The sequence below is a fragment of the Plastoroseomonas arctica genome, assembly GCF_018128965.1.
Classification (GTDB): Bacteria; Pseudomonadota; Alphaproteobacteria; order Acetobacterales; family Acetobacteraceae; genus Plastoroseomonas; species Plastoroseomonas arctica.
Window position 1 is genome coordinate 54,871 of record NZ_JAAEDH010000012.1, and the last position, 57,671, is coordinate 112,541.

Here is a 57,671-nt window from a genome sequence, read left to right on the forward strand (position 1 = left end):
GGGCTGGGTGTTCGTGACAGTCGCCAATGACGGCAAGCTTGCGCTGGTCGCCAAGCCGAACCAGGACACGCCGCTGATGGATGGCAGCCGCGTGCTGATGGGCAATGACGTCTGGGAACATGCCTACTACCTGCGCTACCAGAACCGCCGCCCGGAATACACGCGCAACTGGTGGAACGTGGTGGACTGGGCGAAGGTGAGTGAGCGCTACGCGGCGGCGAAGGCGGGGACGCTGCGTATCTGAGGGATCAAAGCCCGGGGGAATTCCACTTCCCCCGGGCTCTTTTGTCCCGACGGATCTACCGCGCGACGAGGCTCGTCACGCGGTCGCCGATGGTGGTCGGCGGCTCGCTCGGGCGCACGCGCATCTGCTGTTCCCGCATGCCCACGCAGGCCGTGGTGGAGCGCGCCACTTCCGCCCAGGCACCGCCGCGCTCATAGGCCTTGAGCAGGCATTCGTCATAGACCGTGAAGACCTCGCCGGCGCCGCAGCCAAAGCTCGGCCGATCGCGGCGGGCGGCCATCATGACGATGCGGTTGGGGCGCGCCAGCGCATCGGCGTAGATGCCGGTGAAGCAGCCCGACAGGATCGCGACCGTTGGCGCCTCGCCGCAGCCCTGGGTCAGCGCGCGGTCGAGCAGGGCGGGCGAGACCACGGCCTGCGCGGGCGAGAAGACCAGGCCCTGCTCCGGCGCGCCGTGCATGGTCATGTAGACGAGGCAGCCCTCCCCCTGCGCGGGCCGCAGCCCGGCGATGGCGGCGAGCACGGCGCGGGGCTCGGCCGGTTCGGCGGCGCGGCTGCGGTCGGAGAAGCGGCGGATGGTGGCGCGCTCGCCGAGCAGGGACGCCATGCGCGCGGTCGCGTTCTCCCACACCGGCAGGCTGTCGTCGCCGGCGACGATCACCGCGCGCCAGCGCAGGTTGGCGTTGGCCTTGGGCTCGGCGGGCATGGCCGGGGCGCAGGCGGCGCCGAGCAGGAGCAATCCGAGGACGAGTGAGCGCATGCGCGGAGCATGGGGTCGGTGCGTTGCCGCGTCCACCGCAAAGCGGAGACGACCCCGTGCCGCGCCCAGCGCGGACGGGGCGGCGCCGGCCGAGACGGCGCCATTGTCGTCTGTGTCGCGACAGTCGGGATGTTCATCTCTCGTTCATTATTGGGATGTCTTATCAGACCGTTAACGCAGAACGGGATGGTCAGGCCAATGTTCACCAATATCGCGCACCGGTTGAAGATGATTTCTTGTGTGGCTGCAGGCCTGCTGCTGACCGGGCAGGCGCGCGCGCAGGAGGCCGCCCTTGGCGGTTTCTACGTCAATGGCTTCGCCGGGGCCGCGATCATTGATTCGACGGTGAATTTCGCCGCGACGGCCAACCGGCCCGCCGGCCGCTTCGTGGACCAGGGCGGCGACGGGCTGCTGGTCGGCGCGCGGCTGGGCTGGGGCACCGTGCTCGCGCCGCATCTCTATGCCGGCGTCGAGCTGGAGGGCGTCTTCCCCTACAACGTCACCAGCCGGCTGATGGCCTATGGCGCGGAGTACCGCGCCAGGCTGCGCAACGAGATCGGCGGCTATGCGCGGGTGGGCTGGACCTCGGATGGCGGCAGCGTGGTCTTCGCGCGCGCCGGCTTCTCGATGCCGCGGCAGATCTTCCAGAGCACGCAATCGCCGGGCGGCCGCAACAGCGCGGCGTGGAGCGCGGTGCCGGCCTTCGGTGTGGGCGCCGAGGTGCCGGTGTGGGGCCCCGTCTTCGCGCGTTTCGATGTGGGCTACTCGATGCAGCGTGGCGCGAACCGGCTGGAGACCTATCGGCTGAACGCGGGATTCACGCTGCGGTTCTGATCCCGGGTCGAAGGCGCCGCGTCCGGCGCCACCAGCCGGTAGCCGACGCCGCGGACCGCGCGGATGGCGCCGTATTCGGCGTCCATGCCGAGCTTGCGGCGCAGGCCGAGCACGAGATTGTCCACGCTGCGGTCGCCATAGGCGATGATGCGGCCGAGCACGTCGGCCGCGATATCCTCGCGCCGGGCGACGCCGCGTCCCGCCTTGGCCAGGCAGCGGAGCAGGGCCAGCTCGCTGCGCGCGAGCCGGATGCGGGTGCCGTCGGCACGGCGCACGGCGCGGCTTTCGGGTTCGAGCTGCAGCCCTTCGCCCAGCGGCAGGCCGGCCGGGGCAGGGGACGTGTCACCGGGCGCGGCGCGGCGCAGCGCGGCGCGCAGTCGGGCGCCGGCCAGGCGCGGTGCGAGTGGCTTGGCCCAATACAGATCGGCCCCGAGTTCGGTGAGGATGATCTCCTCCTCCGCCTGGGCCGCGCCGGTCTGCACGGCGAGCACCAGGCGCGGCCGCTGCTGCCCGAGTGCGCGGATGGTGGCGAGCAGCCCCGCTTCCGCGAGGCTCGCGTCGAGCAGCAGCGCCTCCGGCGCGGGCGTTTCGCTGAGACGATGCCATGCCGTAGCGAGATCATGCGCCGCCGCGACCGCGAAGCCTTCGGCATCGAGCGCGCGGACGGCGTCGCGCAGACAAGGGCCCTCGGCATCCACGATCAGCAGCCGAGGTCGCCGCAGGAGTTTCACCGCCTGGTCCATGTGCCTGTTTTCGATTTGCAGGAGAGCTTTGCCACACGGTCCCTAAAGATTGTCTTTAGGCGGTGGGCATTCCGTCGTGACTCTCGCCCGACATCCGGCACGCGACGCCGCAAGCCCCACGCCTGGAATGGATACGTCGCGCCGGCTCCCAGGCGCACCGTTGGAGTCCGCCATGACCGCACCGACCATCGCCTATCCGCCCACACGGCGCGGCGCACTCGTGGAGGCGCTGTTCGGCCAGGCGGTCGCCGACCCGTATCGCTGGCTGGAGAACGATGTCCGCCTGGATGCGGAGGTTGCATCCTGGGTCGTGGCGCAGAACCGCGTCACCGACGATCATCTTGGGACGCTGCCGGGCCGCGGCCTCTTCAGGGACCGCCTGAGGACACTCTATGATTATGAACGGTTCGCGATCCCCGTTCACAAGAACGGCCGGTATTTCTATCTCCGTCATGCCGGCGTTGAGAACCAGCGTGTGCTCCATGTCCGCGACGGCGTGGATGGGACACCCCGCGTGCTGATCGATCCGAATGGCTGGGCCGAAGATGGGGCGACCGCGCTGGCCGAATGGTCCGTGTCCGAGGACGGCACGCGCCTCGCTTTCGCAGTACAGGATGGCGGCACCGATTGGCGCACCATCCGGGTGCTGGACGTCGGTACCGGCACGGTGCTCGAGGATGAGGTTTTTTGGGCGCGGTACACCGCCATCGCGTGGAGCAAGGACGGCGTCGGCTTCTTTTATGCGCGGTCTCCCGAGCCCGGGCCGGGCGCAGCGTTCCATGCGAGCGTGGACAATCACGCAATCCATTTCCACGCGCTCGGCACGGCGCAAGCGCAGGACCGGCTGGTGTTTGCGACCCCGGACCAGCCGACCATGCTGCATTCGGCGAGCGTCACCGGCGACGGGCGTTATCTGGTGCTCGTCTCGACGCCGGCTGCCATGGGCAACAGGCTCGCCATCCTGGACCTCGCGCGACCCGATGCGCCGCCGCGCCGGCTGGTCGACAGCCTCGATAACCAATGGGGCGTGTTCGGCAATGTCGGGACGCTGTTCTTCCTCACCACCACGAAGGGCGCGCCGCGCGGCAAGGTGGTGAGCTTGGACATCGCGGCCGCCGACCCGGTGGTGCGGGAGGTGGTGGCGGAGCAGGACTCCGTCCTGAACGCCGCGACGCTGGTCGGCGGGACGTTGCTGCTCTCCTACCTGGTCGATGTGAAGACGGAGGTCAGGCGCTACAGGCTCGACGGCCAGGCCGATGGCGTGGTGCCGCTGCCCGGGATCGGCACCGCGATCGGCTTCGCGGGCGATCACGACGATGCGGAGACCTTCTTCGGCTTCACCAGCTTCAACTGCCCTGGCGTGATCTATCGCTACGATGTCGCGCGCAATGCGGCGGAGGTCTGGAGCGAGGCGCGGGTCGCGGCCGATCTGAGCGGGATCGCGGTCGAGCAGCGGTTCTTCGCGTCGAAGGACGGTACGCGGGTGCCGATGTTCATCATCCGGCGCAAGGATGTGACGGGCCCGGCCCCGACCCTGCTGCATGGGTATGGGGGATATGGCCTGATCGATCCGCCTGCCTTCTCGGTCGAGCGATTGGCCTGGGTCGAGCAGGGCGGGGTGTTCGCGGTCGCGCATATCCGCGGCGGTTCCGAGTATGGCCAGGCGTGGCACCAGGCGGGGCGCCGGCAAAACAAGCAGAACGTCTTCGACGATTTCATCGCCGCGGCGGAGTTCCTCAAGGCCGAGGGGATCGCGTCGCCGGATGGCTTGGCCGTTCTGGGCGCGTCGAACGGCGGGCTTCTGGTGGGCGCGGTAGTCAATCAGCGGCCCGATCTGTTCGCCGCGGCGCTGCCCCAGGTGGGGGTGATGGATATGCTCCGCTTCGACCGGTTCACCGGCGGAACGTTATGGGTGGATGAGTATGGTTCGCCGCAGCAGGAGGCGGATTTCCGCGTTTTGGTGGCCTATTCGCCCTATCACAACATCCGGTCCGGCTTGGCGTATCCTGCGATCCTCGCGACCACCGCGGACACGGATGACCGCGTGGTGCCGGGCCACAGCTTCAAGTATGTCGCGGCCCTGCAGGCCTCGATTATCGGTCCCCGGCCACATCTGATCCGGGTCGAGACGCGTGCCGGTCACGGCGCTGGCAAGCCCATGGACAAGGTCATCGCTGAAGCGGCGGACCTTCTGTCCTTCGCCGCCCACTGGACCAGCCTCAGTGTTAAGTTGCCCTGCTGACCACCGTTACTATGCGTTGTTCGGTGCTGCCTCGCCGGCATTCCCCAGTAGATAAAAATAAAAGAATGGGGTCTGGGGAAATTCTTTTCCCCAGCCTTCTCTTCTTGGTCGAAAATACCAGTGGCGCTTTCCCCCCAACCGCGCCATATCACCCCCGATCGCGCGCGCCCGGATTGCTGGGGTGTGCGGTCAATTCGCTGCGACCGTGGCGGGCCGAGGGCCCAGCGCTGCGGGCCTCTCGTGTGGAGCATCGCGGCGTTTCCGGCCACATGGGCTTGCTTTCCGGCGTTCACGCGTCGGGCCCTCCCCATGCCGCCCGAGACGCCGAGGCTTTCCTCCGGATTGCCCGCCTGTTGGGTTCAGGACCGTGCGGTTGCTCATCCGGGGGCGTCGCCGCAGGTGTGTGCGCCCCGCTGACGCAAGGTAGAACGCATGTTCGACAAGTATTTCCGCAAGGATATCAACTGGGGCGGCAAGACCCTGACGCTGGAGACGGGCAAGGTCGCCCGCCAGGCCGATGGCGCCGTGATGGCGCGCCTGGGCGACACCATCGTGCTTTGCACCGCGGTCGGTGCCCGCTCGGTCAAGCCGGGCCAGGATTTCTTCCCGCTGACGGTGAACTACCAGGAGAAGGCCTTTGCCGCCGGCAAGATCCCCGGTGGCTTCTTCAAGCGCGAGGGCCGTCCCTCCGAGAACGAGACACTCGTCTCCCGCCTGATCGACCGCCCGCTGCGCCCGCTGTTCCCCGATGGATTCCGCAACGAGATCCAGGTGGTGGCGACGGTGCTGAGCCATGACATGGAGAACGACCCGGATATGGTCGCGATGGTGGGTTGTTCCGCCGCGCTGACGCTTTCGGGCATTCCGTTCTTCGGCCCGATCGCCGGTGCGCGCATCGGCTACGTCGACGGCGCCTATGTGCTGAACCCCACGCTGGAGCAGCGCAAGGCGTCCGTGCTGGACCTGGTCATGGCCGGCACCGCCGAGGGCGTGCTGATGGTGGAATCCGAGGCGCATGAGCTCAGCGAAGAGATTCTCCTCGGCGCGCTGAAGTTCGGCCATGAGGGCATGCAGGCGGTGATCCAGGGGATCATCGAGCTGGCCGAGGTCTCGGCGAAGGAGCCCTGGGCGGTGACAGAGGTCTCCGATGCCGAGGTCGCGCTCAAGAAGCGGATTTCGGAGCTGGGGTCCGCCGATATGACGGTGGCCTATGCCGAGACGCAGAAGCTGGTGCGCCAGGACAAGGTGGGCGCGGTGAAGAAGGCGATCGTTGCCAAGCTCGCCGAGGAAGGCGTCGAGGCGGGGGCGGCCAAGGGGCTGCTCAAGGCGCTCGAGGCCGATGTGGTGCGCAACGCGATCCTGGATACGGGCCTGCGCATCGATGGGCGCGACACCAAGACGGTGCGGCCGATCATGGCGGAGGTGGGCGTGCTGCCGCGCGCGCATGGCTCGGCGCTGTTCACCCGCGGCGAGACGCAGGCGCTGTGCGTGGCCACCTTGGGCACCGGGCAGGATGAGCAGATCATCGATCAGCTCGCCGGCGAGTACCGCGAGAACTTCATGCTGCACTACAACTTCCCCCCCTACTCGGTGAACGAGACGGGCCGCATGGGCTCGCCCGGCCGGCGCGAAGTGGGCCATGGGAAGCTGGCGTGGCGGGCGATCCATCCGCTGCTGCCGGAGAAGGAGAAGTTCCCCTACACCATGCGCGTGGTCTCCGAGATCACGGAGAGCAACGGGTCGTCCTCGATGGCGACGGTGTGCGGGACGTCGCTGGCGCTGATGGATGCGGGCGTGCCGCTGAAGCGGCCCTGCGCGGGCATCGCGATGGGCCTGATCAAGGAGGATCGCGGGTTTGCGGTGCTGAGCGATATCCTGGGTGATGAGGATCACCTTGGGGATATGGATTTCAAGGTGGCCGGCACGGAGAAGGGGATCACCTCGCTCCAGATGGACATCAAGATCACGTCCATCACCTTCGAGATCATGGAAGTGGCGCTGGGCCAGGCCAAGGATGGCCGCCTGCACATCCTGGGCGAGATGGCCAAGGGCCTCTCGGGTGCGCGCAACGACGTGGCGCAGACCGCGCCGCGCATCACCATGATGAGCGTGCCGAAGGACAAGATCCGCGACGTGATCGGCTCCGGCGGCAAGGTCATCCGCGAGATCTGCGAGCAGACCGGCTGCAAGATCGACATCGACGATGACGGCACCATCAAGGTGGCCGCGACCTCGACCGAGCAGGCGCAGAAGGCGATCGACTGGATCCGCGGCATCGTGGCGGAGCCGGAGATCGGCGCGATCTACAATGGCAAGGTCGTGAAGACCGCCGAATTCGGCGCCTTCGTGAACTTCCTCGGCGCCAAGGACGGCCTGGTCCACATCTCCGAGCTCGCCAATGAGCGCGTGTCCAAGACCTCGGACATCGTCAAGGACGGCGATGCGGTGAAGGTCAAGGTCATCGGCTTCGACGAGCGCGGCAAGGTCAAGCTGTCGATGCGCGTCGTCGACCAGGCGACGGGTGCCGACATCACCGAGCAGGTGGGTGCCAAGCGCCCGCGTGCCGAGGGCGAGGGTGCGGAGCGTCCCGAGCGCGGCGAGCGTCCCTTCCGTGGCGAGCGGCGCGACCGCGGCCCGCGCGATGCGGCCGACTGACACATGATATCGGGGGGCCGGTCTAGGACTGGCCCCTCGCGCCCCCCATATCCGACCCTGGACCTCACGCGGCTTTTCCGCATATGTCCGCCATGACTCATTTGTGAATCCCTGGCTCGCAACGTGGAGCGCCCCTTCTTGAACACCATCAGCCCGATCCGCATGGGCGGCGTGGACGTCCTTCCCCTCGTCGAAGGCGGCAAGGGGGTCTCCGCGTCCAATGGAGCCTCCTGCGGCTCCTGGGCGGCGTCGGGTGGCGTGGGCACGTTCTCCGCGGTCAATGCCGACAGCTATGACGCCGAAGGCCGCGCCATCCCGCAGGAATACCACGGCAAGACGCGCCGCGACCGGCACGAGGAGCTGGTCGAGTACGGCATCAAGGGCGCGATTGCCCAGGCGCGCGAGGCGCATGAGCGCGCCGGCGGCAAGGGCCGGATCCACGCGAACATCCTTTGGGAGATGGGCGGGGCGGAGCGCGTCGCGCGGGGCATGCTGAAAGGGGCTCGCGGCCTGATCCACGGCATCACCTGCGGCGCGGGCATGCCCTATCGCTTGGCCGATGTCGCGCGCGACTTCGGCGTGCACTACTACCCCATCGTCTCCTCCGCCCGCGCCTTCGCCGCCCTCTGGAAGCGCGCCTACTCCAAGACGCGGGAGTGGCTGGGCGGCGTGGTCTACGAGGACCCCTGGCTCGCCGGCGGCCATAACGGCCTGTCCAACAGCGAGGACCCGAAGAAGCCCGAGGCGCCCTATGCGCGCGTGGCCAAGCTTCGCGCGCAGATGCGCGAGTTCGGCCTGGGTGACGTGCCGATCATCATGGCCGGCGGCGTATGGTGGCTGGAGGAATGGTCCGACTGGATCGACAATCCCGAGCTCGGCCCGGTGGCGTTCCAGTTCGGCACGCGGCCGCTGCTGACCCAGGAAAGCCCGATCCCCGAGGGCTGGAAGCAGCGCCTGCTCGGCCTCAAGCCGGGCGACGTGATGCTGCAGCCGTATTCGCCCACGGGCTTCTATTCTTCGGCCGTGAAGAACGAGTACCTGGCGGAGCTGGAGCAGCGCAACGAGCGCCAGGTCGCCTACACGATGGAGCCGGTCGGCGAGCATCTCACTGAATACGGCGTCGGTCCGCGCAAGCGCCCGGTGTGGCTGGTGCCGCACGATTTCGGCCGCGTCCGCCGCTGGGAGGCCGAGGGCTTCACCGAGGCCCTGCGCACGCCCGACAACACGCTGATCTTCGTCACGCGCGACAAGGCGGCGGAGATCCTCAAGGACCAGGTGGATTGCATGGGCTGCCTCAGCCAGTGCCGTTTCTCCAACTGGTCCCAGCACGAGCCGGATTTCACCAACGGGAAGAAGGCCGATCCGCGCAGCTTCTGCATCCAGAAGACGCTGCAGGACATCGCCCATGGCGGCTCGCTCGAGAACAACCTGATGTTCGCCGGGCACAATGCGTACCGCTTCGGGTCGGACCCGTTCTACTCGAATGGGTTCATCCCGACGGTAAAGCAGCTGTTCGAACGGATCATGACCGGGCGGTGAGCCCGGCGCTTCGCGCGCCCTGTGTGACCGGCTAGAAGCTTCGGCAAGCATTCCGGAGGAGCCTTCATGCCCGTGTTTCGTCGCGCGTTGCTGGGTAGCGTACTGGCGGCACCCGCCCTGGCGCAGGGCCTCGCGCGGCCGATCCGCTTCATCGCACCCTATGCGCCCGGCGGCGGGATCGACACCACGGCGCGCCTCCTCGCGGGGCCGATGGGCGCGAAGCTGGGCCAGCCGCTGATCGTGGAAAACCGGGCCGGGGCGGGCGGCAGCCTCGGCGCGGCTGAGGTCGCGCGCAGCGCGCCCGATGGACATACGGTGATGGTCGATGCGCTCGCCCACACCGTGAACCCGCATCTGATCCGCAACCTGCCCTTCGACTACGCGACCGCCTTCACGCCGATCAGCCAGGTTGTGGTGCTGCCGCAGATCCTGATCGTGCCGAACGCGCTGCCGGCGCGCACGCTGGCGGAGTTCGTGGCCCTGCTCAAGGCGCGACCGGGGGCCTACTCCTACGGCTCCTCGGGCAATGCGACGGCGGCGCATCTGGCGTCCGCCCTGTTCCTTGAGCGCGCGCAGGCGGAGATGATCCACGTGCCCTATCGCGGCGGAACCGCGGCGCTGCCCGACCTGATCGCGGGCACGACGTCGATGATCTTCGCCACCGTCTCCTCAGGCCTGCAGCTGGTGCGCGAGGGCCGCGTGCGCGCGCTGGGCGTGACCACCACCACCCGCATCGCGCCGCTGCCCGACGTGCCGACCATCGCGGAGCAGGGCTACCCCGGCTACGAGCTGAACGAGTGGAACGGGTTCTATGGCCCGGCGGGGATGAGTCCCGCGCTGGTCACGGCTTTCTATGAGGCGCTGCAATTCGCGCTTGCCGATGCGACCGTGCAGGCGCGCCTCGATGCGCTCGGCGCGATCCCGGTCGGCACCCCGCCGGCCGAATTCGCTACCTATGTGCGCGCGCAACGCGAGGCGATGGGCCGGCTGGTGCGCGAGGCGCGGGTGGAGATCTGAACCCTCCACGCGCCCGGCATTGTTGGGCGCGCGCTTGCATGCTCTGTTTTCGCTCCGGCGCGGTGGAGGCTTCATGCGGAACGTGGTGTTGATGCTCGGGCTGCTGGCAGGCTGTGCGGCGCCGGAGGTGGCGACGACCGCGCACCCCTATGATGGTCGCTGGGCGGTGACGCTCACCTGCGCCGCGACACCCTCCGGCGTGCGCGGCTACGTCTATCAATTCCCCGCCGAAATCCGCGACAGCGTCTTCCGCGGCGAGAACGGGCGCGAGGGATCGCCCGGATGGCTGCTGCTGCGCGGCCCGATCCGCGCCGACGGCCAGGCCAGGCTGGAAGCGCAGGCGCTGACCGGCGAGGTGGCGAGCACTGCGGGCTACGTCCCAACGGCCACACCCTATCGCTACACCGTCGAGGCTCGCTTCCAGCCGCGCAGCGGCCAAGGCCGCCGCATCGAGACGCGCGCCTGCACGGTGGATTTCGCGAAGCAGTAACCGCGCGGCACGCCGCCTGCTTGTCCCCGACCCGTGACGCAGGGAGCGGGCATGATGCGGCGATGGGTCTTGGGGTGGGTCATGGCGCTCGCGCTGCTCTCGCCCGCGACCGCGCAGGAGCCATGGCCCCGCCGGCCGGTTCGGGTGGTGGTGCCGTTCCTCGCCGGCGGTGGCGCCGATGTGGTGGCGCGTGCCATGGCGCAGGCGCTCGGCGAACGGCTCGGCCAGCCCTTCGTGGTCGAGAACCGCCCCGGCGGCGCCGGCAATGTCGGCACCGAGGCCGTCGCCCGCGCGGCACCCGATGGCTACACGATGCTGGTGACGGGGCCGAACCATGCGACCAACCCGCATCTCTTCGCGCGCCTGCCCTTCGATGCGGTGCGCGATTTCGCACCGGTCTCGCTGCTGACGGGGGCGCCTTATGTGCTGGTCGCGGATCCGGCGCTGCCGCTGCAGGGTTTCGCCGACTTGGTCGCCCTGGCCCGGGCCAGGCCCGGGGCGCTGTCCTATGGATCCTCCGGCAATGGGTCTGCGGGGCATCTCGCGATGGAGATGATCAAGACGATCACCGGCATCGACATGGTCCACGTGCCCTATCGCGGCAGCCCGCCCGTGCTGGTGGATCTGATGGCGGGTCGGATCGCGGTGGCGCTGGACAATGTGCTCTCCTCCAGCCCCGGCATCGGGGCCGGGCAACTGCGCGCCCTGGCGGTGAGTGCCGCGCATCGCGCGCCGACGCTGCCCGACGTGCCGACGCTGGCTGAGCAGGGGCTTGCCGGCTTCGACGTGACGGTGTGGCAGGCCGCGCTGTTCCCCGCCGGTGTGGATCCCGCGATCGTCGCGCGCGCGAGTGCGGCGATCGCGGCCGGGATGCGCGCTCCGGCGGTTCGGCAGCGGATGGCGGATATCGGCGCGGAGGCGATCGGCGGCACGCCTGCGGAGCTGGCGACCTTCCTGGAAGCGGAGATGGCGCGGTGGGGGGTGGTGATCCGGGCGTCAGGGGCGCGGCTGGACTGAGGGTTCAGCCCTGCGCCGCGTCGCTGACGATGCGGCCATCGACCAGGTGCACGCGCCGCGTCGCACGCTTCGCGAGCTCCGCATCATGGGTGACGATGACGACCGCGCGCCCGGCATCGCGCGCAAGCTCGGCGAAGATGTCGAACACGGCGGCGGCGTTCTTGGTGTCGAGGTTGCCGGTCGGCTCGTCGGCCAGCAGCACGGCGGGGTCGTTCGCGAGTGCGCGCGCGATGGCCACGCGCTGGCGCATGCCGCCTGAGAGCTGGTCCGGCATCTTGGCGCTGTCCGAACCCAGGCCGAGACCGGCGAGGATGGTTTGCGCCTTGTCGCGCGCCTCGGCACGGGCGAGCCCGGTGCGGCGGATCGGGATCGCCACATTGTCCAGCGCCGAGAATTCCGGCAGCAGGAAATGGAACTGGAACACGAAGCCGAACCGCGCGAGGCGGAGAGCAGCCAGCGCATCGCCGGTGAGCCCCGTGGTGTCCTGGCCTTGCAGCAGCACGCGGCCGCTGCTGGGGCGATCAAGCAGGCCGAGCAGATAGAGCAGCGAGGATTTACCGGAGCCGGAGGGGCCGGTGATGGCGACGAACTCGCCGCCCGCGACGGCGAGGGACGCCTCGCTGAGCAGCACCGGGCCTTCGGGCAGGCGGCGGGAAATGGAATCGGCTTCGAGCAGGCTCACGCCGCGCCTCGGATGGTCTGCACCGGGTCCAGCCGCGCCGCGCGCCGCGCCGGAATGATGGCGGCCACCGCCGCCGAGACGATCGCAACACCCGAGGCGATCGCGTAGATCTGCCATTCGCGCGCGAGAATGAACCGGTCATTGCCCGAGGTCGCGCCGCTGCCGAAGCGGATCTGCGCCATGCCTTCGATGATGAGCGCGCCCAGCGCACATCCCATGGCGGCGCCGATCGCGCCCGCCGCCAAGCCTTGGATCAGGAACAGCACCTGGATGTCGCGCTCCGTGAAGCCCAGCGATTTCAGGATGGCGATATCGCGCGTCTTCTCGAACACCACGGTAGAGATGACGTTGAAGATGCCGAAGGTGGCCACCAGCAGGATCGCGCCGGTGATGGAAAAGGTGATCGAATTCTGGATGGTGAAGACGGTGAGGATGTTGGCGTTCTGCTCCTCCCAGCTTTCGGTTCGCTCGCCGAAGCGGGCCTCGATCATGCGGGCGAGCGGTTCGGCCTGGCGGACATCCTCAAGGCGGAGGACGATCTGGTTCACGACCGATGGGCGGTCCTGCAGGATCTGGTTCACCTTGAGCAGCGTGTAGGCCTGGGTCTGGTCGAGGCTGACGATGCCCGTGCGGAAGATGCCCACCACCTTCATCAGCAGCGTAACGCCGCGGGGCGAGACGGCGTTCATGCTGTCGCCGAGCGAGATGCCCAGGCGCTCAGCCAATCCGACGCCGATGATGATGCCGTTCGCCGTGGTGCGCAGGTCGTCGAGGCTGCCCTGGGTGATGTCCTTGGCGATGTTCGACACGCGCGGATAGCGCAGCGGGTCGATGCCCGTCACCGTCGCCGAGACGTCGCGCGCGCCATAGCGCATCAGCGCCTGCCCGGTGAGCAGCGGGGCGGCGGCGGCGCCGGGGATGGCCTCAAGGATCGCCATTCGGTCACCCGGCGCGCGAATGCCGCGGATGCGGTCCTGCGGCCGCAGCCCCGCCAGCGCCACGGCCGCGCCGGGGTTGGCGAGTTCGGCAGCCTGGGGAAGGGGGCGGCGCAACTCGTCCTTGATCGTGATGTGCGGCTGGACGTCGATGATCTGGCTGATGAAGTAGGTCTGGAAGCCTCGCATCACCGCGGCCGTGCCGATGAAGAAGCCCACGCCCAGGGCGACGCCCGCGACGCTGACCAGCGTCTGGCGCTTGCGGCGCGCGAGCATGCCGCGCGCGATGTCGGTGAGCAGACTCATCGCGTTGGTATCGCTTGAATCATCAGCGTGCGGGGGCAGCGACGGCGCCGGAGGGGCGCAGGCGCACGGCCTGGCCGGTGAGGAGGTCCGCCGGCGGGTTCACCACCACGGATTCGCCGGCGGCCAGCCCGGCGCGGATTTCGACCGCGCGCGGGCCTTGCACGCCGGACTGGACGGGGCGGCGGATGACGGCCTCCTTCTCGACGAGGAAGACGTGCCCGTCGCGCAGCGCGCCCGGCGGGATGAGGATGGCGTTGGCATCCTCGCGCAGGATGATGTTGGCCTCGACCGACATGCCGATGCGCAGCGGTGTGTCGTCGGGCAGGGCCAGGCGCACGCGGTAGGATTTTCTGGTCGTGTCGCCGCGCGGGGTGATCTGGGTGACGGTCGCGGGCAGCGCCTGGCCGGGGAAGGCGTCGGCGCGGAGCAGGGCACGCTGGCCGGGGGCGACGCGGGCGATGTCTTCCTCATCGACCTCGGCGGTGATGCGCAGCGGGCGGGGTTCGCCGATCCAAAACAGGGCGTCGGGGGTGTCGGCGATCTGGCCGGGTTCGACGTCGCGCCGCAGCACCATGCCGTCCGCCGGGGCGCGGACCACGTAGTCGTCCAGGCGGCGAAGGGCGGCGTCGGCGAGCGCCCGGGCGGCGCGGGCCTCGCTCTCGGCGCGATCGAGCGTGGAGCGCGAGGCGATGTCGCGGGAAACCAGCGTGCGGGTGCGCGCGAGGTCTTCGCGGGCGAAGGTGGCGCGGGCCTCGGCTTCGACGGCGCGCGCTTCGGCCTCACGGTTTTCGAGTTGGGCGAGGGGCTGGCCTTCGGTGACGCGGACGCCTTCCTCGACAAGCACGCGCATGACGCGCGCACGCACGGATGGGCCGACACGGGCGGACTGGACGGGCTCCACGCTGCCGGTGGCGTAGACGGCCTCGATGGCGGGGCCGCGCGTGGCCATCGCGATGGTGACGGCGGGGGGAATAAGGCGCCAGGCGGCGAAGGCGCCCACGGCGATGACGCCCAGGAGGGCAGCGATGAGGGTGCGTTTGCGCATGTTGAGAGGTGTTTATCATGAAGCGCGCCGCGTGCGCGCGGCGTGGCGCGGGGGCGCTTGCGGGGAAAGGGGTGGGGCGGGTATAGGCTGCGGGCTCAGGGCCGACTTAGCTCAGGGGTAGAGCAACTGATTCGTAATCAGTAGGTCCGGGGTTCAATTCCCCGAGTCGGCACCATATTTTCCAACGCATTAGCATCAAACCGGTTCTGCTTATTCCGCGGACCCTTTTTAGCGGACCCTTTGCGGACCCTGCGGGCATGATCGTGACGAAGCCTACTCACGACCACTGAGAGCGGGCTCGTCGTGCGGTTTTGTATTCGTCAGCGTTACCCCAACGTGCGCATCAACTGGGATGCCCTAGCGTCGCTTCCCGGCGGACGACGCATTCGCGTCGTGGGCCTGCTAACCGCGCCCCGCCCATCCCCGGGGCCGGGAAGGGACGCTTGCGCCGCGCGGCCGGCGAGGAGGATGATCAACAACCCCGATCCGGGCGGGCAGGCGCGCCGAGCCGGCGGCCAGCGTTCCGGGCGGACGATCCGGAGACCGCGCGGTGACACCGCTACGCTTACCCCTTGCCCTCCTCCTCGCCCTCTCCGGCTCGGCACTCGCGCAGCCGGCCGGAGAGCCGATCCCGCCCGGCGCGGAGACCAGCCGGCCCGCCCGGGTGGACCAGACCGTCACGCCGCCCCCTATCCCGCGCATCCATAGCCTCTCCCCGCCCGAGGGAGGCCCGTCCGAGGCCCGCGCCCTCGTGGCGGAAGCCGTCCTCCCCGGCCTCGCGACCCGCTGCCTGCCCGCCACCGGCGATCGCCCGCCCGGGGGTTACCCCTGGACCCCGCCCCCCGCCCGCGCCGCCGCCACCCGCGTCGTCATCGCCGTGGACGCCTCCGGCTCCATGGCCGGCCGCGCCGGCGGGGAGGTGAAGATGGAGGCCGCTCGCCGCGCCGCCCGCCGGTTCCTCGAAACTCTCCCGCCCGGTGTTGAGGTCGGCCTCGTCGTCTTTGGCCACCGCGGCAGCCCGCGGGACGCCGGCCGCGCCGCCTCCTGCGCCGCCGCCGAATCCGTCGTCCCTCTCTCCCCCACCGGCCGCGCCGCCGCCCTCTCCGCCGTGGACAGCCTCCGTCCCGTCGGCTGGACCCCGCTCGCCGCCGCCATGCGCGCCGCAGCCGCCCAGTTCCGCCCCGCCGAGGTCCCGGGCGAACAGCTCCTCCTCGTCATCTCGGACGGCATCGAGACTTGCGGCGGCAACCCCGCCGCCGTCGCGCGCGAGATCAGCGAGGGCCCCACCCGTGCCGCCGTGGACATCATCGGCTTCGACATCCCGGGACGCGACCGCGAGGTGATGGGCGAGGTCGCCCGCGCAGCCCGCGGCTCCTTCGCGCCCGTGACCGACAGTGCCACCGCCGCCCTCGCGATGCGCCGCTCCGTGGAGGGCACGCTCGCCACCTCCCCGATGGCCCAACCCCCGACGGCATTGGGCCGCCCGACACCACCGGAGGAGTATCGCCGCGGCTTCCGGATCGGGCCGCCCCAAAGCTCGGTGGCCGTTGCCTCCTGCATCAACGGCGGCCTCGCCGAGGAGGCGACTCGGCTGGAAATCGCCCTCTCCCGCACTGGCAACCCGCCCGCCACCGCGGCCACCGCCCGCGCCTTGATGGAGGAACGTCACCGCGCCGCCCGCACCGCCCTCTCGGACTTCCTCGCCGCGCTCGGCGCCCCGTCCGGCGGGGCCCTGGCCGCCGCGCGCGAACGCCTCGCTGGTGTCCTGACGGTCTTCGCCCGCTGATTGCGCCCCTGTCCCCTCCTGCTAGAGTACTTCCTACTTGCAGGGGCTCATGAGTTCTGATTCGACGCTGCTGATGGAGCAGCGAGACTGCGCCCCTATCGCAAGACCTTGCGCAAGCGCTTCGTGCGGACTGTCGAGGAGGGCGCTTCGGCAATGGAGGCAGCGGCCCGTTTTGCGCTCAGCGCGTCGGCGGCAATCAAGCTGCTGCGACGGGTGCGCGAGACCGGCAGTACGGCTCCGGCCCAGATCGGCGGCTACCGCAAGCCGCTACTGGCCGGGCAGGAGGAGTTCCTCAGGGAACTGACGGCGGGACGAAAGCGGATCACACTTGCCGAGATCCGGGCAGCGCTGATCGAGCGCGGCGTAGCGCCAGTGTCGCTGATGACGATCTGGAGCATGCTGAAACGGATCAACTAGTCACATAAAAAAGCAGCTAAGGGCGTCCGAGCAGGATCGGCCGGACGTGGCCGAGGACCGCCGCCACTGGCGCGTCTGGCAGTGCTACATGGACCCCGAGCGCTTCGTGTCTCTCGATGAGACCGGCACTCTCACGAACATGATACGCCGCTACGGCTGGGGACTGGTGAGCGAGCGCTTGTTGAATGCAGCGCCCGACGGCCACTGGCGCACCACCACCTTCATCGCAGGGCTGCGCAGCACCGGCCACGTCGCGCCGCTCGTGCTGGACGAGCCCATGACCGGTCCGGCCTTCGTCGCCTATGTCGGGCAGTTCCTCGCACCCACTCTGGCGAAGGGTGGCGTGGTGGTCCTCGACAATCTCTCCGCCCACGAGGAGGCCGGTGTCCGCGAGGCCATCCAGGCCACCGGCGCCAGTCTACTCTACCTGCCGCCCTACTCGCCCGACCTAAACCCCATCGAACGGCTGTTCGCCAAGCTCAAAGCCCTACTCCGGAAGGCCGCCGTCCGCACTCGCGAGGAGCTCTGGACCACCATCGGCCCCCTGCTCGACACCTTCATCCCCAGCAGAGTGCCGCAACTACCTCACTCACTCCGGCTGCGCGTTCGAGTAACCCAGAAATGCTCTAGACATCGAGGGAGGCACGGCTCCGTTCCGCGTCGGACTTGAGAACGTCCTTTCGTTGATTAGGAGGATGCGGCGGCGCCGGAATGCAAGACCGACCTGGCGTGGCTGCGCACGCTTGCGGAGGTCGACACAAGTTCAGACCGAGAACTCGCTATATGGCCGGTGCCAATGGCAACGCTACGCAGCACCTGTCTGCCACGGTCGACTGGATTGTTGCGGCTACTGCCAGTACTGAGCCTTAATCCGCAGCGGCTGAGGCCGATCAGATTGATTCGCCTGCTTGCGCTTGGCTTCAAGCCGGGGCGGCGCCGTGACTCGTCGTACGGCGGTGGCGGCGGTGTACAGTGGGCAGGTCCTTCCTGAACGATGGGAGATGGCTCATCAGGTTTGCGACGGTCGCTCAGTATCTTCGCGCTTGGGCTCGGACTTATCGCACTGGGCTGCGCCGCGGCACCGTGCCCTAATACTTCCCGTCGGCCTTAGCCTTTGCGATGCCTTCACGCTGCCGTTCCAGCATGAGGCCACGTTCGAACACCGCCACCGCACCAAGCATCGTCACATCAGGTGGCCTGCATGGGAACAGGTGGCCAGTCCTGCCCGCTATGGAACGGACGCTCAGCGCAACGCCCGGCGTCCAGGCGGGCGATGATCGCAAGCAGGTCATCGGGTAGGTTGGGCCGCCGCGTATGCTGACGACCAGCGCATGCGACCCTGTAAAGCAATCTGAAGAACCGTGCTGGACGCTTTCGATCATGGAACGCGCCCGCATCGCCCGGAAGGCTCCGTCGACCTGGACTTTAGCCAAGTCTAAGGCGATCTTCCAACTGGCTTGAGCTACTAGGTGAGGTGCCACAATGCATCGCTTACTAGCGACCACCACAGTCTTGTTGGTTAGCCTTGCTGCACCATCAGCCGGGGCGGAAAACCGATTCCAACTCGTGAATAGCTCCGGCCAAGTCGTCCAAGAGGCGTATGTCTCACCCTCGCGAGTTGAGGGATGGGGGCCGGATATGCTGGCCGGCGGCATGTTGCCGGCGGGCAACGAGACTTGGGTTACGTCGAATTTTTCAGCTTGCGTGGTGGATGTACGGGTTCGATTCGCTAGCGGGATTGAGCGCACCCGCGCACGCGCCAATGTGTGCATCAACATGCGCGTCTTCATCGGTCGCGACTCTATCACCCTTACACCCGATGCCGATGTAGGCGGGGTCGCAGGTGCCCTTATCGGTGCAGCTGTCGGGGGAACCCGCGGCATTCGCATTCCAAGCGGAGTAATCGGAGCGAACCCAGACGGCTTGCCCGCGCCGATCATCGAGTCGCCCAACCCGTTTAACGTCCGCCGCCCGAGGCCATAATGGACAATAAAGTAAGCCCGGGCCCCAATTCCCCCACCAGCTGGAACGATGCCGACACAGCGCTCCTCGAACAGATATACGAGCTTCAGTGCCTGAGCAGGATGAACGCGATCTACTACGAACTACGCCTCAGTCGCGTTCAGCTAATTAACACCACGCTGGACATCTTCATTGCGCTCACGGCGAGCGGAAGTGGACTAGCCACACTCCTCTCGTCCGCCGACAGCCCTTTCAAGCACGCCTGGACCGCGCTTGCCGTCCTCGCGGCCATCGCGGCAATCATCAAGCCGATCTACGCCCCTGGTAAGATGATCGAAGCGTTCACTCGGCAACAGCACGGATATCTCGCGAACTACTTCGCGTTGAAAAAGCTCTCATTCGCAGTGAGACAGGAAGGAGGGGTTACGCCGGAGCATCGCAAGCGGCACGACACGTTCTACGATCGCCACGTTCAGCTATCTGCTGAGGACGAAGCCACGCCTCATGAGAAGTGTCGACAGCGAGCTCGGGAGATGATCGACAAGGAGCTGCCGCCAGAGAGATTCTGGTGGCCGGCCGATGTTGCTGGGCTTCAAAGCCATGACCAATGACACATGCCGGCACGAGATGGACGGCGACCCGAGGGACTGTGCGCGCTCGCTCTCGGCTCAAACGGCAGGCCCGCCCTCTCCGATGATGCGGAATACACTCGCTCGGCCAATTCCTAGCTGCTTGGCGATATCGGTGGGCTTCACGCCTTCGCACTGGCTGGGTGCACCGACTCTTCTTAGTGTCGGCGCCCAAGGCCTGACGGCCGGAGTCTTGCTACTCGACCACGATCCGCACTGAACGCGAGGCAGCATCCCCTGACGGCAGCCAAAGCTGAAAACGATGTATCCCAGGCGTCATTGGCCAATATACCGGCGCGCTTGGATCGGTGACCGCGAATGGCTCGCCATTTACATGCCAAACCACCTGCGACACCGGTAGCCGTACTGCAGCGCGAAGGGTAATGCGGTTCAATCGCGGCAGGGCTTCGGGATTGCGCCAATGGCGGCTGTTGTGCTCGGGAGAGACCACCGAGAGGCGCTGCAGCGGTTCAGCGCTCAAGTCCGCTAAGCCTCGCGCGGGCGCCTCAACTTCGGCACGCGCGCCGAGGGTGTCTTCAGCCGACAGCCATTCCAGAAGCGTTTCACCACAGGCGCCGTCATCGGGCCGCCCGGTACGAGCGCAGAGCGCCACCGGCGCGGTGCCGTCGGGCGCGGCAAAACCCCCAGCGACAAGCGCGTCTGCCGAGGTCCCATGCAGGTCGAGCAATATCGCCTGCGCGATCGCGCCCGCGGCCTGCGCACCGGTCACGCCCATCATGGGCCCGGCGTCTGCCCGTCCGACCCAGACGCCGACCATGAAATCATTGGACCAGGCGACGATCCAAGCATCGCGAAAGCCCTGGGAGGTACCGGTCTTCAGCGCGACAGCGAAAGGGTATTCGGTCGTCCCGTGGCGCTGAAAGCTCGGCAGTCGCGCCTGCGGGTCGGCCAGGAAGAGCGTAACCTGCCGCGCCGCCCATTGCGCCATCAGCCGTCGCGGCGGCGCCACGCGCTGCCCGTCATACCAGACGAGGTCGCCGAGCATCCCGTCCTCCGCGAGGGCACCATAGGCGCGCACCAGCCGATCGAGCCCGGTCGGCAGTGACCCGATCGCCATGGAGAGACCGAACTGCGCGGCCGGCGCCTCGCTGTCGTGCACGCCGAGTTCGCGCAAGTGCTGGAAGGCGCTCTCCAGCCCGATGCGGCGCAGCAGGTTGGCGGCAGGGATGTTGCGCGAATTGGCCAGCGCCTGGCGCGGCAGCAACGGCCCCAGGAAGCCACCATCCGCATTGCCCATGCCGAGCGAACGGTCGGGCATGTCGACCATGATCTCGTCGGGCCGCAGCACGCCGCGCTGCAGCGCCAGCGCATAAAGGAACGGCTTGAGCGTGCTGCCAGGCGACCGGCTCGCGGCGCTGTAGTCGAAGGCGCCACCGTGCCGCACGGCGTAGCCCGCGGACCCCAGCGAAGCCAGCACTTCGCGCGTGCCGCGTCGCACCACCAGCACGGCCACCTGCTGCGCGCCCACCAGTTGGAGCGCAGTCAAGCGTAACTCCGCCAAGCGCGCCACACGGGCCTGCACGCCGAGATCAACCGAGGTGCGCAGCCGCGCATCGGCGGGGTCGAGGCGCGCGATCCCAACCCGTTCCACCATGTCGCGCAGGCGCAGCACCAGGTGCAGCGCGTCCGGTCGCAGCGGCTGCGCCGACATGGTGATCGCGGCGAGCTGCGCGACGGCCGTGTCGTATTCTCCGGCACCGATGGCGCCCTGCGCGGCCAGCGTGGTCAAGGCGCGCTGCCCTCGCGCCACCGCCCGCGCCAGCCCCGCAGGGTTCCTAGGGTTGTGAAGGGCCGGCGCTTGCGGAATTGCCGCGAGCAGCGCGATTTCCGCCCAGCTGAGATCGGCCGCCGGCTTGTCGAAATAATACCGCGCAGCGTGGCCGATGCCGTGGCTGCCGTTGCCGTATGGCACGAGGCGCAGATAATGCGCCAGCACCGCCGCCCGCCCGTAGCGCAAGGTCAACGCCACGGCGGTGCCGGCCTCGACCGCCTTCGACCAGAGATTACGCGGCCCCGGCTGCTGCATCCGCGCCACCTGCATGGCGATGGTCGAGGCGCCAGAGCGGCGCCCGGTCCGGGTCAGATTGTGCCAGGTCGCGCGCAGCATCGCCGCGGGATTGATACCGGGATGGTCGTGGAAGCGCCGATCCTCCAGCGCCAGCATCGCGCGCGCCACACGCTCGGGCGGCGCGGCCGGCCAGTAGCCGTATTCCACCACCCGGCCGACACCAGGCACTTCGCTCTCATGCCCGAGCTGGGTGACGAAGGCGCCGTTCCGGTCGGTCAGGATGGGCGTCGCCTCAGGGGCGCTAAGATGCGCCCGGCTCGCGACCTCGACGCCGTAGAACGCGAGCAACGCCAGCGCCGGCGCCGCCCACGCGATGCGACGCAAGAGCCTCAAGGGGCGATGACCAGGCGCAGCCCCGCGCTCGCGCCATGGACGCCCGCGCGATAGAGCATCTCCACCTCGCCAGGCGGTTGGGTGAAGCTGCCGGCGATGGTGGCGCGCATCCGCAACGCGATGCGGTGATTGCCGCGCGGCAGCGTCGTGAATACCGCCGAGAGCCGGTCATCGCCATAAGCCACCCAGTCGGGCTGGGTGCGAGCGCCCGTCGAGGGCGTGGCCTCAACGGGCGCGGTGGCGAGCGCTGGGTTCAAGGGCTCCATTCCGGCCGCCATCGGCATCGTAAGTGCGACATGTACCCGATCCTCCGGGTTCACCCATTCCGCCACCTCCTCGACGATGTCGCCGATCACGAGACGGATAGCGCCATCGGGGCCGGGGGCCAGCCGCTCCAGCGGCCCTGCGCCGGGGGGCACCCGGAATAGGGTGCGCGTCAGGACGAAGCCATCCTGCACCGCTGGTGCCTCGGCGCCCGGCTGGACCGGAAGGTAGCGCCGCTCGGCCAGCACCAGCACCGGCACGCCGCCCTGGTTCTCGACCCGCGACGCCCCCGCGCTGTTGACGGTCCAGCTCATGACCGGCGTGGCCGGGCCGAGTGCGGCGGACTGCGGCCCTTGTGGCAGCACGACCCGCACCGCCGTCGTGCCTGCATCGGCGCCCCAGCCGGCGGCGAGCGCGCGCAGCGCGGCGGCGTCGGCATTGGCGTCGCCCCAGCCATTGGGGCCGCCCAGGCGCAGCAGCCCGTCCCGCAGCAGGGCCAGGCGTGGCTCCTGCGGCGCCGCACGGCTGACCGCCAGGGTCACCTCCGCCAGGCCACGGGTTTCGGACGGCAGGATCAGCGGGTTGCCACCGGTTTCGCTCAGCCCCGCATAGGCCGGTCGGCCGTCGCGATTCAGTATCTGCACCCTGCCCCACAGCGCCTCGAGCAGTGCCGGCAGCATGGCTTGGCTGTCGGGGGGCAGCATGGCGATGGCGGCGGCCGCCTGGGCCAGGGTCTCGGTCGGCATCTGGCCGGCGCGCCGCGCGAGCTCTGCGGCATAGGCAGGTTCCAACTTCCCTGCCTCGGCCAGCGCGCTGAGTGCGGCCACGCGCTCGCGCAGCTCCTCGCCCCGCATCAGCTGCGGGTAGTCCGAGCGCAGCGCGCGGGTCAGCACCTCGGCGAGACGGTCGACCATCGGCTGGTCAACCGCCTGCCCGGCCCGCGCGGCGGCGGTCAGGAAGCGATAGGCGCTGGCGGTCAGCCAGACGCTGCCGCGCTGGCGTGGCCAGAAGGCGACCAAGCCATCGGCGTCTGTCGCCTGCTGGATGGCGCGCTGGGCGGCGCGCACATCGGCCGCCAGACGCCCCTCGAGCCCGGCCGCGTTCTGCAGCGGCGAGAAGGGTGCCAGCGCCACGGACGCCGCGGCGAGTGCGAGGCGCTGCTCGGTGCCGCCATAGGGGTTGGCGAGCAACGCGCTCATCCCGCCCAGCAGCCGCACCACGGCGGCATCGGTGGTCACGCTCAGGCGCCCGGCGTGACTGCCCGGGCGGATCGGCTGCGCCGGCGGTGGCCAGGCCTCGCTGCCGCCGGGTGCGATGGTGAGGAAGACGCGCTCGCGCAGCGGCGGGCGGTCGGGCTGGATGGGCAGGGTCAGCTCCACCGCATCGCCGGCGCCATCGGCCGTCCGCCGCACCAGGAAGCGCAGCCGCGCCGCATCCGCGCCGGCGGGCGGCACGGTGACCTGGAAGCCCAGCCGCGCCGGCCGGTTCGGCTGCCACGCTATGGGCTGCGTCGCCGGCCCGGCCAGGGTCAGCCCTTCCGCCGAGAGCGTCGCCTGCCCCGCGCCACCCGGCCCCTCGATGATGCGCGCGATCACCGTCGCTTCGAAGCGGTCGCCCGGTCGGAGGAAGCGCGGCAAGGCTGGCTGCGCCACCAGCGGCTGCCGCACCCGGATCTCCCCGACCCCGAAGCCGAACCGGCTGGGCCCGCTGATCGCCTTGGCGCGCAGCCGGAACACCGTCAGCGTATCGGGCAGCCGCACCCGGATGCGGGCCACCCCGTCGGCACCGACGCGCACGCGCGGTAGGTAGACCGGCACGGGCGTGAAGTTGCGCCGGACGGACACGTTCTCCTGCGCCCAGGCCTCCTCGCCGCCATCGCCGCCGGGGTTCTCGTCCAGCGGGATGATGCCGAAGGCCATGGAGCGCGTGTCCCGTGCCGCCATCCGCGAGGACCGGTCCACGATGAAGTTCCGCAACGGGTCCAGCGGCTGTTCGCGCGCGAGCGACAGCACGGCTTGGTCCACAAGCCAGAACGCTGCCTCCCCGGCGATCGGCCGCCCCGCTTCGTCGGACAGGCGCAGCGTGACCTCGATCTCCTCGCCGGGCCGGGCCGAGGGCGGGGCCTGCAGCGCCACCTGCACGCGGTGCTGCACGGGCGTCACGTTGATCCAGGCGGTCGCCGCCAAGGTCACCGGCCGCCCCTGGTCGAAGGGTGCGGTGGCCGACGGCGGTGGCCCGGCCAGCCGGCCGCGCATCAGCAGAACGTGCACGGCCACGCGCGGCATCTGCTCCCGGCGCACAGTCAGGCTGTAGCGGCCGAAGCCATTGGCGATGTCGACCCAGTCATAGCGGAAGCGACCTTCCGGCTCCTCGGTGATCACCAAAGCGCGGGCGTTCTGGAACGGGCTCTGGATCAGCACCGTCGCGGTCTCGCCGGGCGCGTGGGCGTCGCGCTCGACGCTGACCGTCACGGTCTGCGCGGGCGGGCGGGGCCAGGTCACCGGCGTGTCCCCGGCCATGAACAAATCCACGCGCACAGTCTGCCGCCGGCCGAGCCGGTCCTCGGCGTCGAGCTGCACGAGGTAGACCCCGGCCTCGCGTGCCTCGAAGCGCAGCGGGGTTGGCTCCGCCGCGCTGGTCAGGCTGCGTTCCTCCGCGACCTCGTCCACCGTCTCGGTCTCGTAGCGCGCCGCACCCTGGCTGAAATCGCTGGCCTGGAGGGTGGAGATCCAGTTGCGCCGGATCAGCCGCGCGGTGACCGCGACATCGGGCCGAGCACGGCCCTCGGCATCGGTCACGATCATCTCGGCGTCGATCGCACCCAGCGTGGCGATGTGGCGCGGCACCTTGAGCCCGAGCACCAGCGCCGGCAGTGCCACCACGGATTGCGTGCTACGCACCTGGATGTCGTCATCGCCTGTTACGGTCGCCTCGATCACGTAGCGGCGCGGCTGCGCGGTCGGCTCCACGCTGGGGTCGAGCACCAGGTGGGCGGCACCCGCATCATCGGTGCGCGTCTCGCGGTTCAGCACCGGGGAGGAGCGGAATTCCCGCTGCGCGGAGAACCGGCTGTCGCTGCTGAACAGAAAGCCATCGCGCGCCGGCGGCGCCCAGGCGTGCGGGAACTGGGTGACGCGCCAGGTCACCGGCCGATCCGCGGCGAGGCCACCGGCGAAATAGCGCGCCAGCAGCTCGACCGAGAAGGGTCCGTCCAGCGGCACCGGTGTGGGCGCGGTCAGCAGCGCCTCGAAGCTCGGCAGGCGATAGGCTTCCTTCTTGAAGGTGGTCTCGCCGCAGGTCGCGCCCTCCGCATTCTCGAAGCGCACGGTGTAGTCGCCGGTCGCATCCGTCTGCTCGGCGAAGAGGTGGTGGACGCCGCCGGCATCGTCGGGGGTGACGGGGATGCGCCATTCCTGATCCGCCGGGCCCGAGATCACGAGGGTTCCGGGTGCGCGCCAGAACTCAAGCGCACCGCCGCTGTAGCGGCGCAGGAATGCCTGGATGTGCACGGAGTCCTCGGGCCGGTAGATCGGGCGCTCCGTGAAGACATGGCAGAGCAGTTGTGGCGCCGGGCGGCGCTCCGCCACATCGCCCTGCGTCCAGCCGAGCCAGCGGCCCTCGCCGGCCGCCCAGTTGCCCTCCGCGTATTGCGGCGGCGGGCGGGCGGGATCGAGCACGAGGGTGTCGTTGCCCTTGAGGATGACGATGCGGCGCAGCTCGCGGCGCAGCGTTTCGGGCCTGGTGCCGGCGGCCGGCGCGGACCAGGTGAAGCTGCCATCGGCACCGGTCACGCCGCGCGCGAGGGGCATATAGGCCTCGCCGCGCTGGCCATCGAGCAGGATCTCGGCGCCCTCGACGGGCCGCGCGGTGCTGAGCGAGGTGACGTGGAAGCGCACGCGGTCCGCCTCCTCCACCGTGGTCAGCACCAGGTCGGTGACCTGCACGCGCATCCATCGCCGCATGCCGCCATCCACGGGGCGCACGCCCACGAGGTAGGCGCCGGGCTGCTGGGGGCCGGCGATGCGTGCGAACAGGGGCGCGGCATCGATGCCGAAGCGCGCCGTGGCGCCGCCGCGCTGGATCGGCAGGCTCACCATCTCCGACACGGCGGGCGAGCCGAGGGCCCGGATACGCGCGGCCAAGGCGTTGCGGCCCAGCGCCGTGGTGCCAGCCCAGGGGGTGGGCTCGTTGCCGGAAAGCGGCGGTGCCACGCTGTCGTCGGTGTCCAACCCATTGGCCGGGAAGGGCCAGAAATCCCGGCCCAGCGGCGGGATGGCGTGGATGCGCAGATCGGCCCGCGCATTGCCCTGGCCCCGCAGCGGCATCATCTGCGGACCAAGCCGCTCGACCAACCCCTGACCAGCATCCCAGGCGAGGCTAGGGCGCTCGGGTTCGAAGGTGAAGCGCATGCCTGCGGCGGTGGCGAGTGTGCGGCCGCGGTTGTCGCGGAGGCTGCCGGGCTCGATCCGCAACTCATGAATCGTGTCGGCGCGGAAGCGGCCGGTCAGCGCCCAGCTGCGGCCATTCGCCACCACTGCGAGATCATCGACCGGCGGCGTGATGCGCAGTGCCTGGCGCAGCTGGACCGCATCGAGTGCTGCCGGCTCCTCGGAAAACCGTAGCGTCAGGCCACGGCGCGACGTGCCGGCGGGGGTGCAACGCAGCAGCCCATCCTGGGTCTCGCGGGAGAAGCCGCGGCCGCAGGTGGTGTCAGTGAGGGTGAAGGGCGAGGCGCTGCGCAGCCGGAGCTCGAAGGCGGGGTCGTCCAGCCCGGGTTCGTCCGAAAGCCGCAGCCGCAGCAGCACGACATGGCCGTCGGGAATCGGGCGGTGCAGCACGACGAGGTAGCTGGCCGGCGCGGCGCGTGCCTGGCGCTCGATCGGTCGGATGACGAAATCCTGCTCGGTGAGCGTCCGCGTGGTGGTGCCGCGGGCGTCGCGCAGCTCGATGCTCAGGAGGCGGGAGAGGGCGGCGGGATCGACGGGGTCGGGGAAAGTGAGTGCGATGGAATCGAAGTTGGGCAGGCCGTCGCCGCCCGCCTCGGGGCTCGTGCGCAGGGGTGCCGAGAGCAGCGGCACCAGCCGAGTGGTGCGCCCGCCCGCGTTGATTGCGATGCGCTGGAGGGGCTGCCACGGCTCGGTCGGACGGAACTGCAGGGTGCGGGGGCCGAGCCATTGCCACGCGCCGGGGATGTTGGGGGCCATGCGCACCAGACGCTCGGGGGCATCCTCCGGACCGCCTTGGGCCGGCCCCTGGTCGGTGTCGAAGAGCACCGTCACCGCGTCCCACCGGCGCAGGAACTGGTCGGGCACGACCGTCGCGCCATCGGCCCGGGCGACGCGATCGAGCGGCTGGGCATGGGCGGGGGCGATCGTCAGCAGCACCAGGCAGAGGATCAGGCGGATCATCGTCGGGGCGTCCTCAACGGGCAGCCGCCGGCAGCACGCCGGTCAGGGCCTGGTACTGGCGGGCGATCTCGGCCGGTGGCCCGCTGGGACGGGGCACGAGGCCGATGATGGCGGGACGGATCTCGGTGGTGGCCGCGTCGGCGGGTACCCGCGCCTCGATGAGGTAGCGGCCAGGCGGCAGGCGGCGCAGCTGCGCCACGCCCTCACCTGCCAGGGTGCCGTCGGCGGCGAGGATGCGCACCGCGACGCGATCGGGCACGGCGCGCACGCCCAGGCCGATGGTGGCGCCGCGCGTGAGGTCGAAGCCGAACAGCGCGGTGCCGCCGGGGGCGACCAGCACGGGTTCTCCGATGCCTTCGGCCAGGGCAAGCACGGGCGTGGCGCTAAGTTCCAGGGTGCCGCTGAGCGGGCCATCCTGGGGTGCCATCAGACGCAGGGTGGTGGGGCCGGCGGGGAGGTAGCGCTGGAACTCGGCGCCGGCGGGGAAGACCTCCGGCGCCGTGCCGCCCAATGCCAACACGACCGGGCCGGTCGTGCGCGCCTGGAGCAGGACAGGCGTGGCGGGAGCGAGGCGCAACGCCATAGTCGGTCCCGCGAGGGGCAGTTGGCTGGGCAGGGAAGCATCGACCAGGGATGCGTCGGGGAAGGGTTCTGCCTCGCCCAGCCAGGCGAGGATCGGCCCGGGCGAATGGTCCAGCACCAGAAGGCCGGGGCCGACGAGGCGCAGGTCGACGCCGCTACGCGCGGTGCCATCGGCGCCGAGCAGCTGCACCCGGCGCGCGCCGGCGACGCGCAGCCGCGTGCCAGGCGTTGCCTCGACCGGCAGCGCGATAGAACCGGCGGCGCCGAAGAAGCGCCGCAGGGGCTGGCCGGCACGCAGGCCCTCGACGGGTCCGCCAAGTGCTGCCGCCTGCACCACCATCGGCGCCGACTGCGTTCCCGTGTTGACCAGCAGCATCTCCGACCATTCGCCATCCAGCATGCGGCTGAGCGGCGTATCGCCGGCCCAAACCGTGACGGGGTCGGGACCGCGCCAGCCCAGCACGGCGCCGGCGCCGGAAGGCAGGTCAAGCCGCAGGCGCTTTGAGCCTGGGGGCAGGGACAGTGGCTGCGCGGTGTTGCCGGCCAGCGCCGCGCGAAAGCCGTCGCCTATCTGACGCGTTGGCGCCATGGTCGGATCGATGGCACGGAGCGCGACGCGGAGGGGCCCAGGTCCCGCAGCATTGCGAAGCCGCAGCCAGGCATCGCCCGCGAGTGCCAAGCTGGAGCCAGGCGCGACGCCCATGCCGCGCCCGGCGTCAAGTGCTGCAATGTCCCCGCCGGTCTCGGCAAGCCACAGCCGCGCCGGGCTACTTCCGGCTGGCAGGGTGGCCGTCTGTCCGCCACCCAGGGTCAGGACCAACGGCCGGGCGCCGATGCTGGCGCCGACCGCCTGCAAAGGCGTGCCGTCCGGCGCAAGGAGCCAAAGCCGCTCGGATTGCGGGGCGACGATGCCGCCGACCACAGGCACCAAGCCGCTCACCGAGCTGGCCTGCAGCAAGCCCTCGCCCTGGAGGGTGACAAGTGCCGCCTGGGGCACGGTCACCAGCGCCACATGCAGTCCATTGCCCAAACCGGTAGGCACCGGCAACACCTGGCCCAGCGACTGCGCCGATGGTGAAACGTTTCGCCACGCGAAGCGGATCGGCACGGCCCTGCCATCGACGCGCCAGACCACCGCGCGCAGCACCATGCCTGGCTCCGCCGGCACGGCGACCACTACGGAGTTGCCGCGATGGCTGGTGAGCGGCCGCCACGTGCCATCCGTGCCCTGAAGCTCAAGGCTCAGCACCACCTCCTCGGCGGCTTCCGCGGTCGCGAGGAAGAGGCTGCCCGAAGGGGGCTCGGGCAAGGTGAGGTGATGCACGCCCACGGCCTGCAGCACCATCGCGCCTTCGGCTGAGACAGGCTGCGACGGAAGCGATGCCGGCAGCGTCAACTGGATGGTGGTGCGGCCGGGTTCCGCCTCCTCGGCTTCGTTGGACTCGGTGTATCGGGGGGTCGAGCGAGGCTCGTCGCTCTCATCGTCACCGTCGTCGGCGCCGGGTGCCGGCCGCACGCCGGCCAGGGGCACGGCCGGAGCCAGCTCCAGTAGGTATCGCCCGGAAGGGAGGCGGCGGGAGATGGCGATGTTCCAATCGTCGGCACGGTCATCCTCGCGCAGCACGACGCGGCCCTCGGCATCGCGCAGCGTGGCGCGAATGTCGGTGGCGCCGGCGCTGGTGATGTTCACGACCCGCTCGGCCTCGATGGCGAAGGCCAGGGTCGCGGGAAGGGTCACCTCTCGCGGAGCATCGGGCTGCAGGTCCGTACTGGACAGGGTAAGTCTGTAGGGAAGCCGGTCGTTGCGGGCGAGGGCGCGGGCGCTTACGCGGTAGGGGCCGGCGGCCAGGGTGGCCACAAAGTTGCTGCCATCCGCCAAGGCGCCGATGCGCTGCGGATGGGCGGCATCCAGGCGGTGCAGTTCAGCGCCCATGCCCTCGGTGATGGACAGCGTGACCGGCGACGGGCCGGGTAGGGTGAAGTCCCACAGATCGGGGGCACGTGGGGCGTCGGGCGCCGAGGGCTCCCGCCATTCATGCTGTGCGGCGGCTCCGAAACCGAGCGCATGTGGTCCGTGCCCGGCGGTCTGCGCGGGGGCGCCGAGCGGCATCAGCCGGGCGACGACGCGGCTGGCGACATCCGCTGGCAGCACCACGAGCCGGTAGCGCCCTCGCGCCAGTTCCTGCTCGGTCCCGTCCAGCTCACCGGCCGGGAGCAGCGGCCAGCCATCCGCATCCTCGATCCGCGCGGTCACGGCGCGGCCCAGCGACAGCAGGTCGAGCCGGTAGGTGGCAGCCTCGGTGATGTCGATCGGGAGGGTCAGGCCGGTGCCGGCGGGCAGGCTGGCGCGACTGGTTGCTCCGGGCAGCAGCAGCGCAGCCTGCTGCATCGCCAAGGGGCGCACCAGCAGGCCCAGGCGGCCGCTAGATTCCTCGGCCGTGACGCTCACGCGGTAGGTACCGACGCCGAGATTCCGCTGGATCAGCATGTTCTCGCCGACACCATTGCCCGTCGCCTGTTCCAGCACGGCCACAAAGGCCGTGCCCAGGCTGCCGGTGGTGCGGAGGCGCCCTAGCGTCTCGACGCGGTAGAAACCACCCTGCGCCAGGGTGACGCCAAAACTGCGGGAGCCGCCGCGCGCGAGGTCGAAGAAGAACGGACGCTCGGGCGTAAGCACCGAGAGTGCGGGTAGCGCCCTCGGAGTCGGCAGCATTGCGGGTGGCACTGGCACGCGCCGGGCGATGACCAGGTTGCGGGCCACGGGACGCGCCGGCACGGTCAGCACCAGATCTTGCGCCGCGGGCCGTGGCGGCACCCGCAGCACCATGTCATCCGGCCCGGTACCGACGCGAAGCCTCCCGCCGCCGACCTCCATCACCGCGACCTCATCCGCCGGCACCGGGGCCAAGGCGCGTTGCATGGCCACGCCGGGAAGCTGCGTCACGACGACGGCGCCGCCGCCAAGGTCGAGCGGCAGGCTCCGTGTGATGAGGGACATGGCGCCGCCGGGCACACTGCCGCCGGCCAGGCGCAGGGTGCCGCCCTCCGCAATCGCATGCTGCCCGAGGTCGAGCACCGGGTCGGGCGGCAGCGGCGGCGTCGGTGATGGCGGCTGCAGCCCCGGCGGGCCAATCGTGAGGTCAAGCACCCCTTCGGCTCCACGCACCGGCGTAAGCCGCAACAGATACCATCCAGCCGCCACGTTCCATGCCGTAGCGGCCTCGCCATCGGCCCGCGCGAAGGCGGGGGCGTCCTGCGCGGCGGGCGCCAGCACCGGCTGCAACGTCGCGCCTAGCGCCACGCCCCGGGTCTGCAGCAGGATTGGGCCGGCGGTGGAGACTTCGACGAAGAGGCTGCTCGGCCCGCGCAGGTTGAAACTGGCGCGCCAGGCGGCGGCCGCGCTGATGCGCGGCGCATGCGACGCGAGGATGACCACCGGACCATTATTGGCCGGTTGGTGGGCCAGGATCAGCGTCGGGGGAACCTCGTCACCGCCGAAACCGGCGGCCTCAGCCAGCCGCCAATCCGGTGCCGGTCTGGGCGTGGTTGTGGACGTTGGCGGCGGCGTACGCCCCTCGGGGAGCCGCTCGGTCAGGATCACGCCGCCAAGCGCGCGAAGACTGTAGGCTTGGCCCTCCCGGCCATGGATTTCGACGTATCGCGGCTGCGCCTGCCGCGGTCCGGGACGCAACGCCGTGCTGGGGGCGCGGCTTTCGGCGGCGATGGCAGCAGTTAGGATGGCTTCCCCGGTCCGCAGCCGTAGCGTCGCCGCCTCGCCGGCTGGGACCGTCAAGCGGAACAGCCCGGCCTGGGAGGTCACTTCGAAGACCTCGCTGCCGAATGGGCCTATACGACCTGCCACCGCGCCCTCGTCCAGCGCGTCAGACCAGCCCATCCGCAGCAGGAAGGGCACCGCGGATTCTCCGTTGGCCCAGGGTAAGGATGCGCCGCCATACGCGGTCACACGGTAGGTGCCGGCTTCCAGCACCGGGGCCAGCAGGATGCTGCGCATCGACCGACCGATGCGAGGTTCCAGCCCGCGCACCGTAGGGTCGGCCGCTACGAGTTCGCCATGCTCGGTCCAGATCCGCAGATCACCCAGCGCGCGACCTGCCGCCTCGAGCCGGATCGAGCGCCGAGCGCCGAGGGTGAACCAGACGCTGCGCTGCTGCAAATCTCGCAACTCGCCGCTGACCGGAAGGCCCGGCCCGATAGATGCGGGTACTGCAGCCTCTTGAAATGGCTCAATCGTAAGACGCGCAGTGTCTGTGGCGCCGGGGGCGCCGGCGGTGCGCAGCTTGTAGGCTCCGGTATCGAGCAGCACGTCGAGCCGGCCATCCTCGACGCCGGGAGCGCCCGCCCATGCGCCAGGACCGCTTGCCATGTCCACAAGCTGAAGGGCGGTGCCGGCGGCACTTTCCACGCGAATTGCGAAACGTCCGGGACGTTCGACGTATAGCAACGCGTCGGCTGTGCCGGCGGCCGGAAGGCGACCTACGCTTAGCCGCGCCTGTGACGCAGGCAGAGCCAGAGGCGCGGCCGGCTGTATTTGCTGTGGGTACCTAGAAGTCTGCGCATTCGCTTGGGGCTGCAGGACGATAAGCATCGACACGATTCGAAAAATTCCAGATGACCGTTTTAGTGGTTGCAAAGCTGCCCCCCTGATTCAACAAGCGGCGGCCTGAATCTGGCGCTTTGCCGCTGAGGCGTATTCGTAGTGCACAGCTTCGAACTTGTCTGCGCGCGCCAACTCGGGTTGTGTGCGGAAGGGGCTGTGCTGCGTAAAGTATCGAAGAGGTTTGTGCCTTCCGTCCCTACAGGCGCCGAGGACTCTTAGATAAGAAGATGCAAGGCTAGCAGGCACTGGCCGCGAAGTCCCCAAACACACTCTGATCTCTGAAAGCCATGGCCGTAGTTCAGCGTTACAAACCACCTAGCACGGCGAACCGGCTCTCGCGCAGCAGCGTTGCCAGCGTCGCGCCATTGGGCGCCATGACCCGGATCCTCTGCACCATGCGTCGCGACGCCGTGAACCAACGCATGGGCCGCCTTGATAGGCGCCGCGGAGGTGAGCGGCCGCTGGACATCTAGCGTCTGCACCCCAAACAGCAGCTCGATTTGCCTGATCGTCGCGTCTGCCGCGCGGCAACGACCGATGGGAACAGGGGCCGTGGGGCGACATCGGCGGGTAAGGTATCCTGTTTGGATAACTTCGTCGCGGCAGAGCCGTTGACACACCCGACGCAAAGGGATGGTTATCCTGGGTCGGGTTTGGGCGATGCTGAAGGACGCAGGCCAAGGCTTCATTGCGGATGACTGCCTTATCTGCGCGGCCAGTATCGACTATTTCACGCTCTTCTCAATCGGGCCGGTTTTGTCATTGTGACAGGCATTTCCACCCTTGTTTTTGGTCGGAGCGAAATTGACCAAGCCATGGCTACGCAGTTGGCGGGGTTGTTGGGCGAGCAAGCCGGCGGCGAGCTTCGTACGATGGCGCAGTGAACATTGGGCGAAGTTCACGGCGGTTGAGCGGTAGCGGTGGGCGTTGGAACCCTGCTCCTTACCGCGGGAGGTGCTTTCGGCGCCCTGCAGAAGGGATTGAACGCGGTTTGGGAGACGGAATTCCCCGATGCTGGATCGTTAAATGACACCGTTACTCGGATCGTCAGGGCAAAAGCAGCCGCCATAGGCCTCGTCGCGACGACGGGCTTCATTCCACGTCGGGCAAGACTGGTCTCCTAACGTCCGTGGACTATGCTTTGGTGGGTATTCGCATCGTAAAACAAGTCGTGCCGTTCTCCGATGACACGTTGATCGTACCCCCATGCGCCTTAGCGATCTCGGCGCAGATGTAGAGCCCCAGGCCGAGACCTTCGCGATTGGCATTCACCCGGCCGCGAAAGAAGGGTTGGAACAGCCGGTCTGCCTTACCGGCCTCGATCGGCTCACCGGCATTGATGACGGACAGGTCTAACCAACCTGCCTCGGTCCGTGCACGCACCTGGATTGGCGCCGTCATGTCGCCATAGGCGCAGGCATTGCCGAGCAGGTTGGACAGCAGCTGCCCGATGCGCTGGCGATCGCAGGCGACCGGCTCGCGCAGGTCGATATCGACGGCGATATCGACATGGGGGTGGACGCTGCGAAGCTCATCGATGACCTGGTGGAGAACCGGCTCCAGGGGCTCCGCGGCGTCGCGCGTGGTGACGAACCCGCCGCCGAGGCGGCCCCGCGCGAAGTCGAGGACGTTCTCGATCAGCGCGGACATGCGCGAGACGCTCTGCTGGATATGCGCGCTCAGATCCTCCGACCGGTCGGGGTGGTTCGCCATGATGCGTGTCGCCGCGGAGATCGATGCCAGCGGGTTCTTTAGGTCATGGCCAAGCACCGCAATGAATTGGTCGCGCAGTTCGGCATCTTCTCGCCGACGCGCCAGCCGTTCTTCCTGCGCCAACCTTCGTTCGGTAATGTCGATGGCGGTACCAATCATCCTACGGCATCGGCCCGCCGTGTCGAAGACGCCGCGACCCTTCGCGGCGATCCAGCGCAGAACCCCGTCCTCCTTACCAATGGTGCGGTATATGACGTCGTATACCTCCCGGCGGGCGGGGTCCGCCGCGGCCCCATAGGCGGCCATTACCGCTTCGCGATCATCTGGGTGCAGGCCCATGACGAAGTCATCCAAAGTCACGGGGGCATCGGAGGAAATGCCGAACATGGCTTTCACGCGCGGCGGCCAAGCCATGCGGCCATGGCCCTCCTCCACCTCCCACCAGCCGATGTCCGCGGCTTCGGTTGCTAGCCTGAGGCGCTCGTCAGTCGAGAGCACCTCGTTGGCGGTCAGGTTGCCGGGGGGACATGCAGATTCGGATGACCGCGACTCCATACTGGAAAGCTCTACGATAAGGGGGTGATCACGGCAATGCGAGCGGCAATAGAGCGCGATTGGCAAGCGTCGTCTGTTGTCGATCCGGCAGACAGGGCTACCGGATAATCGCCTTAGCGTTACGCTTCCGAAATTCGTGTGTTCCAGGATTTGTATCGTGACGCCTCAAGTCGATAAGACGCTTCATCGAAATCATCTCCATGCCGCATTTCCGCCAGAAGCACGCGAGCGGATCGCTCGGCACATGAAGCCGGTTGAGGTGAAGCTCGGCGAGACCGTATGCGAGGCGGGTGCCCCGTTGACCCATGCCTATTTTCCGGAAGGGGCTGTGCTGTCGCTGCTGACCGTGTTGGAAAACGGCGCTGAGATCGAATGCGCAAACATAGGACGCGAGGGAGCCTTCGGTTTGTTCTCCGCCATGTACAGCCGCGTCTCCTTCAATCGCTGCACCGTTCAGCTCGAAGGTCCGATGCTGCGATGCGCCATCGAGCCGTTGCGCGCCGAGTTTCAGCAATGCGCGCACATGCAGGATCTCCTCGTCAGCTATTCGGAGACCCTGTTGTCGCAGGTAATGCAGACGGTAGCTTGCAACTCGCTCCATTCCGTGGAGGAGCGTATGTGCCGCTGGCTCCTCATGATGCATGATCGTGCGGAGGGTGAGGCGCTGAGCTACACCCATGAATTCCTCGCGCGCATCATGGGCGCTAACCGGACGTCGATCTCGCTCGCGGCGCAGTCGCTCAAGAACCAGGGGCTCATCAACTATCGCCGCGGCACGATGCAGGTCCAGGATCGCACCGGGTTGGAAGCAGCGTCGTGCGAGTGCTACGCGATCGTAAAGGCCCGCTTCGATGCGTTTCTCAACCCGACCGCCGGTGCCGTGCGGGAGACCCGGTCCGGACTGATGTCGGATAGGAGGGCAGCCAGAAAGGTTCCGTAGGAATGCAAGACACCCGAAGAGATCTGGAATTTGCGTTGCTGTTGTCGCGACAGCGGACCTGCAGCGAGGCGGTGTTGCGCTCATGCGAGACGGTGGAAAGTGTCAGTGTCCGCGCGACGCGGATACAGATTACAGCTGAGGCACTGGCGAAGCAGCTAGATCGATGCTTATCGATCGTGAACGCTAAGCAACGGCGGCAGCGTTATCGGCGATAGCGCGGAACTCGCGGGTCACTCGGGGCTTCTAATTCGCTCCCCATCAGCCGCCGTATAAAGCGGGCACCACCTTGATCCGCTAGGAGCCGTTTGGCACTTGATCGCAGGCGCCCGCGCGCCAAGGGTTACAACCCGAACCCTGAGCTTCACACCCCTGCCAGATAACCGCCGCACGCCCCTTGCTGCGGTGCGGGTCCGCATTGGCTGGCGGAGGTGCGTTTAACTTGGCCGCACTCTGGAGGCAGCGCACCCCTCCGGCGAGCACCGCCTACCTCCTCTTGCTGCTCGAACGCATTGCCGCACACCCGATCAAGCGCATCGCACGCATCCGGCAGCGGAGGACACTCATCATCGCGCATGGGCGGCGGTTAGAGAGACACAAGGCCTTCGGGCTCTTGGGGCGCCAGACCGATGGGCGCCGCACCACACGCGCCATGCACTCAGGCCCCATCACACGAATCGCGGATAGACCTCGCTGCGCCCGGCGCCTCGCTTGTCGGTGCCATGGCCTTGGCGTAACAGCCGCGCATGTCCCAGGTCTTCATCAATCGGATCGCCTGCGCTGTTCCGCAACATCAGGTACATGACGCGTTCACCATTCTGGTCGGCCGCTATGTCCTCGATGGGCGCAATTCCACCACCTTCCATCGCATGGCGGCGCGCAGCCAGATTGAGAAGCGATGGTCTGTGCTGGAGGCATCGGAACCGCGGGGTAGCGGAACCACGTGCGGCTTCTACGCGTTCGGGCAGCCCTACCCTTCGACCAAGACGCGCATCGCCCGCTTTGAAAGCGAAGCGCCCGCCCTCGCGCAGATGGCCCTGGACCGATTGGGCCTCGCCGATGAAGCAAAGGGCGTGACGCACATCATATTCGCCAGCTGCACGGGCTTCGCCGCACCGGGCCTCGACCAGTGGGTGGTCAACGAATACGGCATCCGCGGCAGTGTCGAGCGGACCGTTATCGGCTTCATGGGATGCCAGGCGGCCATCAATGCAATGAAATCGGCCTGGCACATCGTGCGCAGCGATCCGGGCGCGCGGGTGATCGTGATGTGCCTGGAACTCTGCACGCTGCACCTGCAGGGCACCACGGCCATGGAGCAGCTTCTGTCCTTCCTGATCTTCGCCGATGGCTGCGCCACCGCCCTTGTCACCGCCGATCCCGGTGGCATTCGTGTCGATGGATTCCACGCCGCGCTGGTGCCGCAGGCGGCGGACCAGATCACCTGGCACATCGGTGACAGCGGCTTCGACATGACGCTCTCGGGCCTGGTTCCCTTCACCGTCGCCCACGCGATGCCGATGCTCGCCGAGGCGATGCTGGGCGGCGCCAGGCCCGCCGATGTCGATCTCTGGGCGGTTCATCCCGGCGGGCGCACCATTCTCGACGCGGTGTCCCATGGGCTCGACCTGCCCGAGGGTGCGCTCGCGGAAAGCCGCGCCGTGCTGCGGGAGCACGGCAACATGTCCTCGGCCACGGTGATGTTCGTGCTGCGCGACATGATGGCGAAGCAGACGCCCGGCCAGTTCGGCTGCGCCATCGCCTTCGGACCTGGCGTCTCCGCCGAAACCATGCGCTTCACGACCGTCTGATGGCGCGGCGCTCGCTCGGCACGCGCAGCGACGAGACGGAGTGGATGGATGATGCCACGCAGACGGAGGCGGCGTTCCGCTCCGCGCTCAGGGATCTGGAATTCCTCAACCGCATCTCGTTCGGCTATCGGCCCACCCTGCATTTTCTCGACAGGCTCGTGGCCCGCACAGGCGCCAAATCCCTTTCCGTGCTCGATGTCGGCGCCGGGGGTGGGGATATGCTGCGGCGTATTCACCGCTGGGGTGGGGATCGCGGCATCGCGGTGGCGCTGACCGGCCTCGACCGCAGCCCTGCCGCGCTGCTGGCCGCCCGCGACGCCGGGACGCCGGGCGCCTGGATCAGCGCCGATCTGTTCGATCTGCCCGCCGACGCGCGGTATGACGTGGTGATCTCGGCGCTGTTCACGCATCACCTTCCCGATGCGGAGTTGGTCCGCTTCCTGGGCTGGATGGCGCAGCACGCAGCGCACGGCTGGATGATCAATGATCTGCACCGCCATCCCGTGCCCTGGCTGGGGCTGTGGTGCGGGACGCGGCTGCTGCGGCTCGACCCGATGGTGGTGCATGATTCGACGATCTCCGTGGCGCGCGCCTTCACCCGCCGCGACTGGCAGCGCGTGACGGCCGAGGCGGGCGTCGCGGCGCAGATCAGATGGCAATGCCCCTTCCGCTGGGCGGTCTCCGCCCAAGCCGAGGGCTGAGCGCCGCGATGGATGACCCCGACATCTTGATCGTGGGCGGAGGGCCGGCCGGCGCGGCCGCGGCCATCATCCTCGCGCATTCCGGGCGGGGGGTGGTTCTGGTTGAACGTGAACCCGCCCCCCGCGAGAAGGTCTGCGGCGAATTCCTGGGCGCGGATGCCATCCAATGCCTGCGCGCCCTTGGCGTGGACCCGGCGGCACTCGGCGGCGCGCCGATCGCCGAGGCGAGCATCGCCCGGCGCGGCGGTGGCGAGGCGCGCATGGCGCTGCCCTTCCTCGCTTTCGGCCTGCCGCGTGCGATCATGGATGCGGCGCTGCTCGACGCCGCGACAGCCGCGGGGGCGACCATTCTGCGCGGCCAGGCGGTGCGCGATGCCGCGCGCGTGCCAGGCGGATGGTCGCTGCGCCTGGCGGAGGGCACGTTGCTGCAAGCCCCACATCTGATCCTCGCCACCGGGAAGCACGGGCTGCGCGCGCTGCCTCGGGCCACGGCGGCGGAGGGATGGACCGGGGCGAAGCTGCATCTGACACTGCGCGCGCCGCTCAGCGCCGTCACGCTTCTGCCATTCGCGGGCGGCTATGCCGGCCTGCAGCCGAGCGCCGGCGATGAGGCCAATCTCTGCGCGGCTCTCGCACCGGGACAGGCGGCCGCGGCGCGCGATGCGGCGGGCTTTCTGGCGCTGGTCGCTTCGGGTTCGGGGCTGGCCGGCACTCTGCTCGAAGGGGCCGAGCCCAGGATGGCGCGCCCGCTGACCATCGCCGGCGTGCCCTATGGCTTCCTCCATCGCGACCCGGTGGGCGCGGACCCCGATGTATGGCGCGTGGGCGACCAGTTCGCGGTGATCCCGTCATTCCTGGGGGACGGCATGGCCATGGCACTCGCCGGCGGCATGGCGGCGGCGAGCTCGATCCTCGCCGGGCAGAGCGCGACGGCGTTCCACGCGGCCTGGCGGCGCAGGCTCGCCACCCCGATGCGGATCGCGCATGTCGCGAGCCATGTGCTTCGGCGAAGGCCAGATCTTTTCGCGGGCGTCATCGCGCATGCCCCGTCGATGGCGCGCCAGATCGTCCGGCGGACGCGCGTGCGGTTGCCAGCGTGACGTTGCCCCACTCTTCGGAGGTATGGCCTTTGATACGGACATCCTCAATGTCTTCGCGGAACTCCTGCAGCCGGGCCAGATAGCGCGGGAATAAATTACGCATGAACAAACCTTGCCACTGTCCGCGGGTACCAGATGCTCTTTGATATGCGCCGGACCTCGACGCAACTGCGGAAATTGCGCCGTCCCCGCTGATGGTCGTCAGCGCAAGACGGATTTGATTTCTGCCGAGAGGGTGATTCAGGACTTGACGTATTCGCTCCCTCGCAGCGCTCGTGAGTGGCCCTGGATGAGCACCTCTCCCGCAAGGTGGGCGAGTTTGCACACGGTCTCCGACCGGTCGGCCCGGCCTTGCGCCAGGCCGAGCTCCGCGCGAAGCCTACTGCGCTCAAGCGTCAGGAATCGGACGGCATCGGGGCGAAGATGCCGCATGCAGGCGGGCACGACGGCGATGCCCATCCCGGCGGCGACGAAGTTGATCGCCGCGGCAAGTTCCGGCGCCTCCTGGCCGACCCGCGGGGAAAAGCCGAGGCGAAGGCATTCCGAGACGATCTGGTCCGACAGCCCCGAGCCGCCGCGCCGAGGATAGAGGATGAAAGGGTCGTCACGCAGCGCCTCCAGCCGCACGGCCCGCCGTCCTGCCGCCGAATGATCGACCGGCACAGCCGCTACCATCGGCTCCCGGACGAGCCACTGCACCTCGATGGCCGCATCCGGCGTTAGAGGCGGTCGGACGAAGGCGGCGTCGAGGTCATCGGCCTTCAGCGCGGCGATGAGCAGAGCACTGCGATGCTCCTCCAGCGCAACTTCCACTTCCGGCCATTGCGCGCGGTAGGTCTTCAGCACCTCGGTCACGAAGGGGCTGAAGGAGGCCGAGGAGGTGAAGCCGATCCGCAACTTGCCGATCTCGCCCCGCCCGGCGCGGCGGGCCATGGCGACGGCCTGCGCCGCCCGGTCAAGCACGGCGCGCGTTTCCGCCAGGAAGACGGTGCCGGCGGCGGAGAGCTCGATGCGGCGGCCGATACGGTGGAAGAGCGCGACGCCGAGCTCGGCCTCCAGCGCCTGGATCTGCTGCGTCAGAGGTGGCTGGGCGATGCCGACGCGCAGCGCCGCTCGGGTGACATTCAGTTCCTCCGCCACGGCGAGGAAGTAGCGAAGATGCCGGAGTTCCATCTTATATGAACAACATATGATCAACCCAATGACAATATATTGGACCATGGGTTGCTCTGCCCTTATGCCTTGCCGAGGAAGCACGGACATATGTCATGAGTGAAAACCCCCCCCTCCTCGAAAACGCCACGCGCGACCTCGCGCGCTTCGCCGCCGACCTGCGCTACGAGGACATCCCCCCCGAGGTCATCGCCCAGGCCAAGCTCTGCCTGCTCGACGGAATCGGCGTCTGCCTCCATGGCTCGACGCTGCCCTGGACGCGCATCCTCCAGCAGGTGACAGCGGCGGAGGGGGGCACGCCGGTGGCCTCGCTCTGGGGCACCGGCAGCCGCGGCTCGGTGTCGCAGGCCGTGCTGGTGAACGGCACAGGGGGCCATGCGTTCGAGATGGACGACATGCACAAGGAATCGATCCTCCACCCCAATTCGCTCACGACGCCGATCGCGCTGGGGTATGCCGAGGCCAGCCGCGCGACGGGGCGCGATATGCTGACAGCCATCGTGGCCGGCTATGAGGTTGGCACCCGCGTTGGAAACGCCGCGACCATGGCGCTCTTCCTGGACGGCTTCCACCCGCAGGGGACCAGCGGCACCTTCGTCGCCGCCGCCGCCGCCGGGAAGATGCGGGGGCTGAACGCCGTGCAGATGCAGCACGCGCTGGGCATCGCCGGCTCCATGGCTTCAGGCCTCATGGCGGCGCAGGAAGGCGCCATGGTAAAGCGCCTGCATGCTGGGCGCGCCGCCCAGGCCGGCGTGCTTGGTGCCGAGCTTGCGGCCAAGGGCTTCACGGGGATCAGCGACATCCTGGAGGCCGGCTATGGCGGCTATCTCAGCAGCTTCTCCAGCCGGCCGGCGCCACAGAAGCTGACCCAGGGCTTGGGCGAGAGCTGGGAAACGCTGAATGTCGGCTTCAAGATGTACCCAACCGTCACCAGCATCCACACCGCGCTCGACTCGCTGCGGTGGCTGATGGCGGATAATGCGCTGGCGCATGGCGACATCGAATTGGTCGAGATCGGCTGCAGCCGCATGACATACGTACACACGGCCTGGCCCTACAAGCCGGCCGGCATCACTGCGGCGCAGATGAACCTCTTCTTCGGCCTCGCTGTCGTGGCGCTGGGTGGGAATGTGACGACGGCGGACCTCACCGAGGCACGGTTGCGCGACCCTCAAGTGCTAGAGCTCATCGGCCGGATGCGCGGCCATGAGGATGCGGAGATCGAGGCCATGGGGCCCTTCTTCCGCCACGCCTGCCAGATGCAGGTCACGACGCGGGACGGCCGCAGGCTGCGACACAAGGAACTGGCCCGCCGCGGCAGCCCGGAGAACCCCGTGAGCATCGCTGAAGTTCAGGAGAAATTCCGCGGCAACGTCGCCGGGCTGCTCTCGGATGCCGAGGCCGAGCAGGTGATCGGCGACGTCGCGCGCTTCGAGACACTGCCGGATGCGGCGCGCATCATCGCCATCCTGGGCACCGACAGAACCGGGGCGGCGCGCGTCGAGGAGATGGCGTAATGTCGCTCTCACGCCGGAATGTGATGGAAGCCGCCACCGGCCTGGGGCTACTGGGAGTGGGCGTGGCGGAGGCCCAGCCGCAGGCTATTTCCATGGTGGTGCCCTATGCTCCGGGCGGTGGCACCGACATTGTTGGGCGCAGCTTCGCGCAGCTCTTCGCGCGCGAGCTGAACCGCACTGTGGTGGTTGAGAACCGCAGCGGCGCCGCAGGGCATATCGGCACGTCGGCCGTGGCGCGCGCGCGGCCGGACGGCAACACGCTGCTCTACTGCGTCAGCACGCATATCGTGGTGAACCCGCATCTCCAGCGCGGCCCGGGGACGGAGCTGATCTCGTCGATGACGCCGGTCGTGCAGGCAGCCTCTTACCAATATGTGCTAGCGGTAGATCCGGACCTCGGCGTCGCCAGCGTGGCGGATCTCATCGCGCTGGCACGCACCCGGAGCCTGACCTATTCGACGGCGGGGGTGGGCAGCAACAACCACCTCGCCGCCGTGGTCTTCGCGGATGCCGCCGGCCTGCAGATGGAGCACGTGCCCTACCGTGGCAGCCTCCCGGCACTGCTCGACGTGGTGGCGCACAATGTGCAGCTCATCTTCAGCTCGCCGGCGCCGGCGATTCCGTTGGTGCGCGACGGCAAGCTGCGCGCCCTGGCGGTGACGGGCGCTCATCGTTTGGCGGCACTGCCCGAGGTGCCGACGCTACGAGAGGCGGGGCTGCAAGGCGCCGTCATCAACGGCTGGCACGCGGTCTTCGCGCCAGGTGGAACCTCCCCGGACATCCTCGCCATCTATGAGGCCGCGGGCCGCCGCGTCGTCGCCATGGAAGAGTTCGGCGGGCGCATCGCGGTGGAGGGGATGGAGCCGCCGCCGGACCGATCGATGGAGGCCTTCGCCTCCGCCATCCGCGAGGAGAGCGCCTTCTGGGGCCGCAAGCTCGCGGAGATGCAGATCCGCATGGAGTAGGCGAGCTGATTATCCGGCGATGATCGTCTCGCCGCCGACGGTCCCGCTTTTGCCCATCGCCAGTATTCTGCCCCGGATCATCGCCTCGGCAGACCGGGTGTTCGACGTGGTTGAGTGGTAGAGAATGGGTATAGCGAAAGCGTTAAAGGCGAGCACGAGCGCGCTCAGACTCCACACCGCTTAACGGACGCGAACGTCAGGTGCCAGTAGGTGCGCTTCAGAGAAAGTTAGAACCCGATTCCCACCGTTGCAGCGGTAGGAACCGGGTTCCAACCTTCTCTGGGCGCGGCGCCTCCACTCACCCTGATGCAACGCCTGCGCGCCCGTCGTTAGACGCTTCGAAGCTGCGGGTCTGCGCCTCCATCAGCGCACCTTCGCGGGCGCGACTTATGCCTGGGACTATCCGCCTTTTGGCCTGGGCGCGCCGACCCTACTACCGGCGGTCGGTACGGAAGCTCCTGTGCGGGTTCGTCCCTGGCCAGAGCTTGTGGCCTTGTCAGCCACCGAGCTGGCCGGCTTCTTCGCCAGCACTCTGACGGCAGGTGCTCCATGACGGCTTCGCACGCGCAAATCGAAGGACAGCGAAAACCTGAGGTCAACTCCATGGGGCGCTTACCGTGGTGGCGCGGTCGCGGCGAGGGACTTCATGCGCGCAGCACCAGCCTCCACCGACAGCCGTGGGGCCGTCGCCTGATGTCTGTCCCCTCACCCTCTGCGCTGCCTGGGTGCCTGTGCGGGCGGGTTCTGCATCTCGCGGATCGTTCGCACCAGCGTGTCCGCGTCGCGCAGCAGGTCGGAGCGTCGAAACCGATCGCAGCCCGGAGCGCCATATCGCTCAGCTTCCTGGGCGGCGAACAGGACCGTGGCGGAAACGAAGCCTCGCCCGAAATCCTCGCGTCCGTTGCTGCGCGCACCCCGCAGCACGACGGCCGCCGCCGACTCCCGCAGTGAGACCACCCAGTCCTCTGCACGAAGCCCGCATGTCTCCGCCACCACTGCGGCACGGATAAAGGCAGCACCGTCGACTATCGCCTGAAGCTGGGGGAGCGGCGGCAGCTCGTCCTGCGCCAAAGCCTGACCACCGATCCCCGCCGCCAGGGCCGCGGCCAGCACCATCACGCGCATCCGCCCCTCCACTATGTCTCCGCCACCTTGCCGCATCCGCGATTCGGGGCGCCATCGTGAAGCGCCTCCTGGCAGCCCTGGGCCTGCGTACCGAAGGAGCGGTATTATTCGCCGGTCGGCAAGGGACGAGTGTTCGTGGCGATTGCCCTCAGCGTCTCCACTGTCACGGTCTGGTCGGGCAATGCGAGCGGCATGGGCACTTGTCCCGGCGGGATGATCGCCAGCAGCGCCTCGATCTCGGCCTGCTCCAACAAGCCCTTGTCGGCGAGGGCTTTTATCAAGGCCACGTAGGCCGTCGACAGAGCCGACGCATAGTTGGTGACAACCGCAAGTTGTTCCTCCAACTCCGAAAAGAACATCCCGGTGCTCAACTCCGCCTGAACACCCATTAATGGTAGCGGCATCGCTTTGACCCTGCAACGACTTTCCGCCTCGCCGCTGATATCCTTCGCTCCATCCAAGTCGGCGGCCGCAGACCTCGGCGAGCCGCGCGCGGCTGCGGGATGCCGTCGCGTGATGTCAGCGATGCAAGGGCGGGTCCTTGGCCGGGTCGAACTCGCGGGTGCTTTGCGTGAGGCAGGACGGGCAGCTGACGGTCAGTTGCTTCATTCCGAAACCGCCAAAGGTCGGGTGTGGCCGCTCGCTCACCACCAATGTGCGCATGCCGCATCTCGAGCACGCCAGAAGATCCGGGCTGCTGCTGCGCCTAGCCTCCAAAGCCGCCAGTCGCCGTTCCAGGGCATCGACCCGATCGGGCAAGGGTTTAAGCCGCATCCAATCCTTGATGGAGGAGAAAATCGACAGCACGTCTGAAATCGAGACCGCCATGGCGAAGCTCCATAAGTGGCTGCCTGATGACTCGGGCGCCGTGATGCTGACCACCGAGTTGCGGAAAATCCAGATTGTTCGCCGCGACAGCGGCGAGCGGGTTCTCATATGCATGGAAGGGGGGCGCGCAGCGTTCCAAGCCGTGCTGCTGCCGCGAGCCGCCGCCTCTCTTGCCAGGCTGCTCACCGCCTGCTGGCTGTGTCACTTCCCCTTCTGCTCCGCGAGCCATCGATGAGGCGCGGAATCCGGCGCGTCCGCGCCGGCAGTCGTAAGGCTTGTGATCGGTGGGTCACCACCATCCGTCATGCGAAGCCGAAAGCGGCGGTGGCCGGTGATGCCCCGCTGCTGTGGGGCTCTGCGGCGCGTCGCCCAGCCGCTAAATGCAAACGGCACGCGGCCCGCCAGCTCGATCTCGGTGATCTCTACGTCGAACGTCTCGATATCGCCCTGCGCGCGGCGTCGTTGCACGGTGACCTTAGGGGGCGTCCGAAGGCGCCGCATACTCAAGCGGCCGGGCGGTGCCTCCGGGCGGGGCGACGTCGGATGTTCGCCCGCCTGCATCATCAGCCAGATGCCCAGATCGGCAGTGGGGATCACCTCGCCGGTCGCGCCGTCCTTCGCGCCCTGCACGCGGCTCGTGTAGAAGGTCCGCTCGTCGCGCCGCAGGTGGCACCAGGCACGCATCGCCAGGTCGAAGGGGTTTTCTTCGCCGAAATCACGATAGATGGCGAGGACGTCGATCCGTCGGCTGGTGAGCACGCCGTTGGCGTCCGCATAGTTGATCTGCAACGGAATATTGAGGTTCGACAGGTGCTTCCAGCGGCCACCGCTCCTTTCCGGCGTCGGCCCACCCGCGCCCCGCACCACGGGCTCGCGGTCCTCCATCGCTCGACCCGGCTGACCCTGGTTATTGTCGGCGACGGAACGCGCCGTTGCGAGCCATCGAAACCCTATCCACGCTGCTATGATCGCGCCCGCGATCCCGACGAATTCCCACATCTTCAGCAGGCGCTCCGTGTCATCCCCATGCCGACTCTGCCGCAGCACACGTCGCAGAGGGACGCCTGATGGGCAGCGCTCGACGTCATTCCTGCGGCCCCGTTCTACCGGCGTGCGTGGACCGGATACCAGTCCACTAGGGAATCCGGCACGTCCTGTTTGTCGGCTCGTTCGTCCCAGGATTTCAGCCCGGTTTGCCCGCTGCGGATACATCTGACTGCCGCATCCGGCGTCGGCCAGTGCGCCCGGTACTCGCCTTGGAAGACGATCAGCCAAGTGCCGTTGTCGCGACGCCGCAGCTGCACGGTCCCTGCGCGATGATTGAAGCTGTAACTGATGATCATCTACTGTCGTTCCAGGTGAGCCAGCCAAGGATGCCGCGGAGCGGCTGGTTGAAGGAGATCGCGTTGAGGATGGCCACGTTGCGGTCGATGTCCATCACTTCCGTCGCCGCGTACACCAGCACCGGACCCACCGCGGAGGGCCGCGCCGGGATTTCGCAACGCCGGACCGGCGACGCGTTCGCTTCGAGACGGATATGGCAGCGAGTGACCTGGCCCGGCCTCTACGACGCCATCCTGGCGGCCTGCCGCACGGCCGGGCTTTTCACGAGCGTCTTGAAGAACGCGCCTCGCTTGCCGGCGACGCTCAGCCTGGTCGCGGCGGGCCTGGGCATTTCTTTGGTGCCCGCCTCAATGCGCAGGCTCGCCGTGGCGGGCGTCACGTACCGTGGGCTGGAAGACGGTCCCGGGCTGCTTGCTCCAATCCGGCTTGTGCTCCGCATGGTTGGTGCGAGCGCCACCTCGATACAATTCGCCGCCGCCATCAAACGGTTGGCCGCCAATGCGCGCGCCCCAATGCCTGAGACGGAGGGGTAAGAAACGGCGACCTCGTCATCCATCCGGGCAGCGCTGATCGCGGGCCGGGTCTCGCATACCGCAGATCTGGAAGCGATCCTCGATGGGTATGCACCAAATGGCGTGATGCTATCCGCACTCCTCGACACATTCCCCGACCTATGGGAGCGCCACCGCGAGCACCTAGCGCGCGGCTGACGGAGGAGCCCAGTGTCTGTTTTACGTCCATTCAGGATGTTCAGCGGACCGCTCGCTGGCCTCGAAATCCGTCGTCCATCCAGCCATGTTCGAACGTCGCGATTGATGAATGGCGGCCCAGTCGCCATCGAGTGAAATCATTGAACATCCGACCGCTCATTCATGGAGCGCGCTGCGACGCTCAATTGATCGATTGGGCGCTCACCCCCGCTGCTCAGGCATTTTATAGCCTCGCCATTTCGCCCTTTGAGGAAAGCGCGTGACTGGACTGGCAATCGCTAGGGGGGCTATGCCAGTCGCCTAATTGGCGAGACATTTCAGTATGATGAACGCTTCGGCCTTGCCGTCAAAACTTGGCGGTTTCGCCACGCTCAGCCTAGTCGCCGTCACGGTGCTGCTCCCCCTGGCCATCGCCCTGCTCGGCTTTTGGGAAAAGCAACGCGGCGCTGACGACCTCATGGCGGTGGAGGCGACGGCGACTCAACTCACCAAGACCGTGGCCAGCCTCGAAGCCCGGCCCAGGCCCTCCGACGGACGCGTCGATTTCGGCATGCGCTTCCAGCAGGGCGGTCAGAACTACGTTGGCCCCCTTGCTCTGGAGCGGGCACGCGGGGCGCAGGCGGACGCCAACTCCACGGTGACCCTCTTCCACTGGCGGCAGAAATTGGCACCAGTGGTAATGGTGGGTGCCGCCCTGGCCTCGACGCTCTCGCTGGTGATCCTGCTCGGCGCCGTCCTCCTGGCCCGCCTCGGGCGGGGTTCGCGGGATGCACTGGTGCAGGGCTTTGAATTCACCAGGCGCGTTCTTCCCTCGCTGCTGGGGGCACAAGTGTTGCTGGTTGCCCTCGCCTCAGTCGCCGCCATGGGGTTCGAGGGGATGGCGATCCTGGCCAACGACAATCTCTCCTCCGGCGGGGTGAAGGTGGCGGCCCTGATCGTGGGCGGCATCGTCCTTTGCCTTTGGACGGCGGGGGCGGCGGTGCTGGGGCTGCGTCACGCGGCCGGTGCCTTCACCCCCGATCCCCTGCCGATCGAAGGCCGCGTGGTCCCGCGTGAGGCCGCACCGGGTCTGTGGCGCATGGTCGATGACCTGGCTGCCAAGCTGGGCGCGCTCCGGCCCGACAACGTCGTTGTTGGGGTCACGGGCGGCTTCTTCGTCAGCTCCGGTGCGAAGGTGCTGCAGCCCGGGAACGCGGCGCTGACCGGGCGCACGCTCTACCTGCCCCTGTCGCTCCTGCCCCTGCTGCGGGAGGATGAGGTCGCCGCCATCATCGGCCACGAGCTGGCGCATTTCTCGGGCGGGGATACGGAGTACAGTCAACGCTTCCTGCCGATCTACATGGGCGTCGAGCGCTCGCTCGACGCGGTGTTCCGGGCCGGCATGGGCGGCGACGGCCGGCCCTCGCTCCTGACCCGGCCGGCACTGCGGCTGGGTTCCTTTGTGATAAACCAGTTCCACCATGCGGTCCGGCACTGGAGCAGGCGGCGCGAGTTCGAGGCCGATGCGGCGGGGGCCAGCGCGACATCGGCCGAGGCCCAGATCAGGGCCCTGTTGCGCACCGGCGGCTGCCAGCCGCGGATCGACGAATTGCTAGGCGCGGCGTTCCGCGAGCCATCTCAGGCACCCCCTGACCTCGTGGCCGCCACCCTGGCGCACGCCGCGGCCCGCGGCCCGGATGACCCGGAGACCTATCTGGAGGACATCCAGCCGCACCCCACCGACACGCACCCACCGACGCGCCAGCGCATCGCCGCCCTGGGGTGGCAAATCGACGCGGCCCTACTGTCCGATATGCGCATTGTGCCGGGGCCCGAAAAGGCCGGCGAACGGCTCAGGGGATTGTTCAATGACCCTTCGGGACTTTGCAGGGAGGCCAGCGCAGATTTTCTGGCCGCCGCCCGGGAGGCCGCGCGCGAGCATTTCCAGGCGCTGGAACAGGCCGCGCATGGCATCCCTGCCGGACCGGTGACGGTGAGCGAGAACACCCGGCTGGGCGGCATGGTCCTGATCGCCTTCGGCGCCGTCCTCGGCCTGACCGTCGCCGGGCTGGCGGTCACCGGCGTGCCTGGCCATTCCACCCAGGAGCTGTCGATCGTGCTCGGCGCGGCCTCGATTCTGGCGCTGGTCTTCCTCATCCCTGGCATCCTGGCCTGGCGGCGCGGTGAGCGACCCTTCGTCACCTTCACGCCCGACGCGCTGCAAGTGGTCGGGCTGGATCGGCCCATTCCCTGGCGGCAGGTAGCGGATGTGGACTTCGTATTTGGCAAGGCCGGGGTCGCCACCCGGCTGCTCCTGTCGCACCGGGCGGAACTTCCCGCGCGGCATCGCGGCGCTCGGCGGCGGGTGAAGATCGATGCCGGACGCCGCATCATCACCTTCGGCGGCACGCCCCCCAAGACCATGAAGGCCGAGGGGTTCATGGAGCTGATCGCCGCCTATCGCCGGGCGGAGTTCGCCCGCCGCCTGCTGGCCGAGCAGGCGAGCGACGATACTGTCATCCCGCCCAGCGGCACGGCCCCGGCCCCGGCTATCGCCGAACAGATGCGCGAGGCACCGCCGCCATCGCCACCACCGACCCTTCCGCCCCTCGGCAGCGGCAAGCAGGAGGCCCTCTGGTCGTTGCTCGGCACGCTGATCTTCGGTGCGATGCTGACCACCCTGGGCATTTTCATGGTGCCGGACCTCGTGACCGACTGGCAGGTGCGGGGAAGTGCCTCGCCTGCGACCCAGGGCCGAGTTTCGGCGGCGTCCTGCAGCACGAGGCTGGTCATCACGACCTGCGATATTTCGATTGAACCGACGAGGGGCGCCCGGGCCGCCACACGGGAGATGAACCTGCTTTTCGCCAGCGCCGGGCTGGGGCATTTCTCGGTCAGGCTGTTGGCGGACCCGGCACGGCCGGAATGGGCGACAACGGATTTCGGGCTGGATCGGCTGTGGAACCGCACGATCACCGCGCTGGTCATCGGCAGCATTTTGCTGGTGATGACGCTTGCGCCCATCGTCGTCGTCTGGCGGCGATTCCGCCTGGGTGAAGGGAATGGCTGAGGCGTAGCCCTCACGTCGAAAGGCCCGAGCGCTCCCCGCCAGTCGCCGCTCCATGCTGGCGCGCGCACCGGGGTCCAGGTTCAGGGCAGCAGAGTTGGTCCAGCCAGGCTCGGCTTACTGAACTGACCCAAGATCACGCAGCGCTGTCCGTCCGCTCCCGGCCCCGTGCCGCATTTGCCCATCGCACCCTACTCCCGGCCAATACCGGCCCAGGCCAGAAGCCGGCTTCTGGGCCGTCGCCCTGAACTCCGCGCCGCTCGACGCCGCGCAGCTCCACAGCGAACAGTTGCTTGAAGACATGATCGTCGCCGTGCTGCAGATGTTATGGGATGCCTGCATGCTCATCGGCCGGCAGGAACGCACCCTGCATGCCGGCCGCATGGACCAGCTGGCAATTGCTCCAGACGGCAGCCTGGTTCCAATTGAGCTCAAGCTCGACCGAACCCCCTGCGATGTGGTCGCCCAGGCGCTCGACTACGCCAACTAGGTGGAGGGTCTGCATCCGGATGAGATCGCCGCCATCTACGACTGCTCCCGCCCGGCTGTAGCCTCGCCGCCGACTTCGAGCCGCGGTTCGGTGACCAGCTGAACAGCGACCACCATCGTCTTCGTCGCTGCTGCGCTGGATGCGGGTTCGGAGTGGATCGTCGAGTATTTGGGGCTCCGCGGCATCGCCAGCGACGTGCTCTATTTCCAGGTCTTCGCCTGGCGCGGCCAGCGATTCCTCAGCCGCGCTTGACTGCGCGATGCCGCAGCGGATCTGCCTCTCCGAACCGCCTTTCCCAGGTGGGGTCGCAGCGGAGCCATGGAACGAATTTTACGCCTCGTACGCCACCCGCGAGGGAACGCGGTCCTGGGCAACGCGGTGACCTGCGGCTTCGTCAGCACCGGCGGAGCGAGCTGGGACGGCAAGATGCTCAGACTACTGCATGCGCGACCGCATTTGGGCAAATGCGCCGGAGCATAGCTTTGTGGACCTCGGCATTGTGACCGGGCCCGCCTAGGCACAGAAGACCTTCCGGGCGAAGCCTCCAGGGGGTGCCCGGTCCCCGTCCTCCGATTAACCCAATGATGAAGCGCGCAGCGTACCGCTGGCCATCAGCCAGCAGCATGTCGTCCGAAAAACAGCCGTCGCGGGCGAAAATACTACAAATGACCGGAGCTGTATTAACTGCCGGAGATAAAAAATAATTCATAATACGTGTAGCTAAATCAGTAAATAAAAACATTGTTTTGCATCCGCAATCCTATTGTCAGTAGGTTTTGGTTCGTAGAGTTTTCGTCGGCGCAAAGTACCTGCTCCGTTCGAAAGCGAGTTCCCGAGGAAATATTATGAAAAATACCATCTGGGGTGTTGTTTTTGGCGGGTGCGGCGTAGATGCAAGGAGCGCCGCCTTGCGGCGCCATGCCTATCGACCTTTTTCCCGAAACGGGGGTGTCCTACAAGCAGGACGCCCCCACCGCGCGCCAACGCGGCAGGGGCAAGGGTTGCTCAGAAACAACCATTGCCTCGAGGGCAACGGCAGGACAAGTGCATCGACTGCACGCGGATGCAAGTGTTTTCGCTCGCATTCATCCTCCGGTCTCGAGGGCTTTTAACGAGGTCCTGTAATGACTGTGAGCGAACCACTTCCTATTGCAGCAGAATACCTGACCGAGTCGGAGTTTTCGGACCGCTACCGTGTTCCTGCCCGCACCGCGCAACGGTGGCGTGCCACTGGTGACGGGCCCGCGTTCGTTCGCTGTGGTCCGCGTCGCATTTTGTATCGCGTCACCGACTGCGAGAACTGGGCAGCCGCCCGGACTTTCCGCCATCGTGCCGCGGAACTCGCCGCACGCGAACCGAAGCAACCGTCCGACAAAGCTCTTCCTTCCAAGTAATATCCGCCGGGGCCTTTCGGCGCCCGCGGGGGAAGCTTAAGCGTGTGTAGGCATCGGAACATCAACTCCTGATGCCTGCCACTGCCGCATGACCCGCGCCAGCCCGATCCACTCCGGTTTGCCCGAGAGAGGCGAACCATGGACGCATGTTTCCGCTGCGGCTTGCGCTATCGCCCGCGTCGCACATCCAAGGCCGAAGCGCGGATAGCCCGCGCATTATCCGAACCGCTCTTGCGCCGCCGCTCCGCGCCCGCGCGCTGCCCTGTGCCTAAGCCGGAACTGCTGCGACCGCGCGCCTGCTGTGGCCCCGACGGCCAGGAGCGTTATGCCCTCCTGATCAATGGGCAGCGCATTCCGATCGTAGTCCCGGGCCTGGCCACTGCCCTTGCCAGCAAGACAACACTGGAGCCCGGCCGAGGAGCGGTGCCCACCCCTCCGTATCTCGCGGCAGGCTGCTCTGACGCTCAATTTGCCCGATCGAGGCTATCAGCCTCTCCCTCTTCATATGTCCACCAATCGACGCGAGCTGCGCGATGGGAGACTGGCGTCACCAATACGCTTAGGACTTCCGCCTTAAGCGCGTTTCTAATAAAACGCTTTGGAGGTCGCGCCCACTTCTTAACAAGCGGCGGCACGACCTCTCGCCATGGCGAAGAATCGCTCTTCCGCGCTAAAGCATCGCTAGCAGTGAAAGTATCAGGTCCCAAGCGCGGGGCCCGGTACGACTTCGAAGCCCGCGTCGGCGGCGATCCGCAGGTTTCGCCTGCCCATCTTCGTTGCGAGCCGATGCTCGGCCACGCCTGCGTTATGCGCCTGACACCCAGTGACAAGGTTACACAAGGACTTGGTCTCGCGGAGGGCATTAGAACCCGGCTTGCCATGATGCAGCGTGCCAGCTTAGGCCCGGTACTGGCCGCGAACTTTGCCGGGGGCGTCGCGCGCTTTCGGCTGAAAGTCGTAAGCATCGTGCCGCCGCCCGGTGGGGCGCGCCCCCTACCGAGCGCACTTCCCGTTGCGGTCACCCAGTGAGTAACCAGTCCTCCGGAGACACCGGCGACTTCGTGCGCATGATGGGGCCTGTTGCCCGCGCGATCATGGGCGAGTCGAACTCGGTGCTCTCGTCAAATACCGAACTCCGCTTTGGCACCAACGGCAGCCTGTCTGTCGATCTAATCGGGGGTATCTGGTTCGACTACGAGGCGCACGAGGGTGGCGGTGTCATCGACTTCGTTCGCAAGAAAAAGGGCACGGACCAAGCCGGCGCCGTGCAATGGCTGAAGGAAGAAAGTTTCTGGCCGAAGGTCGAGCGAGCGAACCACGCCAGCAAGCCGCGTATCGTCGCTACCTATAACTACACCGACGCAGCGTCAAAGCTGCTGTTTCAGGTCGTGCGGTTTGAACCGAAAACCTTCAAGCAGCGGAGCCCCGATCTCAGGAAGTCCGGCGGCTGGAAATGGTCCACTAAGGGCCTTCAGCCGGTGCTGTACCGTCTGCCCAAGATAATTGCCGCGGTCGCCGCTCGGCGCACAATATACGTCGTCGAGGGGGAGAAGTCGGCTGACGCCCTAGCCGCCCTGTGCCTAGACGCGACGTGCTCGCCTGGCGGGGCGGGGAAGTGGAAGGCCCACTATGGCCAGGCTCTGGCCGGGGCGACCGTGGTGATCCTGCCGGACAACGATCCTCCTGGGCAGGCTCACGCCGCCGAAGTGGCCAAGCACCTCCAGGGCATCGCAGCCAGTGTGGGGGTGGTGATGCTGCCGGAACTGCCACCGAAGGGCGATGTGGTTGATTGGCTAGCGGCTGGGCACACGCGCGAAGCTCTAGAAGCGATGGGAACCATCGAGGCGCTCACGCCGCCTCCTGACGCAGCCAAAGAGAAGGCCGAACGCGAATCGAGCCCTGAAGCGCAGGCGAAACCGAGTGCCGGAGCAACTGACTACGAGGCCGGTATTCGTGCCGTCGTGGATCGCTTCAATAGGCAATTCATGATGGTGAACGAATCGGGCAAGGCGGTGATCTTTCAGCGTGGCCATGACCCGGTGTTGAAGCGTCGCCGCTTCGATCGTCTCACCCTGCGCGATCTTCAAGCGCTCTTTATGAACGAGACCGTCGCCACAGGCGAAAATGACAAAAAACAGGTTGTCCGTAAGCCCGTCGCTCACGTGTGGCTGCGCCATCAAGACCGGCATCAGTACGTCCAGGGTGTGACCTTCGATCCTACCACCACCGAGTCCAGCCCCGGCGTGCTGAACCTTTGGGAAGGCTTCGCGGTGAAGCCGTCACGCGGGGATTGGTCGCTTCTGCAGTCACATATTCAGACCATCGTCTGCCGCGGTGACAAAGATCACTTCGAGTACCTGATGGGCTGGATTGCTCGCCTGTTCCAGCGGCCCGCAGAGCAGGGCGAGGTGGCCGTGGTGATGAAGGGCGGGGAGGGCACCGGCAAGGGCACCCTTGCCAAAGCGTTGATGCGGCTCGTGGGGTATCACGGCCTAGCAGTCTACAACAGCAAGCACTTGGTGGGGAACTTCAATGCCCATTTGCGCGACACGATCCTCCTTTTCGCGGATGAGGCCTTCTTCGCCGGCGACCGAGCGGCAGTCGGCGTCCTCAAGGGCCTCATCACCGAACCCTGGCTGATGCTGGAAGGGAAGTTCCAAAACGCGGTGCAGGGCCCCAACTACCTGCATATCTTGATGGCCTCCAATGAGGATTGGGTGGTTCCCGCCTCCCTCGATGCGCGCCGATTCTTCGTGCTGGAGGTGTCCGAGGCCAGGAAGAACGACATCGGCTACTTCGCAGCCATCTGGCAGCAGATGGATGCAGGTGGCTTTGAGGCCATGCTGCACGACCTGTTGCATATGGATCTAACGACCTTCAACGTCCGCGCCGTACCCGCCACCGAGGGGCTAGAGCGTCAGCGCAAGCTTAGCCTGACGACCACGGAAGCTTGGTGGCAAGACTGCCTGGAACGCGGCTACGTCTTCCGATCGTGCCTGGGGTTGGAGGCGGTGTTTGCCGTCTGGCACCCAACCGTCACCACTCATTTGCTGTTCGCCAGCTACCTCGCGTTCGCCAAATCCCGCGGCGAGCGGCGGATACTCACGAGAGAGGACCTAGGACGTTTTTTCGCCAGTATGCGCGCGGAAGCCTTCCGCTGGCGCAATGGAATCGTCAGCGAGCATCTCGCCGATGTGGAAACGTCGAACGGCGTCACCCGCATGGCAAAGGTTGTTAAGCTTGAGCGTGCCTACGGCTACAAGCTTGGAGATCTGACGAAAGCTCGGAACGCTTTTACGCAGAGCATAGGGCTTGATGTGGAGTGGGAGTCCGGCACCGATCCCGCCGACGACGGTGCCGACGGCTCCGACTGAGGTTGCCACTCCTGTCCTGGGTGGCCTAGGAGCCCAGGACAGATTCCTAAGAAAACCCTGCAGGATCAGAGCTGTCCTGGGTGTCCTGGGTGTCCTGGGTGTCCTGGGTGTTCCCCCTTTTTTCAGTTTTGTGTAGCAAAGCTCTTCCAGAAACCGAATAAAGATGCCGCAGGTAGAGGTGATGCTTACATGCATGTTTTTAGCCCAGGACACCCCAGGACACCCAAGGGCGGATATACAAATCAATGGCTTAGTTGGCGGCGTCTGTCCTAGGTGTCCCGGGTACCCAGGACATGCTCCGACCTAGGTGCCCAAAACTGACAGCTTCGCGTTAGGCACGGGAACGACCACTAGTCCCCTTGCATGCTTCCGCTCGCCTCACAGCTTCCTGGCGAAGAACGCGGCCGAGAGAGTCAGCCAAACCCCCACTCCTCGACCCGCAGCAAGATTGCCTCCGTTCCGGGTGTCTGAAGAAGCTCGGCCAGGTCGGGGTCATTGGGGAAGCTCGACCGCAAATCTGGCGGATCGAACCTCCCGGTAAGCTCTCTCACCTCATCGCCGATCAACGTGCATTCCCATGACGGGTCAGGATCGACAGGTTTCAAACGGGCACTCAACGTCGTTAGAAGCTCGCCGCCTTTCCACGATCGGCACATTCGCCGCCAGATGACAGCGCCGCCTGCGTCTAACCCGAACAAGTCCACTCCAAGAGCCATCCGGTTTCCTCGACCACGTTCAAGTTTTTAAGAACTCCGACTGAGAAATCAGAACAGGTCTTTTATGACCTGACAAGGACCGCATTCCTCCTTCTCCATCGGGAGCGCGGGACCTTGCTGAACCGCTATTGCCACATGCATGACGTGCGGCAGGCCCGCTGATCGGTGCTATGCCGCGAGCGGCCACGTATGGACTACTGCGATCCCCGCATACCCAGAAGAGTGCGACTGCAACGCCATCGGTCACACGATCCCCGGCGAAGTCCTTATAGACCCTCCCGACGACAACCGCGTTGAACCCGTCTGGATGAAGTACAGCGATGTCGAGTTGGAGCAGCGCCGCGACGACCATGTGGTCGCCTTTGCGGGCGAATTGCGCGTGAAGCATCGGAGGGCGGCAGTGTGCGCCTCAGCCACTGCCAAGGATCACGCAGAAGCCTTTAATCTTCTACGTAACGTTGCCTTTTTTCGCCGGCTTGCAGCGCCGCGTCCTTTTCTGCTGCCCTTCATTTTGCGACCCGTTGCACCTTGCGCGGCGGCTTCATGCGCGGGCGCGCTGCAACAGCCGGGAAAGCAATGTCGCGTGCCAGCCACTATCGCGCGCGGTTGGCACTGCACGGGCGTCCAGCTCAGCGGCGACGGCGGGCAACGTGGTTACGCCGGACCCTTGGAGGCTGCCAGGAACCGCAGCACGTTGCATGCGAAGCCGACGCAGGCGGAGAGCCTAGGGGGATAAGCTGCTCCGCTCCTCACCCTCGACGGTCAGGTCGACCAAGGCCGACGCCGCACTCCTGCATCAGGCGATTGCCGCGCTGCGTGACCCGGCCTGCCTCTAGCGCCGCACGAGCGCTGCTGAGGATCGAAAGACCGGCGAAGGGCAGCGCGCTGCGCCGGGTGAATATCCGCGGGTGGTAGTCGGCCCCGGCCTTTGTCGGTGGCAGGACGAGGTCGTCTCGGACCGGTTGATTTAGCAGGCGATGGCTTGCATGCCCGCCGTATCAAGACCTTCGGCGTCGAGCACTGCGGCAACGGTGTTGCCGAGGAACGGCATGGACGAGAAGGCGCCCGCAACCTTGTAGATTCTGCTTTTCATGGCGGGCGTCCGATCTTGTGCTCGCTCACGATCTCCCATCACGCCTTGGGACGTTGCCGAGCGGGATTTCCCATCACCGTCGCACCCGCCGGTACGTCGCGGGTCACGACGGCGCCCGCGCCGATGATGGCGTCGTCGCCGACTGTGACCCCGGGCAGTAGCAATGCGCCGGCCCCGATCCAGACATTCGCCCCGACGGTAATCGGCAGGCCGGATTCGATGCCGGCCCGTCGTTGTGCCGGATCGCGCGGGTGGTCCGCGGTCAGGAATTGCACCCCAGGGCCAACCTGGGTCAGGTCGCCGATCACGACCGGTGCCACGTCGAGAATCACGCAGTTGAAATTGAGGAACACCCCGTCACCCAGCGAGATGTGCTGGCCGTAGTCGCAGAAGAACGGAGGCCGGATGACCGCGTCCTCGCCGACATGGGCGAGGAGCTCGCGCAGGAGCACGCGTCGCTCCTTGGGGGAGGCGGCCAAGGT

Annotated in this window: 38 protein-coding genes, 1 tRNA gene and 2 pseudogenes (2 of these 41 only partly in view); 23 read left to right on the forward strand and 18 right to left on the reverse strand. The window is 67.7% G+C overall.

The features are described from left to right. A protein-coding gene (locus tag GXW79_RS11760) for a superoxide dismutase (RefSeq protein ID WP_246503943.1) crosses the window boundary here: on the forward strand, positions 1–244 show its final stretch. 494 nt of this gene lie to the left of the window's left edge; 244 of the gene's 738 nt are visible here — the last part of the coding sequence; its start codon lies off the left edge, out of view; it ends in the stop codon at positions 242–244. 55 nt (positions 245–299) lie between these two features. Here the strand turns inward: GXW79_RS11760 and GXW79_RS11765 are convergent, their stop codons facing one another. Further along, positions 300–1,004 carry a C13 family peptidase gene (locus GXW79_RS11765; protein WP_211874583.1) on the reverse strand — a complete coding sequence of 235 codons (705 nt, stop codon included), beginning with the start codon at positions 1,002–1,004 and terminating at the stop codon, positions 300–302. A 240-nt stretch (positions 1,005–1,244) separates the two neighbouring features. On the opposite strand from GXW79_RS11765, the gene GXW79_RS11770 reads away from it, so the two are divergent. After that, entirely contained in the window at positions 1,245–1,838 is a 594-nt protein-coding gene (locus tag GXW79_RS11770; RefSeq protein WP_211874584.1) for a hypothetical protein, read from the forward strand. Here the strand turns inward: GXW79_RS11770 and GXW79_RS11775 are convergent. Beyond that, on the reverse strand, positions 1,802–2,581 hold the full coding sequence (locus tag GXW79_RS11775; RefSeq protein ID WP_211874585.1) for a response regulator transcription factor: 780 nt from the start codon (positions 2,579–2,581) through the stop codon (positions 1,802–1,804). The genes GXW79_RS11770 and GXW79_RS11775 overlap by 37 nt on opposite strands. A 172-nt stretch (positions 2,582–2,753) precedes the next feature. Between GXW79_RS11775 and GXW79_RS11780 the strand changes: the two genes are divergently transcribed. From GXW79_RS11780 to GXW79_RS11805, 6 genes are all read left to right on the forward strand, one after another. Next, entirely contained in the window at positions 2,754–4,823 is a 2,070-nt protein-coding gene (locus GXW79_RS11780) for a prolyl oligopeptidase family serine peptidase (protein WP_211874586.1), read from the forward strand. Between the two features lie 432 nt (positions 4,824–5,255). Continuing rightward, positions 5,256–7,478 carry a polyribonucleotide nucleotidyltransferase gene (pnp, locus tag GXW79_RS11785; protein WP_211874587.1) on the forward strand — a complete coding sequence of 741 codons (2,223 nt, stop codon included), beginning with the start codon at positions 5,256–5,258 and terminating at the stop codon, positions 7,476–7,478. 162 nt (positions 7,479–7,640) lie between these two features. Beyond that, a complete protein-coding gene (locus tag GXW79_RS11790) occupies positions 7,641–9,017 on the forward strand; it encodes an NAD(P)H-dependent flavin oxidoreductase (protein WP_408901555.1) in 1,377 nt (458 codons plus the stop codon). Between the two features lie 66 nt (positions 9,018–9,083). Then, a complete protein-coding gene (locus tag GXW79_RS11795; protein ID WP_211874589.1) occupies positions 9,084–10,034 on the forward strand; it encodes a Bug family tripartite tricarboxylate transporter substrate binding protein in 951 nt (316 codons plus the stop codon). A gap of 73 nt (positions 10,035–10,107) precedes the next feature. Next, positions 10,108–10,524: a hypothetical protein gene (locus tag GXW79_RS11800; protein ID WP_211874590.1), complete on the forward strand. Its 417-nt coding sequence runs from the start codon at positions 10,108–10,110 to the stop codon at positions 10,522–10,524. A 51-nt stretch (positions 10,525–10,575) separates the two neighbouring features. Then, complete coding sequence (locus GXW79_RS11805) at positions 10,576–11,541, forward strand: tripartite tricarboxylate transporter substrate binding protein (RefSeq protein WP_211874591.1); 966 nt, start codon at positions 10,576–10,578, stop codon at positions 11,539–11,541. Positions 11,542–11,545: 4 nt separating this feature from the next. Here GXW79_RS11805 and GXW79_RS11810 read toward each other — a convergent pair whose 3' ends face one another. From GXW79_RS11810 to GXW79_RS11820, 3 genes are read right to left on the reverse strand one after another with little or no spacing between them, the layout of a single operon-like run. Continuing rightward, positions 11,546–12,223, reverse strand: a complete 678-nt coding sequence (locus tag GXW79_RS11810; RefSeq protein WP_211874654.1) for an ABC transporter ATP-binding protein — start codon at positions 12,221–12,223, stop codon at positions 11,546–11,548. Then, positions 12,220–13,464, reverse strand: coding sequence for an ABC transporter permease (locus tag GXW79_RS11815; RefSeq protein ID WP_211874592.1), 1,245 nt, complete (start codon positions 13,462–13,464; stop codon positions 12,220–12,222). Before GXW79_RS11815 ends, GXW79_RS11810 begins: the two co-directional genes overlap by 4 nt. A gap of 22 nt (positions 13,465–13,486) precedes the next feature. Then, positions 13,487–14,509 (reverse strand): efflux RND transporter periplasmic adaptor subunit, encoded by a 1,023-nt coding sequence (locus GXW79_RS11820; protein WP_211874593.1) that lies wholly within the window; start codon positions 14,507–14,509, stop codon positions 13,487–13,489. A gap of 100 nt (positions 14,510–14,609) precedes the next feature. On the opposite strand from GXW79_RS11820, the gene GXW79_RS11825 reads away from it, so the two are divergent. The 3 genes and pseudogenes from GXW79_RS11825 to GXW79_RS11835 all read left to right on the forward strand — a co-directional run bounded on the left by GXW79_RS11825 (position 14,610) and on the right by GXW79_RS11835 (position 17,326). Beyond that, positions 14,610–14,684, forward strand: a tRNA-Thr gene (locus GXW79_RS11825). A 375-nt stretch (positions 14,685–15,059) separates the two neighbouring features. Continuing rightward, positions 15,060–16,295 (forward strand): vWA domain-containing protein, encoded by a 1,236-nt coding sequence (locus GXW79_RS11830; RefSeq protein ID WP_211874594.1) that lies wholly within the window; start codon positions 15,060–15,062, stop codon positions 16,293–16,295. Between the two features lie 87 nt (positions 16,296–16,382). Then, positions 16,383–17,326 (forward strand): annotated as a pseudogene (locus GXW79_RS11835) (IS630 family transposase). A 477-nt stretch (positions 17,327–17,803) separates the two neighbouring features. Here GXW79_RS11835 and GXW79_RS21465 read toward each other — a convergent pair. Then, positions 17,804–17,899 (reverse strand): annotated as a pseudogene (locus tag GXW79_RS21465) (recombinase family protein); the annotation flags it as partial. Positions 17,900–18,796: 897 nt separating this feature from the next. Here GXW79_RS21465 and GXW79_RS11840 point away from each other — a divergent pair. Continuing rightward, positions 18,797–19,285, forward strand: a complete 489-nt coding sequence (locus GXW79_RS11840) for a hypothetical protein (RefSeq protein WP_211874595.1) — start codon at positions 18,797–18,799, stop codon at positions 19,283–19,285. A 214-nt stretch (positions 19,286–19,499) separates the two neighbouring features. Here GXW79_RS11840 and GXW79_RS11845 read toward each other — a convergent pair whose 3' ends face one another. The 4 genes from GXW79_RS11845 to GXW79_RS11860 all read right to left on the reverse strand — a co-directional run bounded on the left by GXW79_RS11845 (position 19,500) and on the right by GXW79_RS11860 (position 34,931). After that, positions 19,500–21,725 carry a transglycosylase domain-containing protein gene (locus GXW79_RS11845; RefSeq protein WP_211874596.1) on the reverse strand — a complete coding sequence of 742 codons (2,226 nt, stop codon included), beginning with the start codon at positions 21,723–21,725 and terminating at the stop codon, positions 19,500–19,502. After that, the gene (locus GXW79_RS11850; protein WP_211874597.1) at positions 21,722–27,397 is read right to left on the reverse strand and encodes an alpha-2-macroglobulin; all 5,676 of its coding nucleotides are present in this window, start codon (positions 27,395–27,397) and stop codon (positions 21,722–21,724) included. Before GXW79_RS11850 ends, GXW79_RS11845 begins: the two co-directional genes overlap by 4 nt. 13 nt (positions 27,398–27,410) lie before the next feature. Then, complete coding sequence (locus tag GXW79_RS11855) at positions 27,411–32,363, reverse strand: hypothetical protein (protein WP_211874598.1); 4,953 nt, start codon at positions 32,361–32,363, stop codon at positions 27,411–27,413. Positions 32,364–33,731: 1,368 nt separating this feature from the next. Beyond that, positions 33,732–34,931, reverse strand: coding sequence for a sensor histidine kinase (locus tag GXW79_RS11860; RefSeq protein ID WP_211874599.1), 1,200 nt, complete (start codon positions 34,929–34,931; stop codon positions 33,732–33,734). Positions 34,932–35,022: 91 nt separating this feature from the next. On the opposite strand from GXW79_RS11860, the gene GXW79_RS21810 reads away from it, so the two are divergent. From GXW79_RS21810 to GXW79_RS11880, 4 genes are all read left to right on the forward strand, one after another. After that, complete coding sequence (locus tag GXW79_RS21810) at positions 35,023–35,805, forward strand: Crp/Fnr family transcriptional regulator (protein WP_211874600.1); 783 nt, start codon at positions 35,023–35,025, stop codon at positions 35,803–35,805. Between the two features lie 743 nt (positions 35,806–36,548). Beyond that, on the forward strand, positions 36,549–37,613 hold the full coding sequence (locus GXW79_RS11870; protein WP_211874601.1) for a type III polyketide synthase: 1,065 nt from the start codon (positions 36,549–36,551) through the stop codon (positions 37,611–37,613). Next, positions 37,613–38,314, forward strand: a complete 702-nt coding sequence (locus GXW79_RS11875) for a methyltransferase domain-containing protein (RefSeq protein WP_211874602.1) — start codon at positions 37,613–37,615, stop codon at positions 38,312–38,314. Before GXW79_RS11870 ends, GXW79_RS11875 begins: the two co-directional genes overlap by 1 nt. 8 nt (positions 38,315–38,322) lie before the next feature. Further along, positions 38,323–39,414 carry an NAD(P)/FAD-dependent oxidoreductase gene (locus GXW79_RS11880; protein ID WP_211874603.1) on the forward strand — a complete coding sequence of 364 codons (1,092 nt, stop codon included), beginning with the start codon at positions 38,323–38,325 and terminating at the stop codon, positions 39,412–39,414. A 240-nt stretch (positions 39,415–39,654) separates the two neighbouring features. Here GXW79_RS11880 and GXW79_RS11885 read toward each other — a convergent pair whose 3' ends face one another. After that, positions 39,655–40,587 carry a LysR family transcriptional regulator gene (locus GXW79_RS11885; protein WP_211874604.1) on the reverse strand — a complete coding sequence of 311 codons (933 nt, stop codon included), beginning with the start codon at positions 40,585–40,587 and terminating at the stop codon, positions 39,655–39,657. Positions 40,588–40,682: 95 nt separating this feature from the next. On the opposite strand from GXW79_RS11885, the gene GXW79_RS11890 reads away from it, so the two are divergent. Next, a complete protein-coding gene (locus GXW79_RS11890; protein ID WP_211874605.1) occupies positions 40,683–42,104 on the forward strand; it encodes an MmgE/PrpD family protein in 1,422 nt (473 codons plus the stop codon). Continuing rightward, the gene (locus GXW79_RS11895) at positions 42,104–43,069 is read left to right on the forward strand and encodes a Bug family tripartite tricarboxylate transporter substrate binding protein (RefSeq protein ID WP_211874606.1); all 966 of its coding nucleotides are present in this window, start codon (positions 42,104–42,106) and stop codon (positions 43,067–43,069) included. Before GXW79_RS11890 ends, GXW79_RS11895 begins: the two co-directional genes overlap by 1 nt. 705 nt (positions 43,070–43,774) lie before the next feature. Here GXW79_RS11895 and GXW79_RS11900 read toward each other — a convergent pair. The 3 genes from GXW79_RS11900 to GXW79_RS11910 all read right to left on the reverse strand — a co-directional run bounded on the left by GXW79_RS11900 (position 43,775) and on the right by GXW79_RS11910 (position 45,022). Further along, positions 43,775–44,194, reverse strand: coding sequence for a hypothetical protein (locus GXW79_RS11900; RefSeq protein ID WP_211874607.1), 420 nt, complete (start codon positions 44,192–44,194; stop codon positions 43,775–43,777). A 104-nt stretch (positions 44,195–44,298) separates the two neighbouring features. Further along, complete coding sequence (locus GXW79_RS11905; RefSeq protein WP_211874608.1) at positions 44,299–44,655, reverse strand: hypothetical protein; 357 nt, start codon at positions 44,653–44,655, stop codon at positions 44,299–44,301. A 58-nt stretch (positions 44,656–44,713) separates the two neighbouring features. After that, a complete protein-coding gene (locus GXW79_RS11910) occupies positions 44,714–45,022 on the reverse strand; it encodes a hypothetical protein (protein WP_211874609.1) in 309 nt (102 codons plus the stop codon). On the opposite strand from GXW79_RS11910, the gene GXW79_RS11915 reads away from it, so the two are divergent. Further along, positions 45,021–45,257: a hypothetical protein gene (locus GXW79_RS11915; protein ID WP_211874610.1), complete on the forward strand. Its 237-nt coding sequence runs from the start codon at positions 45,021–45,023 to the stop codon at positions 45,255–45,257. The genes GXW79_RS11910 and GXW79_RS11915 overlap by 2 nt on opposite strands. Here the strand turns inward: GXW79_RS11915 and GXW79_RS11920 are convergent. Both GXW79_RS11920 and GXW79_RS11925 read right to left on the reverse strand, forming a co-directional pair. Beyond that, entirely contained in the window at positions 45,224–46,021 is a 798-nt protein-coding gene (locus tag GXW79_RS11920; RefSeq protein WP_211874611.1) for a hypothetical protein, read from the reverse strand. The two genes, GXW79_RS11915 and GXW79_RS11920, sit on opposite strands and share 34 nt — an antisense overlap. 104 nt (positions 46,022–46,125) lie before the next feature. Continuing rightward, positions 46,126–46,365, reverse strand: coding sequence for a hypothetical protein (locus GXW79_RS11925; protein ID WP_211874612.1), 240 nt, complete (start codon positions 46,363–46,365; stop codon positions 46,126–46,128). Between the two features lie 87 nt (positions 46,366–46,452). Between GXW79_RS11925 and GXW79_RS11930 the strand changes: the two genes are divergently transcribed. From GXW79_RS11930 to GXW79_RS21815, 4 genes are all read left to right on the forward strand, one after another. Next, the gene (locus tag GXW79_RS11930; protein WP_211874613.1) at positions 46,453–46,899 is read left to right on the forward strand and encodes a LysR substrate-binding domain-containing protein; all 447 of its coding nucleotides are present in this window, start codon (positions 46,453–46,455) and stop codon (positions 46,897–46,899) included. A 568-nt stretch (positions 46,900–47,467) separates the two neighbouring features. Beyond that, positions 47,468–50,125, forward strand: a complete 2,658-nt coding sequence (locus GXW79_RS11935) for a M48 family metallopeptidase (protein ID WP_211874614.1) — start codon at positions 47,468–47,470, stop codon at positions 50,123–50,125. 298 nt (positions 50,126–50,423) lie between these two features. Beyond that, positions 50,424–50,612 carry a PDDEXK family nuclease gene (locus tag GXW79_RS11940; protein ID WP_211874615.1) on the forward strand — a complete coding sequence of 63 codons (189 nt, stop codon included), beginning with the start codon at positions 50,424–50,426 and terminating at the stop codon, positions 50,610–50,612. A gap of 2,419 nt (positions 50,613–53,031) precedes the next feature. Further along, on the forward strand, positions 53,032–55,380 hold the full coding sequence (locus tag GXW79_RS21815) for a DUF5906 domain-containing protein (RefSeq protein WP_211874616.1): 2,349 nt from the start codon (positions 53,032–53,034) through the stop codon (positions 55,378–55,380). Positions 55,381–57,063: 1,683 nt separating this feature from the next. Here GXW79_RS21815 and GXW79_RS11950 read toward each other — a convergent pair. Both GXW79_RS11950 and GXW79_RS11955 read right to left on the reverse strand, forming a co-directional pair. Then, positions 57,064–57,189 carry a PhzF family phenazine biosynthesis protein gene (locus GXW79_RS11950; RefSeq protein WP_211874617.1) on the reverse strand — a complete coding sequence of 42 codons (126 nt, stop codon included), beginning with the start codon at positions 57,187–57,189 and terminating at the stop codon, positions 57,064–57,066. A 38-nt stretch (positions 57,190–57,227) separates the two neighbouring features. Next, a protein-coding gene (locus GXW79_RS11955; protein ID WP_211874618.1) for a sugar O-acetyltransferase crosses the window boundary here: on the reverse strand, positions 57,228–57,671 show its 3' portion. Its footprint extends 117 nt past the window's final position; 444 of the gene's 561 nt are visible here — the last part of the coding sequence; the start codon falls outside the window, past its right edge — the gene reads right to left on this strand; its stop codon occupies positions 57,228–57,230.

Bases quoted from the DNA above. Each gene is read 5' to 3' on its own strand.
- GXW79_RS11765 (WP_211874583.1), bottom strand. From the start codon at position 1,004: ATGCGCTCACTCGTCCTCGGATTGCTCCTGCTCGGCGCCGCCTGCGCC.
- GXW79_RS11775 (WP_211874585.1), bottom strand. From the start codon at position 2,581: ATGGACCAGGCGGTGAAACTCCTGCGGCGACCTCGGCTGCTGATCGTG.
- GXW79_RS11780 (WP_211874586.1), top strand. From the start codon at position 2,754: ATGACCGCACCGACCATCGCCTATCCGCCCACACGGCGCGGCGCACTC.
- pnp (WP_211874587.1), top strand. From the start codon at position 5,256: ATGTTCGACAAGTATTTCCGCAAGGATATCAACTGGGGCGGCAAGACC.
- GXW79_RS11790 (WP_408901555.1), top strand. From the start codon at position 7,641: ATGGGCGGCGTGGACGTCCTTCCCCTCGTCGAAGGCGGCAAGGGGGTC.
- GXW79_RS11795 (WP_211874589.1), top strand. From the start codon at position 9,084: ATGCCCGTGTTTCGTCGCGCGTTGCTGGGTAGCGTACTGGCGGCACCC.
- GXW79_RS11800 (WP_211874590.1), top strand. From the start codon at position 10,108: ATGCGGAACGTGGTGTTGATGCTCGGGCTGCTGGCAGGCTGTGCGGCG.
- GXW79_RS11805 (WP_211874591.1), top strand. From the start codon at position 10,576: ATGATGCGGCGATGGGTCTTGGGGTGGGTCATGGCGCTCGCGCTGCTC.
- GXW79_RS11815 (WP_211874592.1), bottom strand. From the start codon at position 13,464: ATGAGTCTGCTCACCGACATCGCGCGCGGCATGCTCGCGCGCCGCAAG.
- GXW79_RS11820 (WP_211874593.1), bottom strand. From the start codon at position 14,509: ATGCGCAAACGCACCCTCATCGCTGCCCTCCTGGGCGTCATCGCCGTG.
- GXW79_RS11840 (WP_211874595.1), top strand. From the start codon at position 18,797: ATGAACGCGATCTACTACGAACTACGCCTCAGTCGCGTTCAGCTAATT.
- GXW79_RS11850 (WP_211874597.1), bottom strand. From the start codon at position 27,397: ATGATCCGCCTGATCCTCTGCCTGGTGCTGCTGACGATCGCCCCCGCC.
- GXW79_RS11855 (WP_211874598.1), bottom strand. From the start codon at position 32,363: ATGGCAAGCGGTCCTGGCGCATGGGCGGGCGCTCCCGGCGTCGAGGAT.
- GXW79_RS11870 (WP_211874601.1), top strand. From the start codon at position 36,549: ATGTCCCAGGTCTTCATCAATCGGATCGCCTGCGCTGTTCCGCAACAT.
- GXW79_RS11875 (WP_211874602.1), top strand. From the start codon at position 37,613: ATGGCGCGGCGCTCGCTCGGCACGCGCAGCGACGAGACGGAGTGGATG.
- GXW79_RS11880 (WP_211874603.1), top strand. From the start codon at position 38,323: ATGGATGACCCCGACATCTTGATCGTGGGCGGAGGGCCGGCCGGCGCG.
- GXW79_RS11885 (WP_211874604.1), bottom strand. From the start codon at position 40,587: ATGGAACTCCGGCATCTTCGCTACTTCCTCGCCGTGGCGGAGGAACTG.
- GXW79_RS11890 (WP_211874605.1), top strand. From the start codon at position 40,683: ATGAGTGAAAACCCCCCCCTCCTCGAAAACGCCACGCGCGACCTCGCG.
- GXW79_RS11895 (WP_211874606.1), top strand. From the start codon at position 42,104: ATGTCGCTCTCACGCCGGAATGTGATGGAAGCCGCCACCGGCCTGGGG.
- GXW79_RS11900 (WP_211874607.1), bottom strand. From the start codon at position 44,194: ATGCGCGTGATGGTGCTGGCCGCGGCCCTGGCGGCGGGGATCGGTGGT.
- GXW79_RS11915 (WP_211874610.1), top strand. From the start codon at position 45,021: ATGGCGAAGCTCCATAAGTGGCTGCCTGATGACTCGGGCGCCGTGATG.
- GXW79_RS11910 (WP_211874609.1), bottom strand. From the start codon at position 45,022: ATGGCGGTCTCGATTTCAGACGTGCTGTCGATTTTCTCCTCCATCAAG.
- GXW79_RS11920 (WP_211874611.1), bottom strand. From the start codon at position 46,021: ATGTGGGAATTCGTCGGGATCGCGGGCGCGATCATAGCAGCGTGGATA.
- GXW79_RS11925 (WP_211874612.1), bottom strand. From the start codon at position 46,365: ATGATCATCAGTTACAGCTTCAATCATCGCGCAGGGACCGTGCAGCTG.
- GXW79_RS11930 (WP_211874613.1), top strand. From the start codon at position 46,453: ATGTCCATCACTTCCGTCGCCGCGTACACCAGCACCGGACCCACCGCG.
- GXW79_RS11940 (WP_211874615.1), top strand. From the start codon at position 50,424: ATGATCGTCGCCGTGCTGCAGATGTTATGGGATGCCTGCATGCTCATC.
- GXW79_RS11950 (WP_211874617.1), bottom strand. From the start codon at position 57,189: ATGAAAAGCAGAATCTACAAGGTTGCGGGCGCCTTCTCGTCCATGCCG.